This window comes from Pseudomonas purpurea, from assembly GCF_039908635.1.
Taxonomy (GTDB): domain Bacteria; phylum Pseudomonadota; class Gammaproteobacteria; order Pseudomonadales; family Pseudomonadaceae; genus Aquipseudomonas; species Aquipseudomonas purpurea.
This window is the reverse complement of sequence record NZ_CP150918.1, coordinates 4,316,892-4,374,562: the sequence shown is the minus strand read 5'-3', so window position 1 is coordinate 4,374,562 and position 57,671 is coordinate 4,316,892. Positions and strand designations below refer to the sequence as shown.

43 protein-coding genes and 6 pseudogenes (2 of these 49 cut by a window edge) are annotated in these 57,671 nt (G+C 59.9%); 24 read left to right on the top strand and 25 right to left on the bottom strand.

All coding sequences use genetic code 11. From position 1 onward, the window contains the following. The 5 genes and pseudogenes from AABM54_RS19600 to arcD (AABM54_RS19580) all read right to left on the bottom strand — a co-directional run. Positions 1–248 carry the 5' portion of a DUF5064 family protein gene (locus tag AABM54_RS19600; protein ID WP_347901634.1) on the bottom strand. It extends 115 nt beyond the left edge of the window, so the window shows 248 of its 363 coding nt (coding positions 1–248); the start codon lies at positions 246–248; its stop codon lies beyond the left edge, outside the window. A 62-nt stretch (positions 249–310) separates the two neighbouring features. Continuing rightward, positions 311–1,240: a carbamate kinase gene (gene arcC, locus AABM54_RS19595; protein WP_347901633.1), complete on the bottom strand. Its 930-nt coding sequence runs from the start codon at positions 1,238–1,240 to the stop codon at positions 311–313. 210 nt (positions 1,241–1,450) lie between these two features. Beyond that, entirely contained in the window at positions 1,451–2,461 is a 1,011-nt protein-coding gene (locus AABM54_RS19590; protein ID WP_347901632.1) for an ornithine carbamoyltransferase, read from the bottom strand. 69 nt (positions 2,462–2,530) lie between these two features. Next, positions 2,531–3,788 (bottom strand): annotated as a pseudogene (arcA, locus tag AABM54_RS19585) (arginine deiminase). A gap of 36 nt (positions 3,789–3,824) precedes the next feature. Continuing rightward, positions 3,825–5,252, bottom strand: a complete 1,428-nt coding sequence (arcD, locus tag AABM54_RS19580; RefSeq protein ID WP_347901631.1) for an arginine-ornithine antiporter — start codon at positions 5,250–5,252, stop codon at positions 3,825–3,827. Between the two features lie 445 nt (positions 5,253–5,697). Here arcD (AABM54_RS19580) and arcD (AABM54_RS19575) point away from each other — a divergent pair, with 445 nt between their 5' ends. After that, positions 5,698–7,125 carry an arginine-ornithine antiporter gene (gene arcD / locus AABM54_RS19575; RefSeq protein WP_347901630.1) on the top strand — a complete coding sequence of 476 codons (1,428 nt, stop codon included), beginning with the start codon at positions 5,698–5,700 and terminating at the stop codon, positions 7,123–7,125. Beyond that, the gene (locus tag AABM54_RS19570) at positions 7,122–7,994 is read left to right on the top strand and encodes a DNA-3-methyladenine glycosylase (protein ID WP_347901629.1); all 873 of its coding nucleotides are present in this window, start codon (positions 7,122–7,124) and stop codon (positions 7,992–7,994) included. Before arcD (AABM54_RS19575) ends, AABM54_RS19570 begins: the two co-directional genes overlap by 4 nt. A gap of 137 nt (positions 7,995–8,131) precedes the next feature. On the opposite strand, the gene AABM54_RS19565 is transcribed toward AABM54_RS19570, so the two are convergent. The 9 genes and pseudogenes from AABM54_RS19565 to gap form a co-directional block, all read right to left on the bottom strand. After that, entirely contained in the window at positions 8,132–9,481 is a 1,350-nt protein-coding gene (locus AABM54_RS19565; RefSeq protein ID WP_347901628.1) for a CoA transferase, read from the bottom strand. A gap of 190 nt (positions 9,482–9,671) precedes the next feature. Further along, complete coding sequence (locus AABM54_RS19560) at positions 9,672–11,810, bottom strand: methyl-accepting chemotaxis protein (RefSeq protein ID WP_347901627.1); 2,139 nt, start codon at positions 11,808–11,810, stop codon at positions 9,672–9,674. A 315-nt stretch (positions 11,811–12,125) separates the two neighbouring features. Continuing rightward, on the bottom strand, positions 12,126–12,521 hold the full coding sequence (locus tag AABM54_RS19555; RefSeq protein WP_347901626.1) for a YbaN family protein: 396 nt from the start codon (positions 12,519–12,521) through the stop codon (positions 12,126–12,128). A gap of 99 nt (positions 12,522–12,620) precedes the next feature. Then, entirely contained in the window at positions 12,621–13,229 is a 609-nt protein-coding gene (locus AABM54_RS19550; RefSeq protein ID WP_347901625.1) for a biliverdin-producing heme oxygenase, read from the bottom strand. A gap of 112 nt (positions 13,230–13,341) precedes the next feature. Then, positions 13,342–15,931, bottom strand: a pseudogene (locus AABM54_RS19545) (TonB-dependent receptor). Positions 15,932–16,051: 120 nt separating this feature from the next. Next, positions 16,052–17,017, bottom strand: a complete 966-nt coding sequence (locus tag AABM54_RS19540; RefSeq protein WP_347901624.1) for a FecR domain-containing protein — start codon at positions 17,015–17,017, stop codon at positions 16,052–16,054. 114 nt (positions 17,018–17,131) lie between these two features. After that, entirely contained in the window at positions 17,132–17,641 is a 510-nt protein-coding gene (locus tag AABM54_RS19535; RefSeq protein WP_347901623.1) for a sigma-70 family RNA polymerase sigma factor, read from the bottom strand. A 146-nt stretch (positions 17,642–17,787) separates the two neighbouring features. Continuing rightward, a pseudogene (locus AABM54_RS19530) lies at positions 17,788–17,877 on the bottom strand (methylglyoxal synthase); the annotation flags it as partial. Beyond that, positions 17,873–18,874 carry a type I glyceraldehyde-3-phosphate dehydrogenase gene (gap, locus tag AABM54_RS19525; RefSeq protein WP_347901622.1) on the bottom strand — a complete coding sequence of 334 codons (1,002 nt, stop codon included), beginning with the start codon at positions 18,872–18,874 and terminating at the stop codon, positions 17,873–17,875. The pseudogene AABM54_RS19530 and the gene gap, both read right to left, overlap by 5 nt. A 220-nt stretch (positions 18,875–19,094) precedes the next feature. On the opposite strand from gap, the pseudogene edd reads away from it, so the two are divergent. The 11 genes and pseudogenes from edd (at position 19,095) to AABM54_RS19470 (ending at position 32,822) form a co-directional block, all read left to right on the top strand. Continuing rightward, positions 19,095–20,922: pseudogene (edd, locus tag AABM54_RS19520) on the top strand (phosphogluconate dehydratase). Beyond that, the gene (locus tag AABM54_RS19515) at positions 20,919–21,878 is read left to right on the top strand and encodes a glucokinase (protein ID WP_347901621.1); all 960 of its coding nucleotides are present in this window, start codon (positions 20,919–20,921) and stop codon (positions 21,876–21,878) included. The pseudogene edd and the gene AABM54_RS19515 overlap by 4 nt, the downstream one beginning before the upstream one ends. A gap of 179 nt (positions 21,879–22,057) precedes the next feature. Beyond that, entirely contained in the window at positions 22,058–22,789 is a 732-nt protein-coding gene (locus AABM54_RS19510; protein ID WP_347901620.1) for a response regulator transcription factor, read from the top strand. After that, on the top strand, positions 22,779–24,248 hold the full coding sequence (locus AABM54_RS19505; RefSeq protein WP_347901619.1) for an ATP-binding protein: 1,470 nt from the start codon (positions 22,779–22,781) through the stop codon (positions 24,246–24,248). Before AABM54_RS19510 ends, AABM54_RS19505 begins: the two co-directional genes overlap by 11 nt. A 242-nt stretch (positions 24,249–24,490) precedes the next feature. Beyond that, positions 24,491–25,750: an AGE family epimerase/isomerase gene (locus AABM54_RS19500; RefSeq protein WP_347901618.1), complete on the top strand. Its 1,260-nt coding sequence runs from the start codon at positions 24,491–24,493 to the stop codon at positions 25,748–25,750. 116 nt (positions 25,751–25,866) lie between these two features. Further along, the gene (locus tag AABM54_RS19495; RefSeq protein ID WP_347901617.1) at positions 25,867–27,174 is read left to right on the top strand and encodes an ABC transporter substrate-binding protein; all 1,308 of its coding nucleotides are present in this window, start codon (positions 25,867–25,869) and stop codon (positions 27,172–27,174) included. Between the two features lie 171 nt (positions 27,175–27,345). Then, complete coding sequence (locus AABM54_RS19490) at positions 27,346–28,254, top strand: sugar ABC transporter permease (RefSeq protein WP_347901616.1); 909 nt, start codon at positions 27,346–27,348, stop codon at positions 28,252–28,254. Further along, positions 28,247–29,083, top strand: a complete 837-nt coding sequence (locus tag AABM54_RS19485) for a carbohydrate ABC transporter permease (RefSeq protein ID WP_347901615.1) — start codon at positions 28,247–28,249, stop codon at positions 29,081–29,083. Before AABM54_RS19490 ends, AABM54_RS19485 begins: the two co-directional genes overlap by 8 nt. Positions 29,084–29,086: 3 nt before the next feature. Beyond that, a complete protein-coding gene (locus tag AABM54_RS19480) occupies positions 29,087–30,247 on the top strand; it encodes an ABC transporter ATP-binding protein (protein WP_347901614.1) in 1,161 nt (386 codons plus the stop codon). Positions 30,248–30,342: 95 nt separating this feature from the next. Beyond that, positions 30,343–31,692 carry a carbohydrate porin gene (locus AABM54_RS19475; protein WP_347901613.1) on the top strand — a complete coding sequence of 450 codons (1,350 nt, stop codon included), beginning with the start codon at positions 30,343–30,345 and terminating at the stop codon, positions 31,690–31,692. A gap of 275 nt (positions 31,693–31,967) precedes the next feature. Further along, positions 31,968–32,822, top strand: coding sequence for a D-hexose-6-phosphate mutarotase (locus AABM54_RS19470; RefSeq protein WP_347901612.1), 855 nt, complete (start codon positions 31,968–31,970; stop codon positions 32,820–32,822). 80 nt (positions 32,823–32,902) lie between these two features. Here AABM54_RS19470 and AABM54_RS19465 read toward each other — a convergent pair whose 3' ends face one another. Beyond that, complete coding sequence (locus AABM54_RS19465; protein WP_177318273.1) at positions 32,903–33,763, bottom strand: MurR/RpiR family transcriptional regulator; 861 nt, start codon at positions 33,761–33,763, stop codon at positions 32,903–32,905. Positions 33,764–33,969: 206 nt separating this feature from the next. On the opposite strand from AABM54_RS19465, the gene zwf reads away from it, so the two are divergent. The 4 genes from zwf to AABM54_RS19445 all read left to right on the top strand — a co-directional run bounded on the left by zwf (position 33,970) and on the right by AABM54_RS19445 (position 37,782). Continuing rightward, positions 33,970–35,439 carry a glucose-6-phosphate dehydrogenase gene (zwf, locus tag AABM54_RS19460; RefSeq protein WP_347901611.1) on the top strand — a complete coding sequence of 490 codons (1,470 nt, stop codon included), beginning with the start codon at positions 33,970–33,972 and terminating at the stop codon, positions 35,437–35,439. Further along, on the top strand, positions 35,426–36,139 hold the full coding sequence (pgl, locus tag AABM54_RS19455; protein WP_347901610.1) for a 6-phosphogluconolactonase: 714 nt from the start codon (positions 35,426–35,428) through the stop codon (positions 36,137–36,139). Before zwf ends, pgl begins: the two co-directional genes overlap by 14 nt. A gap of 17 nt (positions 36,140–36,156) precedes the next feature. Beyond that, positions 36,157–36,822, top strand: a complete 666-nt coding sequence (locus tag AABM54_RS19450) for a bifunctional 4-hydroxy-2-oxoglutarate aldolase/2-dehydro-3-deoxy-phosphogluconate aldolase (RefSeq protein WP_347901609.1) — start codon at positions 36,157–36,159, stop codon at positions 36,820–36,822. Positions 36,823–37,056: 234 nt separating this feature from the next. Continuing rightward, positions 37,057–37,782, top strand: a complete 726-nt coding sequence (locus tag AABM54_RS19445) for an intradiol ring-cleavage dioxygenase (RefSeq protein WP_347901608.1) — start codon at positions 37,057–37,059, stop codon at positions 37,780–37,782. A gap of 37 nt (positions 37,783–37,819) precedes the next feature. Here the strand turns inward: AABM54_RS19445 and AABM54_RS19440 are convergent, their stop codons facing one another. Then, positions 37,820–39,001: an aminotransferase class V-fold PLP-dependent enzyme gene (locus tag AABM54_RS19440; RefSeq protein ID WP_347901607.1), complete on the bottom strand. Its 1,182-nt coding sequence runs from the start codon at positions 38,999–39,001 to the stop codon at positions 37,820–37,822. 15 nt (positions 39,002–39,016) lie between these two features. Further along, positions 39,017–39,253 carry a DUF3820 family protein gene (locus AABM54_RS19435; RefSeq protein ID WP_274108324.1) on the bottom strand — a complete coding sequence of 79 codons (237 nt, stop codon included), beginning with the start codon at positions 39,251–39,253 and terminating at the stop codon, positions 39,017–39,019. 201 nt (positions 39,254–39,454) lie between these two features. Between AABM54_RS19435 and AABM54_RS19430 the strand changes: the two genes are divergently transcribed. Further along, complete coding sequence (locus tag AABM54_RS19430; protein WP_347901606.1) at positions 39,455–39,922, top strand: PA2169 family four-helix-bundle protein; 468 nt, start codon at positions 39,455–39,457, stop codon at positions 39,920–39,922. A 311-nt stretch (positions 39,923–40,233) separates the two neighbouring features. Here AABM54_RS19430 and AABM54_RS19425 read toward each other — a convergent pair whose 3' ends face one another. After that, positions 40,234–40,704, bottom strand: coding sequence for a MaoC family dehydratase (locus AABM54_RS19425; RefSeq protein WP_071553717.1), 471 nt, complete (start codon positions 40,702–40,704; stop codon positions 40,234–40,236). 26 nt (positions 40,705–40,730) lie between these two features. Beyond that, on the bottom strand, positions 40,731–41,678 hold the full coding sequence (locus AABM54_RS19420; protein ID WP_347901605.1) for an alpha/beta hydrolase: 948 nt from the start codon (positions 41,676–41,678) through the stop codon (positions 40,731–40,733). 214 nt (positions 41,679–41,892) lie between these two features. Here AABM54_RS19420 and fadD2 point away from each other — a divergent pair. Together fadD2 and fadD1 are read left to right on the top strand one after the other, a co-directional pair. Further along, positions 41,893–43,582, top strand: a pseudogene (fadD2, locus tag AABM54_RS19415) (long-chain-fatty-acid--CoA ligase FadD2). Between the two features lie 388 nt (positions 43,583–43,970). Further along, positions 43,971–45,662 (top strand): long-chain-fatty-acid--CoA ligase FadD1, encoded by a 1,692-nt coding sequence (gene fadD1, locus AABM54_RS19410; RefSeq protein ID WP_347901604.1) that lies wholly within the window; start codon positions 43,971–43,973, stop codon positions 45,660–45,662. A 230-nt stretch (positions 45,663–45,892) separates the two neighbouring features. Here fadD1 and AABM54_RS19405 read toward each other — a convergent pair whose 3' ends face one another. Beyond that, a complete protein-coding gene (locus tag AABM54_RS19405) occupies positions 45,893–46,270 on the bottom strand; it encodes a hypothetical protein (RefSeq protein ID WP_347901603.1) in 378 nt (125 codons plus the stop codon). A gap of 345 nt (positions 46,271–46,615) precedes the next feature. Between AABM54_RS19405 and AABM54_RS19400 the strand changes: the two genes are divergently transcribed. Then, the gene (locus AABM54_RS19400; protein WP_347901602.1) at positions 46,616–47,560 is read left to right on the top strand and encodes a YihY/virulence factor BrkB family protein; all 945 of its coding nucleotides are present in this window, start codon (positions 46,616–46,618) and stop codon (positions 47,558–47,560) included. 2 nt (positions 47,561–47,562) lie between these two features. Next, entirely contained in the window at positions 47,563–48,102 is a 540-nt protein-coding gene (gene def / locus AABM54_RS19395; protein ID WP_347901601.1) for a peptide deformylase, read from the top strand. A 14-nt stretch (positions 48,103–48,116) separates the two neighbouring features. Here def and AABM54_RS19390 read toward each other — a convergent pair whose 3' ends face one another. Next, positions 48,117–48,551 carry a GNAT family N-acetyltransferase gene (locus AABM54_RS19390; protein WP_347901600.1) on the bottom strand — a complete coding sequence of 145 codons (435 nt, stop codon included), beginning with the start codon at positions 48,549–48,551 and terminating at the stop codon, positions 48,117–48,119. A 296-nt stretch (positions 48,552–48,847) separates the two neighbouring features. After that, entirely contained in the window at positions 48,848–49,456 is a 609-nt protein-coding gene (gene gstA, locus AABM54_RS19385; protein WP_347901599.1) for a glutathione transferase GstA, read from the bottom strand. A 96-nt stretch (positions 49,457–49,552) separates the two neighbouring features. Here gstA and AABM54_RS19380 point away from each other — a divergent pair. Both AABM54_RS19380 and AABM54_RS19375 read left to right on the top strand, forming a co-directional pair. After that, a pseudogene (locus tag AABM54_RS19380) lies at positions 49,553–50,451 on the top strand (LysR family transcriptional regulator). A gap of 399 nt (positions 50,452–50,850) precedes the next feature. Then, the gene (locus AABM54_RS19375) at positions 50,851–52,170 is read left to right on the top strand and encodes a PAS domain-containing methyl-accepting chemotaxis protein (protein WP_347901598.1); all 1,320 of its coding nucleotides are present in this window, start codon (positions 50,851–50,853) and stop codon (positions 52,168–52,170) included. Between the two features lie 208 nt (positions 52,171–52,378). Here the strand turns inward: AABM54_RS19375 and AABM54_RS19370 are convergent, their stop codons facing one another. The 3 genes from AABM54_RS19370 to AABM54_RS19360 form a co-directional block, all read right to left on the bottom strand. Continuing rightward, positions 52,379–52,888 (bottom strand): hypothetical protein, encoded by a 510-nt coding sequence (locus AABM54_RS19370; protein ID WP_347901597.1) that lies wholly within the window; start codon positions 52,886–52,888, stop codon positions 52,379–52,381. Between the two features lie 179 nt (positions 52,889–53,067). Continuing rightward, the gene (locus AABM54_RS19365) at positions 53,068–57,303 is read right to left on the bottom strand and encodes a DUF6543 domain-containing protein (protein WP_347901596.1); all 4,236 of its coding nucleotides are present in this window, start codon (positions 57,301–57,303) and stop codon (positions 53,068–53,070) included. A 185-nt stretch (positions 57,304–57,488) separates the two neighbouring features. Beyond that, positions 57,489–57,671, bottom strand: partial view of an IucA/IucC family protein gene (locus AABM54_RS19360; RefSeq protein WP_347901595.1) — the final stretch only. Its footprint extends 1,725 nt past the window's final position; 183 of the gene's 1,908 nt are visible here — the last part of the coding sequence; the start codon falls outside the window, past its right edge — the gene reads right to left on this strand; its stop codon occupies positions 57,489–57,491.

Sequence of the window (57,671 nt, the reverse complement as noted above, 5' to 3'; positions counted from 1 at the left end):
CTGGGGATTCCGTGCCGCTCGGCGATTTTTGTCACGTTGCTGGCAAAGTTATAGGCCTGATCCTTGGGCAGGAAGAACGACTCTTTCATCTCTTTGCCCTGCATGGTGCCGTGCACGGTGAACAACATCCCTTTGCCTTCCTTGGGATCCTGGGTGACTTCATAGTCGATGCACACGTTATAGCTGACATCGTCATTGTTCAGCGCATGGCGTTCTATGTGCAAGTGACCGGGTTCGAACGTGGCCATCAGCGTTTCTCCTTCGAAGGCATTGGAGAAGGGCAGACCTGACGCCTGCCCCTGGAGTTTTTTTATTGGTAGGTGATGCCAGGTTGCGCCGTGCTGATACGGGTGCCGGCCTTACCCTGGACGATCGCTTCGATGTCCGAGAGTGAACCGATGACCGCGACTTTGCCAGTGTTGCGAGCGAACTCGCAGGCCGCCTGGACTTTCGGGCCCATGGAGCCCGCGGCGAAGCCGAGTTTTTCCATTTCGTCAGGGTGAGCCTGGGCAATGGCTTTCTGGGTAGGCTTGCCGAAGTCGATGAACGCCGCGTTGACGTCGGTGGCGATCACCAGCAATTCGGCATCCAACTGTTCGGCCAGCAGCGCCGAGCACAGGTCCTTGTCGATCACCGCTTCGATGCCCTTGAGCTTGCGGTTTTCGTCGTACATGGTCGGGATGCCGCCACCGCCCGCGCAAATCACGATGCTGCCTTTGTCCAACAGCCACTTGATCGGGCGGATTTCGAAGATGCGTTTGGGTTTCGGGCTGGCCACCACACGGCGGAACTTGTTGCCATCCGGGGCAATCGCCCAGCCTTTTTCAGCCGCCAGGGCTTCGGCTTCGGCCTTGGAGTAGACCGGGCCGATAGGCTTGGTCGGGTGTTTGAAGGCCGGGTCGTTGGCGTCGACTTCCACCTGGGTCAGCAGGGTCGCGAACGGTACTTCGAAGTCCAGCAGGTTGCCCAGTTCCTGTTCGATGATATAGCCGATCATGCCTTCGGTTTCGGCACCGAGCACGTCCAGCGGGTAAGGAGAAACAGAGGTGTATGCCGCCGCTTGCAGCGACAGCAGGCCGACTTGCGGGCCATTGCCGTGTGCGATCACCAGTTGATTGCCGGGGTGAATCTTGGCGATCTGTTCGGTGGCGATCCGGATATTGGCGCGTTGATTGTCCGCGGTCATGGGTTCACCACGGCGCAGAAGGGCGTTACCGCCCAGTGCAACGACGATACGCATAATGCAGTCCTTTCAGAATTCGGTGATCCCGTAGGAGAGGCTTTTGTGGCGAGCGAGCTTGCTCGCGCTCGAGTGCGCAGCGCTCGCATCAGGTGATACGCGGTGTACCTGACGCGATGCGGTTGATGCCTTTGCGACTGCTGCGCAGCCGAGCGGGAGCAAGCTCCCTCGCCACAAAATGCGGCCTCCACAGGAGGGAAACGTCGGTCCTTAGATATCAGCCAGTGCCGACACCAGGATCGCCTTGATGGTGTGCATGCGGTTTTCCGCTTGCTCGAAGGCGATGTTGGCCGGCGACTCGAAGACGTCTTCGGTGACTTCTACGCCGTTGGCCAGGTGCGGATACCGCGCGGCGATGTCCTTGCCAACCTTGGTTTCGCTGTTGTGGAACGCCGGCAGGCAGTGCATGAATTTCACCCGCGGGTTGCCCGAGGCCTTCATCATCTTGGCGTTGACCTGGTACGGCAGCAGTTGCTCGATACGCTCGTCCCACGCTTCAACCGGCTCACCCATCGATACCCAGATATCGGTGTGGATGAAGTCCACGCCCTTGACTGCTTCTTTCGGGTCTTCGGTGATGGTGATGCGAGCGCCGCTTTCGATGGCGAAGGCGTTGCACTGATCGATGAAGTCCTGATGGGGCCACAGCGCTTTCGGCGCGCCGATGCGCACGTCCATGCCCAGTTTCGCGCCGATCATCAGCAGCGAGTTGCCCATGTTGTAGCGGGCGTCGCCCAGGTAGGCGTAGCTGATGTCATGCAGCGGCTTGTCGCTGTGCTCGCGCATGGTCAGGGTGTCGGCGATCATTTGGGTCGGGTGGAATTCAGCGGTCAGGCCGTTGAACACCGGTACACCGGCGAACTTCGCCAGCTCCTCGACGATCTCCTGCTCAAAGCCACGGTATTCGATGGCATCGAACATCCGGCCCAGAACGCGGGCGGTGTCTTTCATGCTTTCCTTGTGGCCGATTTGCGACGACACCGGGTCGATGTAGGTGACGTGAGCGCCCTGATCGTGGGCAGCTACTTCGAAGGCGCAGCGGGTGCGGGTCGAGGTTTTTTCGAAGATCAGCGCGATGTTCTTGCCTTTGAGGTGCGGCTGTTCGGTGCCGGTGTACTTGGCGCGTTTCAGGTCGCGGGACAGGTCCAGCAGGTAGTGCAGCTCGCGATTGGTATGGTGCATCAGCGAGAGCAGGCTACGGTTGCGCATGTTGAAAGCCATTTTGGATCTCCTTGGGTTTCGGTTATCCCCTTGCCTCGCGCTTTATAAGGACGAGGCAAGGCACACAAATTAATAGTCGATTGGGTCGCGGATGATCGGGCAGGTCATGCAGTGGCCGCCGCCACGGCCCCGGCCGAGTTCGCCGGCGCTGATGGTGATGACCTCGATCCCGGCCTTGCGCAGCAGGGTGTTGGTGTAGGTGTTGCGGTCGTAACCGATCACCACGCCAGGCTCCACGGCCACCACGTTGTTACCGTCGTCCCACTGCTCGCGCTCGGCGGCGAAGCTGTTGCCGCCGGTTTCCACCACACGCAGGGCCTTGAGGTTGAGGGCCTTGGCGACGGTGTCGATGAAGCTGGTTTCTTCGCGGCGAATGTCGATGCCGCCCGGTTTGCTTTCATCAGGGCGCAGGGTGAAGGCGACGATCTGGTTCACGACTTCCGGGAATACCGTCACCAGGTCGCGGTCGCAGAAGCTGAACACGGTGTCCAGGTGCATCGCGGCGCGGGATTTCGGCAGGCCGGCAACGATCACGCGTTCCACCGCTTTGTGTTTGAACAAGCTGATTGCAAGCTGGCCGATGGCCTGGCGGGACGAGCGTTCGCCCATACCGATCAACACCACGCCGTTACCGATGGGCATTACGTCGCCACCTTCCAGCGTGGCGTTGCCGTGTTCCTGATCCGGGTCGCCGTACCAGACCTGGAAGTCGGCATTGGTGAACTCGGGGTGGAACTTGTAGATGGCGCTGGTCAGCAGAGTTTCCTGACGTCGCGCTGGCCAGTACATCGGGTTCAGCGTCACGCCACCGTAGATCCAGCAAGTGGTGTCGCGGGTGAACTGGGTGTTCGGCAGCGGCGGCAGAATGAAGCTGGTGTGGCCGAGGAAGTCGCGGAACATCTCGATGGTCTTGCCACCGAAGCTGCTCGGCAGGTCATCGGCGGACACGCCGCCGATCAGGAACTCGGCGATCTTGCGCGGCTCCAGGCTGCGCAGCCATGAACCGACTTCGTTGACCAGGCCCAGACCCACCTGGTTGGCGGTGATCTTGCGTTCCAGGATCCAGTCCAGCGCTTCGGGGATGGCGACGATGTCGGTCAGCAGGTTGTGCATTTCCAGCACATCGATATCGCGTTCACGCATCTTGGTGACGAAGTCGAAGTGGTCGCGCTTGGCCTGGGCAACCCAGAGCACGTCGTCAAAGAGCAGTTCGTCGCAGTTGTTCGGGGTCAGCCGCTGATGGGCCAGGGCCTGGGGAGCAAACCATGACTTTGCGCAGTTTGCCGGCTTCGGAATGTACGCCGTACTTAACTTTTTCCGTGGTCATTACAGTGATCCTCCAGATGACATAACAGAACGGGTGTTACAGGGTCAGGAAGCCGTCGTAGAGTCCGTAAGCCGCCACGAGGGCGCCCACGACCACTGCGGCAAAAATCAGCTTCTCGACGTTGGTGAAAATCGGTTTGCCCAACTCCAGCTTGGCCTTGGCGAACAGGATCGCGCCGGGGGCATACAGCAGGGCGGACAGCAGCAGGTATTTGACCCCGCCGGCGTAGAGCAGCCAGATCGCGTAGATCAGGGCAATGCTGCCGATGACCAGGTCTTTCTTGCGTTCGGCCAGGGCTTTTTCGTAGCTCTCGCCACGCACCGCCAACAGCACCGCATACGCCGCCGACCACAGGTAAGGCACCAGGATCATCGAGGTGGCGAGGTAGATCAGCGATAGGTAAGTACTGGCCGAGAACAGGGTGATGATCAGGAAAATCTGCACCATCGCATTGGTCAGCCACAGGGCATTGACTGGCACGTGGTTGGCGTTTTCGCGGCGCAGGAACTCCGGCATGGTGTGGTCTTTGGCAGCGGCGAACATGATCTCCGCACACAGCAGCACCCACGACAGCAGCGCGCCGAGCAAGGAAATGATCAGGCCGACGCTGATCAGCACCGCGCCCCAGTGACCGACCACGTGCTCCAGCACGGCGGCCATCGACGGGTTCTGCAGTTTGGCCAGTTCCGGCTGAGTCATGATGCCCAGCGACAGCACGTTCACCAGCATCAGGAACAGCAGCACGGTGATGAAGCCGATGACGGTGGCTTTACCCACGTCCGAGCGTTTTTCGGCGCGGGACGAGAAGATGCTCGCGCCTTCGATACCGATGAACACCCACACGGTGACCAGCATCATGTTGCGCACCTGGTTCATCACACTGCCCAGGTCCGGGTTTTTGATGCCCCAGATGTCGGCGGTGAAGATCTCCAGTTTGAAAGCGAAGATCGCGATCAGCACAAACAACAGCAGCGGCACGACCTTGGCGACGGTGGTCACCAGGTTGATGAACGCCGCTTCCTTGATCCCGCGCAGCACCAGGAAGTGCACGGCCCAGAGCAGCACGGAGGCGCCCACCACGGCCGCTACGGTGTTGCCTTCGCCGAAAATCGGGAAGAAATAACCCAGGGTGCTGAACAGCAGGACGAAGTAACCGACGTTGCCCAGCCAGGCACTGATCCAGTAGCCCCAGGCGGACGAGAAACCCATGTAGTCGCCAAAACCGGCCTTGGCATAGGCGTAGACACCGCCATCAAGGTCAGGCTTGCGGTTGGCCAGGGTCTGGAAGACGAACGCGAGGGTCAACATGCCGACGGCGGTGATGGCCCAACCGATGAGGACTGCACCGACGTCGGCGCTGGCGGCCATGTTTTGCGGCAAAGAGAATATCCCGCCACCAATCATCGAGCCGACAACAAGAGCGACTAACGCACCCAGTCGTAGTTTTCCGGGGGATTCAGACATTGCATGACTCCAATGCAGGAGAAGAGAGACAACAGCGTAGATCTGTTAGCAAATCAATCAGCTGACTTAGATCAGTGCATGGGTACATTCCATTGTTAATGAATGACTTGTGGTGCCATCCGGAGTGAAACTGTTATGCCCGGAAAGACCGGTGCAGAGCCTTCAGTTAATATCAAACGGGAATAACTCCTATTGCCGAGGCGTTTGAAGCTAGTTCCTTTTCACGAATGTGCAAATTTTTGACATCTGTTTTCAGCACAGGATTGATTTATCGCTACTCGCACACAAAACTGGCAAATCGCTACTGACTCATAGATTCATCAGTTCTAAATAAAAGGTGTTTGTTGGTGTTATCTAATAAACGTGATGGGCCTTTACCTCTTTAGTTGAATGCACCGTTGTTACGGTTTCGCAGGCGTGACCCGAACGGGATGGAGAAACAACAATGTCGCAACCGGCGCAAAAGCTTCGACTCAGTGCGTTGATCGCCCTGGTGGTGGGTTCGATGATTGGCGGGGGGATCTTTTCCTTGCCGCAGAACATGGCCGCCCGGGCCGATGCCGGGGCCGTGCTGATTGGTTGGGCGATCACCGCCGTGGGCATGTTGACCCTGGCATTCGTGTTCCAGACCTTGGCCAACCGCAAGCCGGAACTCGACTCCGGGGTGTACGCCTACGCCAAGGCCGGGTTTGGCGACTACATGGGTTTTTCGTCGGCCTGGGGTTACTGGATCAGCGCCTGGCTGGGCAACGTCGGTTACTTCGTTCTGTTATTCAGCACCCTGGGCTATTTCTTTCCGGTGTTCGGGCAGGGCAACACGCCCATCGCCATCGGCTGTGCCTCGGTGTTGCTGTGGGCGGTGCACTTTTTGGTGATGCGCGGGATCAAGGAGGCGGCGTTCATCAATCAACTGACCACCGTGGCCAAGATCGTGCCGCTGGTGATGTTCATCGTGATCGCCGCAGTGGCGTTCAAGGCTGACATTTTTACCCGCGATATCTGGGGCCGCAGTAACCCGAATTTCGGCGGCGTGATGGATCAGGTGCGCAACATGATGCTGGTCACCGTGTTCGTGTTTATCGGCATCGAAGGCGCCAGCGTATATTCGGCCCGCGCTGAGAAACGCTCGGATGTTGGCCGTGCCACGGTCATTGGTTTTCTCGGGGTGCTGGCGTTGCTGGTGCTGGTGAACGTGCTGTCGCTGGGGATCATGAGCCAGCCTGAGCTGGCCCAATTGCAGAACCCGTCGCTGGCGGCGGTGCTCGAACACATCGTCGGGCCGTGGGGCGCGCTGCTGATCAGCATTGGCCTGGCGGTGTCCTTGCTCGGTGCGTTGCTGTCGTGGGCGCTGCTGTGTGCCGAGATTCTGTTCGCCACGGCCCGGGACAAGACCATGCCGGCGTTCCTGACGAAGGAAAACGCCAACCATGTGCCGGTCAATGCGCTGTGGCTGACCAACGTGATGATTCAGATTTTCCTGTTGATCACACTGGTTTCCGCCGGCACCTACACCAGCCTGATTTACCTCGCCTCGTCGATGATTCTGGTGCCGTATCTGTGGTCGGCAGCGTATGCAGTGCTGTTGAGCGGACGCGGGGAAACCTATGAACACGCGTCGGCCGAGCGCACCAAAGACTTGCTGATCGGTGGTATCGCGCTGAGTTACGCCGTGTGGCTGTTGTACGCCGGCGGGGTGAAATACCTGCTGCTGTCGGCGCTGCTCTATGCGCCGGGAGTCATTCTGTTCGCCAAAGCCAAGCGGGAGCAGGGCGAGCCGCTGTTCACCCATGTCGAGAAGGGTATTTTCAGCTGTGTCGTCGCCGGAGCGGGGTTGGCGGCGTATGGGTTGTACAGCGGATTGTTGTCGCTGTGAGGCTGTTGCTCGACTATCAGCCGCCCTATGACTGGCCGGCGATGCTCGGTTTTTTATCGGCGCGGGCGATTGTCGGGTTGGAAACGGTGGTCGACGGCGTGTACTCGCGCAGCATCAACCTGAACGGTGTGCACGGCATATTTTCGATCACGCCTGCGGCTGGTGATGCCCTTGAAGTGAACCTGCACTTTCCTGAACCCTCGGCCGTGCCCGAGATCGTTGTGCGCTTGCGACGGATGTTCGACCTGGACGCGGATTTGCCACGTGTCCATCGGCAACTGGCGGTTGATCCGCTGATGGCGCGCTTGATTGCCGAGCGTCCGGGGCTACGGGTGCCGGGGGCGTGGGATGGGTTGGAGTTGGCGATTCGTGCGGTGCTGGGGCAGCAGATCACAGTAGTGGCGGCGATCAAACTGGCGGGAAAACTGGTCGCGCAGTATGGCAAGCCGTTGCGGGAAGCGGATGCTGCACAACCTGAACTGACCCATGTGTTTCCCTCGGCGCAGGTGCTGGCGGCGGCTGATCTTGCCACCCTCGGCATGCCGCGCAGCCGTGGCCGGACCTTGTCAGGCGTGGCGCAGGCATTGCTCGATGATCCTTTGTTGTTTGAGCCTGGTCGGGAGGGCGGTGTTGCGCAGTTGTTGGCATTGCATGGGATCGGCGACTGGACGGCGCAGTACATCGCGTTGCGTCAGTTGCGTGAGTCGGATGCGTTTCCGACAGGGGACGTGGGGTTGATCAATGCGTTGGCGGCGCTGGAGGGCGGGCCGGTCACGCCGCGCGAGTTGTTGGCCCGTGCCGAGGGTTGGCGGCCGTGTCGGGCGTATGCGGCGCAGGTGCTTTGGACGTCGTTGAGTCGGGCGGATTGAGCTGATCCGGGATTTTTGCTGGCAATTCGGACGCTTTCGCGGGCAAGCCCGCTCCCACAGGTTGAGTGTCGTGCTTATTACAGGCATTCGGCACAAATCCTGTGGGAGCGGGCTTGCTCGCAAAGAGGCCCTGAAAGTCACCACCATTGCGCGCGATGTGAACCCAATTCAGTGGCCGGAAGCACCCACTGCAACGGCGTCCCGGTGATCTTCAATGGAGCGTGCAGTCGGTGCGCCGGCCCCCAAGGCGTTTGTTCAATCAACAGGCCTTGATCGTCCTGATTCTCCGCCCGCAGCGGCTCATCCGTCCCCGCGCCATGCTCAATCAATACTTTCGCGGTACGCGCCAACGATAACCGCGCCGACCCACCACGACCACACCGCAACCGTTCAGCCAACAACCTGATCGCACTCGCCGCCATCAAATACCCGGTAGCGTGATCGAGGGCCTGCACGGGCAAAGGCATCGGTTTGTCGGCCTGCTTCCAGCCCATGCCGGCCTCGGCGATGCCGCTGCTCATCTGCACCAGGCTGTCGAAACCCCGGCGGTTTTGCCACGGGCCGCTCCAGCCGTAAGCGTTGAGGCAGACATCAATCAGGCCGGGGGTGAGCCTCTGTCGTTCAGCGGTGCCATAACCGAGGCGTTCGAGGGCGTCGGCGCGGTAGCCGTGAAGCAGAATGTCGGCGTCCTTGAGCAGGGTTTCGAACACCGCACGGTCTGTCGCGTCGTGCAGGTCGAGGCGGGCGCAGCGTTTGCCGAGGGTGACTTCCGGGACCACACCCGGCTCGCTCCAGTGCGGCGGGTCGATGCGCAACACGTCGGCGCCCATGCCTGCGAGAAAGCGGCTGGCAATCGGCCCGGCGAGCACGCGGGTCAGGTCCAGCACCTTGAGGCCGGTCAGCGGCTGTGCGACCGAGCCTTGCCAGGTGGTCGAGGCCCCGCCGTCATTTGTCGTGAAGTGAATCAGTGGTTCGGCATTGACCGCCAGACCTTGCGGATGGGCGAGCCACTGTTGCCATGAGCGCATTTCGGCGGCGCAGCCACCGGCCTCGACCACCGCGTGTTCCAGATCGCTTTTGGCCCACCGAGCGACCTTGGCAGCCATGGCGCTGCGATCAAAACAGTGGCCCAGCACCTGCTCGGCGGCGCTGCGGTGATGGGGTGCATTGGTGTGCAGGCGAATCCAGCCATCGTGGGTTTCGTAGTCGCCGGCAATTTTGTCCCACAGCGGCGGGACGCTCCAGCCGATGGGGCGAAGCGAGGTGGCGAACCAGAAAGAGGCGAGGCGGCGGTCGACTTCAAGGGGCGGCAAGCGGCCGGTCTGTTGGTGCAGCAACTCGCTGATGGCCTGACCGGCCGCGGCCATGCTGGCGCAGGCCAGGTCCGTTACGGCAAACGCCGAGGGCAGGGCGCCGCTCGACGTGAACGGAATCGGGGTGCGGGGCAAGCCGAGCGCGGCTTGAATGGACGTGAGTAAATCAGTCATCGAAGGCCCTCCGGAAGAGAGCCCGAGCATAGATCAATTGTGGCGAGGGAGCTTGCTCCCGCTGGGCCGCGGAGCGGACCCCAAACCAAGCACAGAGTCCTGTCAGAAGGAGCGCAATGACCGTGTTTACGGCTGCTGCGCAACCGAGCGGGAGCAAGCTCCCTCGCCACAGGGCGGAGGTGTTTGGTCACTACACCCGGAATTGATCCATGAGTTTCATCTGGTGGGTGGCCAGGGCGTTGAGTTGGCTGCTGATTTGCGCCGACTCAGTGGCCTGCCCGGTCAGGGTTTCGGTGACCGTGCGGATCGCCGAGACGTTGCGGTTGACCTCTTCGGCCACGGCGCTTTGCTGTTCGGCGGCGCTGGCGATTTGCAGGTTCATGTCGCTGATCACCGTCACCGCGTCGCTGATTTTGCCCAGGGCCTGCACCGCTTGCTGGATTTGACCTGCGTTGTGATGGGCCTGGGTCTGGCTCGAATGCATGGTGGCAACCACGCCGCGAGTGGCGCTTTGAATGCGTTCGATCACCAGGCGGATCTCCTCCACCGAGTCCTGGGTACGTTTGGCCAGGTTGCGCACTTCATCCGCCACCACCGCAAAACCGCGACCGCTTTCGCCGGCACGGGCCGCTTCGATGGCCGCGTTCAGCGCCAGCAGGTTGGTCTGCTCGGCAATGCTGCGGATCACTTCCAGTACCGAACCGATCTGCTCGCTGTTGACGGCCAGGGCTTCGACTTCGCCCACGGCTTTGCTGACTTCATCGGCCAGTTGATTGATGTCGCGGGTGCTGCGCTCGATGATCGACATACCGTCGCGGGCCGACTGGTCGGCGCCTTTGGCGGCGTTGGCGGCATTCGAGGCGCTGTTGGCGACGTCGTGGGCGGTGGCGCTCATTTCGTTGGACGCGGTGGCCACCTGGTCGATTTCGCGGAACTGCACTTGCATGCCTTCGCTGGTCTGGCGAGCGATTTCCGAAGACTGGTCAGCGGTGCCACGGGCGTCGGTGATGCTTTGCTTGATCTGCGCGATGGTCGGTTGCAGTTTGTCGAGGAAGCGGTTGAACCAACTGACCAGTTCGCCCAGTTCATCCTGTTTGCTGTAGTCCAGGCGTTGGGTCAGGTCACCGTCGCCGCTGGCAATCGCCTTGAGCATCTGCGCGACGCTGTTGATCGGCCGGGTCACGCTGGACGCCGTGAGCCAGATCAGCAGCAGGCCGAGCAGGCCGGCCGCGATGGCCACCAACAGGGTTTTGAATGTGCCGGTTTCCTGGGCGTCATCGAGCACCGTTTGCAGTTTCACCGAATCGGCCAACAGCACCTGTTGCGGCAAGTCGATCACCACACCCCAGGCCTTGGCATCGTTGATCGGGCTGACCGGGTAGACCGCCCGGATCAGCTCGCCTTGCTTGAGGATCTTCGGTGAGCTGGCGCCGAGCAGTTGCAGCACGTCCTTGCCGTCGGCACCGAGGGTTTCGCCTATGCTTTTGCCGACCTTGCCGGCGTCGGCGCTGTAGGCAGCAACCACGCCACTGCCGGAGACGATCAGCATGTGCCCGGCGTTGTTGAACAGTTCACGCTGGGAATCGTTGGCGGCGGCTTGCAACGCGTCGAGGGCGATGTCCACGCCGACCACGCCGATGGCTTTGCCGTCGACCAGCAGCGGCACGGAAATGGTGGTCATCAGCATCAGTTTGCCGGCGACGGTGTCAGCATACGGGTCCAGCAGGCAGGTGCGCTTGCTGTCACGCGGGCAGGTGTACCAACTGTTGTACGGAGTGCCGTTGAGGCTGAGGGTGGTTTTGGTCATGTCGTCCTCGACCATCACCGTGTTCACCCCGGGACCGGCCGCGCGGCTCCAGTAACTGGCGAAGCGCCCGGCTTCGTTCGATGCACGCACGGCGTCGCTGGCGAACTCGCTGTCCTTGCCGTCCAGGGCGTTGGGCTCGAAGGCCAGCCAGATCCCCAGCACCTTGTTGTTGCGTTCGAACGCGGTTTTCAGGCTGTGGTTGAGCTCTTCACGCAGGGCCGAAGCGTCCAGTGAGCGCTTGCCGGCCATGACCCGCATGTCGTTGATCTGGTCGGCGAGGGCGGTGACCACCAACAGGCTTTCGCCGAAGGTTTTCTGCACGCGCACCGCTTGCTCGGCGGCCTTGGCCTGCAGCAGGTTTTCGACGCTGCCGGTCAGCATCTTCGTGCTGGACGTGCTGACGAGTTGGTCGTTTTGATTGGTCTGGTAGATGTTCATGCCGACAATCAGGCCGACCACGCCGAGCAGGCACAGCCCGGACAACAGCACGATTTTCAGGCGGATGGACAGAGAGTCGAACATGGGGGCGATCTCGCGAATGAATGAAGTATTGGTTGCGAGTCAGGGACAACTCGTCTCGCCAAATCCATTCAGCGCCATGCCCGAAACATCGGCTTACAACCCTGTTGCATGAGGGTGAGCCGATGAATGGTCAGCGCAAGCGTTTGCGCGGGGGAAATGCTGTTCCTGTGGCGAGGGAGCTTGCTCCCGTTCGGCCGATCCGCGTCCGGGCGTAGCAGTCGTGAATCCGGTGTAGGCGGTGGGTCTGGAGAGTTTTGGGGCCGCTTCGCAGCCCAGCGGGAGCAAGCGCCCTCGCCACAGGGGCGCCGGGGTGTGTCAGGAAGGTTGCGGCAAGGATTCGGGGCGCGACCAGATCCACAGGTTGCCCAGGCTCATACCCGCGATGGCCAGGTAGATCGGCCAGCCGTGGTCAAGCATCACCAGCATCAGCGTGGCGCACAGCAGCATGCTGACGGTGGCGCTGACTTTGGCCCGGCGGGCGATGATCCTGCCGTTGCGCCAATTGCTCAGGATCGGCCCGAACAGGCGATGGTTTTCCAGCCAGGCACTCAGGCGCGGCGAACTTTTGGTCGCCGCCCAGGCGGCCAGCAGAATGAATTCGGTGGTCGGCAGGCCGGGCACGACAATGGCGATCAGGCCCAGCGCCAGACTGGCGTAGGCGAGTAAACCGAAGAGAATGCGGGTGAGTTTTGAGGTGGCTAGGTGAGGCATGGGTTTTGAGACGTGACTGCGAGGCTTGATCGGAAGATTACTGGCTTGCCTGGTCCTTGTGGGAGCGAGCAAGCCCGCTCCCACGGGGGATCGTGTGAATCAGGCCAGTTCAGGCGCAGGGGCGTAAGCCTGTTCCAGCAGCACGGTGAAGCGGTTGAACGCGTCAATCGCACCTTTATCTACCGCGGCTTCTTCTTCGGCGCTGAATGCCAGGCCGTCGAGGGTTTTGACGAAGCTCTTCCAGCCTTCAGCGCGACCACCAGCAGGTTCGCCGAGGTGACGGGCACCGAACGTTTCGCTCAGGCCCAGGCCTACCGCGCGCTTGATCAGGAACGCCGCGCCCAGTTTCGAACCCTCGGACACGAAGATCCAGCCCAGTGCTTCAGCCTTGCTCGGGTTGCTCACGGCACCTGCCACCGGGGCCGGGACGTCGGTCTCAAGGTCGGCCAGGTCAGCCTTGGCAGCCTCGGCGCGGCAGCGTTCCGGCAGGTCCGGGACGATGGCGGTCAGCTCGGCGTCGGTGTACAGCGACACCAGTTCCGATTGGAACAGGTACTGGGCCACGACGAAACGGGCGAAGTTGGCCTGGGTTTCGAACGGTGCATGGGCCTTGACCAGCGTGTCGAGCTTGGCGTGCGGCAAGTGGGTGATCTGGTTCAGGCGTTGGGAACGCAGGGTCGGGCGCTGGGCGGTGTCGGCGGTGGTCATGAAGATGTCCTTGAGAATGAGATGCACTTTGTAACTAGACGAACTAGAAGACGCGGCACAGTAAAAAATCCTCACTGCGTTCTGAATAAAAGAACGCAGCGAGGCATCGGCCTTAGATGTCCCAGACCAGGTTGATGGCGAAGTTACGACCCGGCTCGGTCAAGCGGTCGAGGTTCGCCGGGCTGAGCACAGCGGCTTCGCCGACGCTGTCGTAGCCGCGCACGTTGTCCCACTGCCAGTATTTCTTGTCGGTCAGGTTGTACACGCCCGCGCTGACAGTCACGTCATCGGTGACCTTGTAGAACCCGCTCAGGTCGAGAATGCCGTAGCCCGGCGTCTTGAACTGGCTGCTGGCGCCGTCCGGCGACTTGAAGGTGCTGCTGTCGACGCGGTCTTTCTTCTTGACCAGTGTCCAGCTGAGCAAGGCACCGTAATTGTCCTGGTCGTAACCCAGGCCCAGCACGCCGGTCAGCGGGTTGACGGCATTGAGCGGTTCGCCGGTGTCGTTGTTGCGACCGTAGGCATAGGCCAGCGAGCCCTGGGTGTAGAGACCTTGTGGCGCACCGAAGGTGTCGAGGTTCAGGCGACCCTTGAACTCGACGCCCTTGATGGTGGCGTGCTTGATGTTGTTGCTCTGGAACGTCAGCTCGTTGTAGCCCGGCGACACGGCGTCTTCGTTGATGAAATCGCGGTACTTGTTATAGAACACCGCCACATCGAAGTTGCCGGACTCGAAGTTGCCACGCAGGCCGGTCTCGTAGCTTTTGCTTTTTTCCGGTTCCAGGTTCGGGTTCGGCTCCACGCTGTAACCGGTGGTGCTGTTCTCAAAGCGGCCGTACAGCGCTTTGGCGCTCGGGGTGCGGAAGCCTTCGGCGTACTGGCCGTACCAAGTGTAGTTTTCGGTCAGGGCGTAGGTCAGGCCGAACTTGGGCGAAACGCGGTGCCAGGTCTTGTTCTCGTCGCTGACCGCGCCTTTGCCGTCGGGGGCCACGGTGTTGAGGAATTCCTGGGTGATGTGTGGCTTGAGCTGGGTGTAGTCGTAGCGCAGGCCCGGCAGGAAGGTCCAGTTGTTCCAGCTGATCTGATCCTGGGCGAACAGGCTGTAGGTATTGATGGTCGGGTCCGGGAAGTCGCTGGATTTCTTCAGCGCATCGCCAGGGCTGACAGCGCCGATCGCCGTACAGCCACGGCCCACCGCCAGGCACGTGCCGGAACCACGGCGCGAGCCGGTGACTTTCTCGTGTTTGACGGTGGCGCCGTAAGTCAGCAGGTGCTCGGTGTCACCCACGCTGAACGCCTTGTCCAGTTGGGCATCGAGCACCCACTGTTTTTCCTCATAGAGGGTTTCGCGGCTGCGCATGACGTTGCGGCTGAACGGGAAATAGTTTTCCAGGGTGCTCTGGTCGGTCTTGGCGATCTGGTAGTTGAGGCTCCACTTGACGTGGTCGGCGAGCAGCGAATCGAGGCCGAAGCTGTTTTGCAGGCCGAAACGCTCGCGGGTGACGGTGTCGTTACCGGTGCGTGAACGGTACATGCCCAGCGGCTGGCCGTTGTTGAACGGGCCACCGACAGCGCTTCGCTGGTTGGTGTCGCGGTCGTCCTTGTACTTCTCGTAGGTCAGGCCCAGGCGCGCGTCGTCGGCGTAGTTCCAGCCCAGTTTGGCCAGCACGTTGGTGGTGCGCACGTCTTCCGGGTTGGCGGCGGTACGGTCCAGGGCCGGTGCCATGATTGTTGCCGTACGAGTCGGTTTCATGGCCGTCGCGCTGGCTCAGGTGCAGCAAGCCGTCGAACTGCTCGACGCGGCCCGCGACGGTGGCGGATTTGAGCCAACTGTTGTCGGCGGAGCTGTAGCCGGTTTTCAGGCGGGCGCCAACGTCCTGGCCAGGCTTGATGATGTCGTCCGGGTCGAGGGTGAAGTAGCTGACCGCGCCACCGATGGCGTTGCTGCCGTACAACACCGAGGCCGGACCCCGGAGGATCTCCACGCGTTTGATGATTTCCGGGTCGACGTAATTGCGCTGGGTCTTGGCGTAAGGGCCGTTGAAGAAACCGTTGGGAATCTCGACGCCGTCGACCTGGGTCAGGATCCGGTCACCGTCGATGCCGCGAATGTTGTAGCCGCTGATGCCGCCACGGGTGCCGGTGCCGCCGACCGAAACACCCGGTTCATAGCGCACCAGTTCCTTGATGTTATTAACGTTGTTGCGGTCCAGTTCATCGCGGGTGTGCACGGTGACGGTGCTCGGCACGCTGCTCACGTCCTGCTCCTGACGGGTGGCGCTGATGGTCACCTGTTGCAGGGCGAGGGTGCCGCCGACGGTGCGTTTTTCCAGGACGATATTGTTGTTGCCCAGTTTGCGGTAGCTCAGGTTGGTCCCCACCAACAGGCGATCCAGGGCTTTCTCTGGGCTCAACGAGCCGTGCACGCCCGGCGAGGCCACGCCTTGGCCCAATGCCGCCGGCAGGCCGACTTGCCAACCCGTCACGCGGGTGAAGTCATTCAGGGCGGACACCAGCGGTTGCTGGGCAATGGCGAAGGTGTAATCGCCCATGTTGCGGCTCGGTTGCTGGGCAGCAGAGGCGGCCATGACCGGTGCAGCGTGCGCACCCGCCAGCAGAATGGCGGCGGTCAGCAAGGACAGGGTGCAGTTTTGCACGCGGGCGGAAGGTGAGAAGGACCGGCTGTTGAGGCGAGAGGACATCGATAGTGCTCCGTGTCGCACGAATCTTATAGGTGCAGATCGGCATCAAAGATGCGAATCAGTTGCATTGGCTATAACGAGACGTACGGTGGATGGCTATCGAGTAAAAATAATTCTCATTTAGTTCAGGATCACCAGCGCCGGGAATTCCTGAAGGCGCGCCGAGGTGATGTGGGCCAGTGAACGCACGACATCCAGCGGCTGATCGAGACGATAATTGCCCGTCACGGCAACGTCGGCCAGGCGCTCGTTGTTGTTGATGATCCACCCTGGGTAGTAGCGCCCCAGTTCGGCCAGCACCTGGCTCAACGGACAGTTCTCGAACACCAGTCGGCCCTGGACCCACGCCAGGTCGGTGTTGGCATCGAGCCTGGCCGGCTGGTCGAAACCGTTGGGGCCGATGCGGATGCTTTCCCCGGCAGACAACCGCACGCGGGCGTCATCATGGGTGGCGCGCAGGTCGACATCGCCGCGCTGCACCCGCACTTGCGCCACGCCGTCGAGGTAGCGCACGGCAAACGCAGTGTCGCGCACGCTGGCCTTGACCGGGCCGGCATCGATTTCCAGCGGCAGGCCTCGATTGCCCGGCACCTCGAAAAACGCCTCGCCCTGAAACAACCGGGCAACGCGTTGCTGGTCATTGATGGTGCTGGAAAACGCCGAGTTGGTATTGAGCAGGACCTTGGAGCCGTCCTCCAGTTGCAGGCGCTGGCGTTCACCCACCACGGTCAGGTGATCGGCCTGGATCCGCATCGGCAGGTTACTGAAGCTGAACAGCCCGATGATCAGCACTGCGGCGGTGGCCAAAGGTTTCCAGTGCGGACGCAGGCGTGCGAGGGCGGGTTTCCTGGAGGTTTTCACGCTCAACTGCTGGGCGCATTGAGCAAGCTGCGGGCTGTCCCAGATCGCCTGGGCCTTGGCGAAGGCGTCTGCGTGCAGCGGGTCGGCGGCCAGCCATTCGTGGAACTGCCGGGTGTGTTCTTCGCTCGGATCTTCCAGCACGATCAGCCAGTCCAATGCCTGATCCATGGCGCTGGCGGAGTCCCGCGCCGGGGTGGGCGATTGGGAGTGGTGGATGTCCGTCACGGTTGTACCTCGGCTGTGTCTGCGCACGGCTGTTTCATAAGTTCAAGCGGCAAGCTTCACGCTTAAAGTCACAGGCTTCAAGTCTTGTGTGTGTCTTGGGTTGAAAGCCTGGGGCTAGCAGCGTTCGACGACGCCGACGCAGATCGCCATGATCAGCTTCAGGTCTTTTTGCACGGTGCTCAGGGAAACGCCGAGTTTTTCGGCGATCTCCAGATAGCTATGACCGTGCAGGCGGCTGAGGATGAAGATCTGCTGTTGGCGTGGGCTGAGTTGGTTGAGGCTTAAGTTCAAGCGTTCGAGCAACTGTTCGGCATGGGCGGCGTCCTCGGCACTGCTGAGCGGCGCGGCGATGCTCTGCACGACGTCCAGGGGAACGTCTTCAAGCATCGTTCGGGACTGAATGCGCCGGGCGCGCAGATGGTCCAGCGCCAGGTTGCGGGCGGTTTGGAAAACGAAGGGTTCCAGGTGATCGATCGCCCGTTCACTCAACGCACGGGTGACCCGCAGGTAGGTTTCCTGCAACAGGTCTTCGGCGGTGCTGTGGTTGTTGACCATGCGCTCCAGAGTGCGCAGCAGCGACACCCGTTGAGCGAGGAAGACATGATTGAACTGTGACTGACTCACAATAGGACCTGATCCATTTCAAGCGAATGATAATGCTTATCATCTGTAGGAAAGGTCAAGTGCTTCGTGTGAGAATTACTTCCGCTCTAGCCGCCATGCCGGGTAATCGTGGGTTCGATACGCGGGCGATTGATTCATCTTTGGGCCGCTATCATGCTCTCCACCGGCAAGCCGAGGCGCTGCGAAAGCAGCATCCCGGGAGTGCCAGTGGCGACCCGCTCATGCCGGGCCTTATTCGGCGTTGCACAGGGCCAGGCAGTTATCGAGCATGCGGTTGGAGAAGCCCCATTCGTTGTCGTACCAGGCCAGCACCTTGAGCAGCTTGCCGCTGACTTTGGTGTGGTTGGCGTCGAAGATCGACGACAGCGGGTTGTGATTGAAGTCACTGGAGACCAGCGGCAAGGTGTTGTAGCCCAGGACTTTGGAGTGCTGGCTTGCGTGCTTGAGCAGTGCGTTGACCTCTTCGGCGGTGGTCTCGCGCTTGAGCTGCACAGTCAGGTCCACCAGCGACACGTTGATCACCGGCACGCGAACGGCCATGCCGGTCAGTTTGCCTGCCAGTTCCGGCAGCACCAGGCCGACGGCTTCAGCGGCGCCGGTCTTGCTCGGGATCATGTTCTGGGTGGCCGAACGGGCGCGGTACGGGTCGCTGTGATAAACGTCGGTCAGGTTCTGGTCGTTGGTGTAGGCGTGGATGGTGGTCATCAGGCCGCTTTCGATGCCCAGTTCGCGGTGCAGCACTTGAGCGACCGGGGCCAGGCAGTTGGTGGTGCACGATGCGTTGGAAATGATCTGGTGCGACGAACGCAGAATGTCGTGGTTGACCCCGTACACGATGGTGGCATCGGCGCCTTTGGCCGGTGCCGAGATAATCACTTTACGTGCGCCGGCCGTAATATGGGCGGCGGCTTTGGTACGGTCGGTGAACAGGCCGGTGCATTCGAACACCACGTCGACCTTCTCGGCGGCCCATGGCAACTCGGCGGGGTTGCGAATGGCGCTGACCGAAATACGGTCGCCGTTGACGGTCAGGCTTTCCTGGTCGTGCTGCACGTCGGCATCGAACGTGCCGTGCACGGTGTCGTACTTGAGCAGGTGGGCGTTCATCGAACTGTCGCCCAGATCGTTGATGGCGACGATCTGCAAATCCTGACGATAGCCTTGGGTATACAGTGCGCGCAGGACGTTACGGCCAATGCGGCCAAAACCATTGATTGCGATACGAAGAGTCATTTAACAGCGCCGCCGTCGTTTTGTTGTTGGAATTACAAGATTATTCGCATAAAAATAGAAAACAAGCCTTTTTAGTGGCAGTATTTTGTTTTATCTACAACGAGTGACCTGAATCAACTGGTCCGAGTGGTCAAGAAAACCGTCTGTCATTCCAACAACAACGGCTTTTGACCCGCATAGACAATCAGGTCGCCACATCCGTTAGCCTGGAGTTCTACACATGCATCCCCGCGTTCTTGAGGTCACCGAACGGCTTATCACTCGTAGTCGCGCTACGCGTGAGGCCTACCTTGCATTGATTCGCGGCGCCGCCAGTGACGGCCCGATGCGCGGCAAGCTGCAATGTGCCAACTTCGCCCATGGCGTGGCCGGATGCGGTACCGACGACAAGAACAGCCTGCGGATGATGAACGCGGCCAACGTGGCAATTGTTTCGTCTTATAACGACATGCTCTCGGCGCACCAGCCCTACGAAGTCTTCCCGCAACAGATCAAGGAAGCCTTGCGCGAAATCGGCTCGGTCGGTCAGTTCGCCGGCGGTACTCCCGCCATGTGCGATGGCGTGACCCAGGGCGAGCCGGGCATGGAACTGAGCCTGCCGAGCCGTGAAGTGATCGCGCTGTCGACGGCGGTGGCGTTGTCCCACAACATGTTCGACGGCGCGCTGATGCTGGGCATCTGCGACAAGATCGTGCCGGGCCTGATGATGGGCGCACTGCGCTTCGGTCACCTGCCGACGATTTTCGTGCCGGGCGGGCCGATGGTCTCGGGCATTTCCAATAAGCAGAAAGCCGACGTGCGCCAGCGTTACGCCGAAGGCAAAGCCACCCGTGAAGAGTTGCTGGAATCGGAGATGAAGTCCTATCACAGCCCCGGCACCTGCACCTTCTACGGCACCGCCAATACCAACCAGTTGCTGATGGAAGTCATGGGCCTGCACTTGCCCGGCGCGTCCTTCGTCAACCCGAACACCCCGCTGCGCGATGCACTGACCCGCGAAGCGGCGCACCAGGTCACCCGCCTGACCAAGCAAAGCGGCAGTTTCATGCCCATCGGCGAAATCGTCGACGAGCGCTCGCTGGTCAACTCGATTGTTGCGTTGCACGCCACGGGCGGCTCGACCAACCACACCCTGCACATGCCGGCCATCGCCATGGCGGCGGGCATTCAACTGACCTGGCAGGACATGGCCGACCTCTCCGAGGTGGTGCCGACCCTGAGCCACGTCTACCCGAACGGTAAAGCCGACATCAACCACTTCCAGGCAGCGGGCGGCATGTCGTTCCTGATCCGCGAACTGCTGGAAGCCGGGCTGCTTCATGAAAACGTCAACACGGTTCTCGGTCACGGCCTGAGCCGTTACACCCAGGAACCGTTCCTCGATAACGGCAAGCTGGTGTGGCGCGAAGGTCCGGTCGAGAGCCTTGATGAAAACATCCTGCGTCCTGTCGCCCGGGCGTTCTCGCCGGAAGGTGGCCTACGAGTGATGGAAGGCAACCTGGGGCGTGGCGTGATGAAAGTCTCGGCGGTGGCACCGGAGCATCAAGTGGTCGAGGCGCCCGCGATGGTGTTCCAGGATCAGCAAGACCTGGCGGACGCCTTCAAGGGCCGGTCTGCTGGAGAAGGACTTTGTCGCGGTAATGCGCTTCCAGGGACCGCGCTCCAACGGCATGCCGGAGCTGCACAAAATGACTCCGTTCCTGGGCGTGTTGCAGGACCGCGGCTTCAAGGTCGCCTTGGTGACTGACGGGCGGATGTCCGGCGCCTCGGGGAAAATCCCGGCGGCGATTCACGTCAGCCCCGAAGCCTTCGTTGGCGGTGCTTTGGCACGGGTGCAAGAGGGCGATATCATCCGCGTCGATGGTGCCAACGGCACCTTGCAGCTGATGGTCGATGATGACGAATTTGCCGCCCGCGAACCTGCCAAGGGCTTGCTGGGCAACAACGTTGGCAGCGGCCGCGAACTGTTTGGCTTCATGCGCATGGCCTTCAGCTCGGCAGAGCAGGGCGCCAGCGCCTTTACCTCTGCCCTGGAGACGCTTAAGTGAAACTGGCCCTGGTCGGTGATATTGGCGGGACCAACGCGCGTTTTGCGTTGTGGAAAGACCAGCAACTGGCGTCGATCCAGGTGCTGGCGACGGCGGACCACGCCAGCCCGGAGGAGGCCATTGGCGTCTACCTGACAGAGCTCGGCCTCAAGCCCGGCTCGATTGGCGCAGTGTGCCTGTCGGTGGCCGGCCCCGTCAGTGGCGATGAATTCAAATTCACCAACAACCACTGGCGGCTGAGTCGCAAGGCGTTCTGCCAGACCTTGCAGGTTGATCAGTTGTTGTTGGTCAACGACTTCTCGGCCATGGCGCTGGGCATGACGCGCCTGCAACCGGACGAGTATCGGGTGGTGTGCGAAGGCATGCCGGAGCCGATGCGCCCGGCGGTGGTGATCGGCCCCGGCACGGGCCTGGGCGTGGGCACTTTGCTGGACCTCGGCGAAGGTCGTTGGGCAGCATTGCCGGGCGAGGGCGGGCATGTCGACCTGCCGCTGAGCAGCCCGCGTGAAACCCAGCTGTGGCAGCACATCTACAACGAAATCGGTCACGTCAGCGCCGAAACCGCACTCAGCGGCAGCGGTTTGCCGCGCGTCTACCGGGCGATCTGCGCGGTGGACGGGCATGAACCGCGGCTCGACACCCCGGAGGCGATCACCGCCGCAGGCCTTGCCGGCGACCCGATTGCCCTGGAAGTGCTGGAGCAGTTCTGCTGCTGGCTCGGTCGCGTGGCCGGCAATAACGTGTTGACCACGGGCGCTCGCGGCGGTGTGTACATCGTCGGCGGGGTGATTCCGCGGTTTGCCGACTTCTTCCTGCAAAGCGGTTTCGCCCGATGCTTCGCCGACAAGGGCTGCATGAGCGAGTATTTCAAGGGCATTCCGGTGTGGCTGGTCACCGCGCCGTATTCCGGTTTGACTGGCGCGGGTGTGGCGCTCGACCAGTCTATTCCAATCTGAAAAGTGAGAAACCATGTGGGAGCGAGCTTGCTCGCGATGGCGGTGTCTCAGTCAACGAAGATGTTGAATGTGATGGCCCTATCGCGAGCAAGCTCGCTCCCACAGTAGTTTTGTAGTGTTTGTAAAAATGGTGCATCAGGCATAATCCGCCCCATCCATAACAACAAGGACGCCGCCCTGTGAGCTCAGTCAACAAGTCGATTTTGTTGGTCGATGACGATCAAGAGATACGCGAGTTGCTGGACACCTACCTCAGCCGCGCCGGTTTCCAGGTGCGCACTACGCCTGATGGCGCAGGGTTTCGTCAGGCGCTGAACGAGGCGCCCAGCGACCTGGTGATCCTCGACGTGATGCTGCCGGATGAAGACGGCTTCAGCCTGTGCCGCTGGGTTCGCCAGCACCCGCGTCAGGCCCAGGTGCCGATCATCATGCTCACCGCCAGTTCCGACGAAGCCGACCGGGTCATTGGTCTGGAACTGGGCGCCGACGATTACCTTGGCAAACCCTTCAGCCCACGCGAACTACAGGCACGGATCAAGGCCTTGCTGCGCCGTGCGCAGTTCGGTCAGGAGCGCTCCGGCGGCGAAGTGCTGGCGTTCGATGAGTGGCGCCTGGACATGGTCAGCCACCGCTTGTTTCACAGCGACGGCGAGGAAGTGATTCTGTCTGGCGCCGATTTCGCCCTGCTCAAACTGTTCCTCGATCACCCTCAGGAAATCCTCGACCGCGACACCATCGGCAACGCCACCCGTGGCCGCGACCTGATGCCGCTCGATCGCATCGTCGACATGGCCGTCAGCCGTTTGCGCCAGCGTCTGCGCGATACCGAAAAACCCCCGCGCCTGATCCGCACGGTGCGCGGCAGCGGCTATCAACTGGCCGCCAACGTGGTCGCCAGCAATGGTCACTGAGGCCTTCGCCCGGCTGATTCGGCGAGTGCCGGTGCCGCGTTCGCTGCTCGGGCGGATGTTGCTGCTGACCCTGCTGGTGGTGCTGTTTGCCCAGGCGCTGTCGAGTGTGATCTGGGTTTCGCAATTGCGCGCCACGCAGTTGGAAGGCCTGGTCACCGCCGCCCGCAGCCTGGCCCATTCGATGACCGCCAGCGTCAGTTACTTTCGCTCCTTGCCGGTGGCCTATCGACCCCTGGTGCTCGACCAATTGCGCAGCATGGGGGGCACTCGTTTCGTCGTGACCCTCAACGACAAACCGTTGGGCATGGAGGTGCTGCCCGCGACGCCGCGCAAGCAAGCGGTGCTGGAAGCGGTGGAGGAAGTCCTGCGCACGTCCCTGGGCAACGATGTCGATATCTCGGTGACCTTCGTCAGCCCCGAGGATCTGCGCATCTTCAACGGTGGCCTGAAACTCGATGAATTGCCACGCTCATGGGCGCACTACGCGTTGACCCTGGAACCGGTCAACCCACCGGTGCTGGTCACCCAGATCAAACTGGCCAAGGGTGAATGGCTGTACATCGCCTCGCTCTTGCCCGAGCCCTACACCAGCCTCGAAGAACAAGGTTTGCCGGCGCAGCAGGTCTGGTTCATCGTGCTCACCAGCGGTTTTCTGCTGCTGTTCATCGGCTTGCTGGTGCATTGGCAGAGTCGTCCGCTCAAGCGTCTGGCGCGGGCCGCACGGGACATGTCGCTGGGCGCCGAGGTCGAGCCGGTGGCCGAGGGCGGCGGCAGTGAAGTGGTCGAAGTCGGGCGTGCATTCAATGCGATGCGCGAGCGCATCAGCCGTTACCTGACCGAGCGCAGCCAGTTGTTCAGCGCTATTTCCCATGATTTGCGCACGCCGATCACGCGGTTGCGGCTGCGGGTCGAATTGCTCGAAGACGAACAACTGCAAGCCAAGTTTGGCCGTGATCTGGACGAGTTGGAGTTGCTGGTCAAAGGCGCGTTGCAGTGCGTCAAGGACACCGATATTCACGAGAACATCGAGCCGGTGGACCTCAACCATGTGCTCGATTGTCTGGTCGAGCCGTATCTGGCGCCCCACGGCAATGGCCGCGTGACCCAACAGGGCCGGGCGCTGGCGCCATATCCCGGCAAGCCTCTGGCGCTCAAGCGCTGCATCGGCAACCTGATCGACAACGCTCTGAAGTACGGGCAGAACGCCCATTTGCACATCGACGACGATCACAGTGCCTTCATTCTGCACGTCGACGACGAAGGCCCAGGGGTTCCGCAACAGCGCCTGGAGCAAGTCTTCGAACCGCACTTTCGCCTGGCGGGCCAGCAGCAGGGTTATGGGTTGGGGCTGGGCATTGCGCGCAACATTGCCCATAGCCATGGCGGGGAAGTCAGTTTGCAGAATTTGCGAGAGGGCGGATTGAGGGTAACGTTGCAACTGCCTCGCAGTGTTGATTAACCCTGTGGCGAGGGGGCTTGCCCCCGCTGGGGTGCGAAGCACCCCCCCCCTTTTTTTCCGCAAAGAGAATGGGACTGCAGCGCAGTCCAACGGGGGCAAGCCCCCTCGCCACAAGACATCACTCACCACTGAATTTGGATGAATGTCACTAGTCAGTGACATAACTCGCCCCCTTCGTTACCTGCCGGCCATCGCCCGTTGTTTAGACTGCCCTCCAGTCATAACAACAAAAAAGGTATGCCATGAACACCTTCCAACCTGCATTCAGCAGTTGGCTGAACGCGCCTGCCCATCAACAATGGCTGGCCGACGAAGGCTTGCGCCTGCTGGCATTCGCCAAAGCGTCGAAGCTGCCCGAGGGCTTCGGCCATCTGGACGAACACGGTCAACTGCCGGCCGATGCCCAGGCCCACACCCTGAACACCGCCCGTATGACCCACAGCTTCGCCTTGGCACATATTCAGGGCTTGCCTGGGTTTGCCGGACTGGTGGATCACGGCATCAAAGCCCTCAACGGTCCGCTACGTGACGCCGAATTCGGCGGTTGGTTCGCCGCGCCCGAACACTGCGATGGCGATACCGGTAAAGCCGCGTATCTGCATGCGTTCGTGGCGCTGGCGGCCAGTTCGGCGGTGGTTGCCCAGAGGCCCGGTGCCCAGGCTTTGCTCAACGATGCAATCGCGATCATCGAGGCGCATTTCTGGAGCGAGGAGGAGGGCGCGGTGCGCGAGTCCTTCAACCGTGACTGGAGCATCGAGGAAGCTTATCGCGGCGCCAACAGCAACATGCACGCCACCGAAGCGTTTCTCGCGCTGGCCGATGTCACCCAGGACAACCGCTGGCTGAGCCGCGCACTGCGAATCGTCGAACGGGTGATTCACGGTCACGCGGTCGCCAGCGACTACCAGGTTGTTGAGCATTTCGATCAAGGCTGGCAGCCACTGCCTGAGTACAACCACGACAACCCCACCGACGGTTTTCGCCCTTACGGCACCACGCCGGGCCATGGTTTCGAGTGGGCGCGGTTGTTGCTGCACCTGGAAGCGGCGCGGGTGCAAGTGGGCATGCTTACTCCGGGCTGGCTTTCGGTCGACGCGCAAAAACTCTTCGAGAGCAACTGTCGGCACGGCTGGGAAGTCGATGGCGCGCCGGGCATCGTCTACACCCTCGACTGGAGCCATCGCCCGGTCGTGCGCCAGCGCTTGCACTGGGTTCACTGCGAAGCGAGTGCTGCCGCCAGCGCCTTGCTCAAGCGTACCGGCGAGGCGCAGTACGAAACCTGGTATCGGCGCTTTTGGGAATACAGCGAAACTTGGCTGATCGACCGGACTCACGGCAGTTGGCATCACGAACTCGACCCGCAAAACCGCCCGAGCGCCGAGATCTGGGGCGGTAAACCGGACCTCTATCACGCCTGGCAAGCCGTGCTGATTCCGCGCTTGCCGTTGGCGCCAAGCATGGCCTGGGCATTGGCCCAGGTGTCTAGCCCGGCACTTATGTAACCATGCGGTGACATTTCACCGTCGCTTCGTTACCTGCGAGGTGGACTACGCTGTTTAAACTCTTTTGCAGCGCAAGCACCAGACTTGCATGCATAACAACAAGAAAGGTACTTCAGATGAATGCGATTTCTCGCCTCGCCACTGTCATTTCTCTCGCCTCATTGTTTCCCCTGACTGCATTTCCCCTCAGTGCCCTTGCCGCCGATTCCAAAGGTTCCGTGGAAGTCGTGCACTGGTGGACGTCGGGTGGCGAAAAAGCAGCGGTCGATGTCCTCAAGGCTCAAGTCGAAAAAGACGGCTTCACCTGGAAGGACGGTGCGGTCGCCGGCGGCGGTGGCTCTACGGCGATGACCGTACTCAAGAGCCGCGCCGTTGCGGGTAACCCGCCAGGCGTTGCACAAATCAAGGGCCCGGATATCCAGGAGTGGGGCAGCACTGGCCTGCTCAGCACCGATGCCTTGAAGGACGTTTCCAAAGCGGAAAACTGGGACGGCCTGCTGTCGAGGAAAGTCGCCGACACCGTCAAGTACGAGGGTGACTACGTGGCGGTGCCGGTGAACATTCACCGGGTCAACTGGTTGTGGATCAACCCGGAAGTCTTCAAGAAAGCCGGCATCGAAAAAGCCCCGACCACCCTCGAAGAATTCTATGCCGCTGGCGACAAGCTGAAGGCTGCCGGCTTCATTGCCCTGGCTCACGGCGGCCAGCCGTGGCAGGACAGCACCGTGTTTGAAGACGTGGTGCTCTCGGTCATGGGCGCGGATGGCTACAAAAAAGCCCTGGTCGACCTGGACCAGAAAACCCTCTCGGGCCCCGAGATGGTCAAGTCCTTCACCGAGCTGAAAAAGCTCACTGGTTACATGGACCCCAACCGGGCGGGGCGTGACTGGAACATCGCCGCTGCCGACGTGATCAACGGCAAGGCCGGCATGCAGATGATGGGCGACTGGGCCAAGAGCGAGTGGACTGCCGCGCACAAAGTGGCCGGCAAGGACTACCAGTGCGTGCCGTTCCCGGGCACCGAAAAAGCCTTCACCTACAACATCGACTCCCTCGCCGTGTTCAAGCTCAAGGCTGATCGCAAAGGCGACATCGCCGCTCAACAGGACCTGGCCAAGGTCGCGCTGGGCAAAGACTTCCAGAAGGTCTTCAGCATCAACAAAGGTTCGATCCCGGTGCGTACCGACATGCTCAACGACATGAGCGCGTCGGGCTTCGATTCGTGCGCCCAGGCCTCGGCCAAGGACTTCCTGGCGGACGAGAAGACCGGCGGCCTGCAACCGAGCATGGCGCACAACATGGCCACTTCCCTGGCCGTGCAGGGTGCGATCTTCGATGTGGTGACCAACTTCATGAACGACAAGGACGCAGACCCGGCCAAGGCCAGCGCCCAACTGGCATCGGCCGTCAAAGCCGCCCAGTAATCCCTGCGGCATCTACCTGAGTGAGTTCCCCCTGTGGGAGCGAGCTTGCTCGCGATAGCTGGCTGACATTCAAAAGAGATGTCGACTGTTACACCGCTATCGCGAGCAAGCTCGCTCCCACACGGCACGGGATCACCCTCTGATTCTCACTTCTCCACCTGGATTATCCCGATGAGCTCTGTGGCGGTTTTCAGCAAAGCCTCACCGTTCGATGCGCTGCAACGCTGGCTCCCCAAACTGGTTTTGGCGCCGAGCATGTTGATCGTGTTGGTCGGTTTTTATGGCTACATCATCTGGACGTTCATTCTGTCCTTCACCAACTCCAGCTTCATGCCGAGCTACAAATGGGTCGGCCTGCAGCAATACATCCGCTTGATGGACAACGACCGCTGGTGGGTCGCGAGCAAGAACCTCGCGCTCTTTGGCGGCATGTTCATCGGCATCAGCCTGCTGCTGGGGGTGTTCCTGGCGGTGCTGCTGGATCAGCGTATCCGCAAGGAAGGCTTCATCCGCACCATTTATCTGTACCCGATGGCGCTGTCGATGATCGTCACCGGTACAGCGTGGAAATGGCTGCTCAACCCGGGCCTGGGCCTGGACAAGATGCTGCGGGATTGGGGCTGGGAAGGTTTTCGCCTGGACTGGCTGGTGGATCAGGATCGCGTGGTGTATTGCCTGGTAATCGCTGCCGTGTGGCAAGCCTCGGGGTTTGTGATGGCGATGTTCCTGGCCGGTTTGCGCGGTGTCGATCAATCGATTATTCGCGCCGCCCAGGTCGACGGCGCGAGCCTGCCGACCATCTATTTGAAGATCGTCCTGCCGAGCCTGCGTCCGGTGTTTTTCAGCGCCTTCATGATCCTCGCGCACATTGCGATCAAGAGCTTCGACCTGGTGGCGGCGATGACGGCGGGCGGTCCGGGCTACTCGTCCGACCTGCCGGCGATGTTCATGTATTCCTTCACCTTCAGCCGTGGCCAGATGGGCATCGGTTCGGCCAGCGCGATGATGATGCTCGGCGCGATCCTGGCGATTCTGGTGCCGTACCTGTATTCCGAGCTGCGAGGCAAACGCCATGATTAATCAACCGCGTTTGAGCTTCAGTCGCGTGGCCATTTACGCCACGTTGCTGTTGGCGGCGGCGGTCTACCTGATCCCGTTGGTGGTGATGCTGCTGACCAGCTTCAAGTCGCCGGAAGACATCCGCACCGGCAACCTGCTGAGCTGGCCGCAAGTGATCGACGGGATCGGCTGGTTCAAGGCCTGGGATGCCGTGGGTGGTTACTTCTGGAACTCGGTGAAAATCACCGTGCCGGCAGTGCTGATCTCCACGTTCATCGGTGCCATGAATGGCTACGTGCTGTCGATGTGGCGCTTTCGCGGTTCGCAGTTGTTCTTCGGTCTGCTGTTGTTCGGCTGCTTCCTGCCGTTCCAGACCGTGTTGCTGCCAGCCTCGTTCACCGTGGGCAAACTCGGCCTGGCCAACACCACCACGGGCCTGGTGCTGGTGCACATTGTCTACGGCCTGGCGTTCACCACGCTGTTCTTCCGCAACTACTACGTGAGCATTCCGGATGCGTTGGTCAAGGCGGCGCGGCTGGATGGCGCGGGCTTCTTCACGATCTTCTGGAAGATCCTGCTGCCGATGTCGATTCCGATCGTGATGGTCTGCCTGATCTGGCAGTTCACCCAGATCTGGAACGACTTTCTGTTCGGCGTGGTTTTCGCCAGCGGCGATGCCCAGCCAATCACCGTGGCCCTGAACAACCTGGTCAACACCAGCACCGGGGCCAAGGAATACAACGTTGACATGGCGGCGGCGATGATCGCCGGGTTGCCGACACTGCTGGTCTACATATTCGCTGGCAAGTATTTCCTGCGTGGGCTGACGTCCGGCGCGGTCAAGGGGTAGAACATGGCAACTCTCGAATTACGCAACGTCAACAAGACCTACGGCAGCGGCTTGCCGGACACCCTGAAAAACATCGAACTGAAGATCGATGACGGTGAGTTCCTGATCCTCGTCGGCCCGTCCGGTTGCGGCAAGTCGACGTTGATGAACTGCATCGCCGGCCTGGAGAACATCAGCGGTGGGGCGATTCTGGTGGATGACGCCGACATCAGCGGCATGAGCCCGAAAGATCGCGACATCGCCATGGTGTTCCAGTCCTACGCGCTGTACCCGACCATGAGCGTGCGCGACAACATCGCCTTCGGCCTGAAGATTCGCAAAATGCCCGCCGCTGAAATCGAGGAAGAAGTGGCGCGGGTGGCCAAGCTGCTGCAAATCGAACACCTGCTCAGCCGCAAACCCGGTCAGCTCTCCGGTGGCCAGCAGCAACGCGTGGCCATGGGCCGGGCGTTGGCGCGGCGGCCGAAGATTTACCTGTTCGACGAGCCGCTGTCCAACCTCGACGCCAAGCTGCGCGTCGAGATGCGCACCGAAATGAAACTGATGCACCAGCGCCTGAAAACCACCACGGTCTACGTGACCCACGACCAGATCGAAGCCATGACCCTGGGCGACAAAGTGGCGGTGATGAAGGACGGGATCATCCAGCAGTTCGGTACGCCGAAGCAGATTTACAACGACCCGGCCAACCTGTTCGTGGCGAGCTTCATTGGTTCGCCACCGATGAACTTCATTCCGCTGCGCTTGCAGCGCAAGGACGGTCGCCTGCTGGCGCTGCTCGACAGTGGCCAGGCGCGTTGTGAGTTGCCGCTGGGCATGCAGGACGCCGGTCTTGAGGATCGCGAAGTGATCTTGGGCATGCGCCCGGAACAGATCGTTCTGGCGAACGGTGAGGCCAATGGTTTGCCGACCATTCGCGCCGAAGTCCAGGTCACCGAGCCGACCGGCCCGGACACCCTGGTGTTCGTCAATCTGAATGAAACCAAAGTCTGCTGCCGCCTGGCACCGGACGTGGCACCTGCCGTGGGCGAGACCCTGACCCTGCAATTCGACCCATCGAAAGTGCTGCTGTTCGATGCCAAGACTGGCGAGCGTTTGGGGGCGGCGGGCCTGCCGAAAGCCGAGTCGCACACAGCCAACGTCGCCCAATTCAAAGGCCGATAAGAGATCAATGTGGGAGCGAGCTTGCTCGCTCCCACAGGGGATGTAACCGCGTTAGAAAAGAAAAGTTAATAACAATAAAGAACGAGGATGTAGGGATGAAGAAGAACAACACCAGTGCCCGGTTTGTCTGCCAGCTGTCCGCGATTGCGGCGATGAGCCTGGCCGGTAGTGTGCACGCCGCCGAGGCGTTCAGTGCCGATTCGAAGTGGATGACGGGCGATTGGGGCGGCGAGCGAACCAGGCTGATCGAGCAAGGCGTCGACATCAAGATGGACTACGTCGGTGAAGTGGGCGGTAACCTTCATGGTGGCTATAACGACGACAAGACCGCGCGCTACAGCGACCAGTTCGGCCTGGGCGTGGCGCTGGACCTGCAAAAACTGCTGGGTTGGGATAACACCCAGGCGAAGGTCCAGTTCACCAACCGTAACGGTCAGAACATCTCCAATGACCGTGTCGGCGACCCGCGTGCCGGCACCTTGAGTTCCTCTCAGGAAGTCTATGGCCGGGGCCATATGGTCCGTCTGACCCAATTGTGGATCCAGCATCAGTTCCTCGACAATAAACTGGACGTCAAGGCCGGTTACTTCGGTGAAGGCGAAGACTTCAATACCTTCCCGTGCGAATTCCAGAACCTGGCATTCTGCGGTTCCCAAGTGGGTAACTGGGCCACCAACATCTGGTACAACTGGCCGGTCAGCCAGGCGGCGATCCGCGTGAAGTACAACATCACGCCTGAGTTCTTTGCGCAGATTGGCGCGTACAACCAGAACCCGTCGCAACTGGAGCACGGTAACGGCTTCAAGCTCAGCGGCAGTGGTACGGCGGGCACGGTCCTGCCGGTCGAACTGGTCTGGTCGCCGAAGGTCAACAATCTGCCGGGCGAATACCGTGTCGGTTACTACAAAAGTACCGCCGATGCCGCCGATGTTCGCGAGGACGTCAACGGTCAGGATGCGGCGACAACAGGCAAGGCTTATCGCTCCCACGATAGCAAGCACGGTTACTGGTTCGTCGTGCAGCAGCAACTCACCAGCCACAATGGCGACGCTTCTCGCGGGTTGAATATCGCGGCCAACGCTACCTTCCACGATAAGGACACCAACGTCGTCGACAACTATCAGTCGTTGATGTTTGTGTACAAAGGCCCGTTTGATGCACGTCCAAAGGATGACGTCGGAATCGGTTTCTCCCGTATCCACGTCAACGATGATGTGAAGAAAAACGCCGAGTTGCTCAACGTCGCCAACGGTGCCACTAACTACGATGATCCGATGTTCTCGCCGCTGCGTAGCACTGAGTACAACTACGAGGTCAACTACGGTTTCCACGTTACCAACTGGCTGACCGTACGCCCTAACCTGCAGTACATCACTCATCCGGGGGGCGTGGACGAAGTCGACAACGCGATCGTCGCCGGTTTGAAAATTCAGTCGGTGTTCTAACTTAAGCTGCGATAAGCTCCTCTCTATATGCGCATTTTGCGGATGGCCAAGGCTGTCCGCTTTTTTTTGGGGCGTGGAGATACTGTGTCGACCGCTCTTGCTCCCGCTCGGCTGCGAAGCAGTCGTAAACTCTGAGAGTGCAGCTTTAGTGACACGCAGCAGTGAATGGTTTTGGGGCCGCTTCGCAGCCCAGCGGGAGCAAGCTCCCTCGCCACAGAGTGCTGTGCAAGACTTTTGGATTATAAGTACCCCCATGATTTTCGGGACCGCGGCACATGCATGAGCATCCGCTACAACGCTTCTTCAAGTCCTTGCGCGAACGTCCGGTGTTTGCGTGGGAGCGCTATCAGCAGCGCGAAGTGCTGGTGATCGATCACCCACTGTGTCAGGCCGTGTTCAGCCGGCAGGGCGCGCAATTGCTGCATTTCCAGCCCAAGGGCCAGAAGCCCTGGCTCTGGTGCGCGGCGAAGTGGCCGCAAGTCGGGGCCATTCGTGGCGGCGTGCCGGTGTGCTGGCCGTGGTATGGCCGTCACCCAAGCGAAAACGCCTGGCCGTCCCATGGCTGGGCGCGGCTGATCGACTGGAAGCTGATCGACAGCAGCAGCGATGACGAGGGCGTGCGCCTGCACTGGCAATTGCAGCTGTGCGACTGGCAGGTGGACCTGCACGCGCACCTGGGCGAACGCATGGATCTGCGCCTGAGCACCGAGCATCAGGACAGCCTGCCATGCCAGTTGAGTCATGCTTTGCATGCTTACTGGCGTATTGGTGATATCGGTGAGGTAGCGCTGTCTGGGCTTGACGGCGTGCAAGGTTACGACCAGCTCAAACGTGAAACCTGCCAGCAGGAAGGCGAGTTGCGGGTCGATGGCGGGTGCCAGCGGGTGTTCCAGCACGAGGGCGAATTGCAGCTCAAGGACCACGCCTGGCAGCGTCAGTTGTGCATCGATACCGGCGACAGCGCCGACACGGTGGTCTGGCATCCGGGGTCACGGCCGCTGCTGGGAGTGAGCTGGAATGAGGTCTCGGAGTTTGTCTGCGTCGAGGCCGCCAGCGGCGGCACCGACAGCCTGAGCCTGGCGCCGGGGGAGCGGGCGCATTTGAGTTTGCAGGCGCGGGTGGGGGGTTAGCTCAAGGCTGGCGGTGTTGCGGCTGGCCCCATCGCGAGTGTGCTCGCGATGAGGCCGGGCCAGGCAGCAAAGATGTTGGGTTAATTAAACTCATCGCCAATCGGATACCGGCTGGCGTTGAGGCTTTCCTTGATCTTGCGCAGGTGTGGCTGGAAGTCGACGCCACGGCGCAGGGTCATGCCGGTGGCGAGTACGTCGAGCACCGTCAGCTGGATGATCCGCGAGGTCATCGGCATGTAGATGTCGGTGTCTTCGGGCAGTGGAATGTTCAGGCTCAGGGTGCTGGCCTTCGCCAGTGGCGAACCTTCGGCGGTCAGGCCGAGTACCGAGGCACCGTTTTCGCGGGCGATGCGCGCCACTTCCACCAGTTCGCGGGTGCGGCCGGTGTAGGAAATGATCACGAACAACTCGCCGGTGTGAGCCACCGAGGCAATCATCCGCTGCATCAGCACATCGGCGTGGGCGGTGACGGCCAGGTTGAAGCGGAAGAACTTGTGCTGCGCATCCAGGGCCACCGGGGCTGATGCGCCGAGGCCGAAGAAGTGAATCTGCCGGGCCTGGATCAGCAAATCCACGGCGCGGCTGATCAGGTTCGGGTCCAGCGCCTGGCAGGCGCTGTCCAGCGACGCAATCGCGCTGCCAAAGATTTTCTGGGTGTAGGCTTCGGGGTTGTCGTCGGCTTCCACGGCGCGGCTGACATACGCCGCGCCACTGGCCAGGCTTTGGGCCAGTTGCAACTTGAGTTCCGGGTAGCCGCTGACGCCGAACGAACGGCAGAAACGGTTGACCGTCGGCTCGCTGACCGAGGCGGCCTGGGCGAGGGCGGCGATGCTGAAGCGGGTCGCCTGCTGAGGATTGAGCAGGATCACTTCGGCGACTTTACGTTCTGCCTTGTTCAGGTCTTCAAGGCGATTCTGGATCTGTTCCAGTAAATTTCGCACGCGGTCCATACATGTTCCTTAGGTCGGCTATGCAAATGGGGCCTTTGAAGCGGCCCATAACGGTGGCCTATCCTACTGATGGCTCCGACCGACCACCACTCGGATTCTGTATTTTGGAAAAATGTTGTGGTTATTACTACATTTTTCCTTGAGCGATGTCTTGAAAAAAGGTATTTGTAGCTTAACTTGATAAAAGAACAAACATCATGCCTTCGATTACAGTTGAACCGTGCACCTTTGCCTTGTTCGGCGCGTTGGGCGATCTGGCCCTGCGCAAGCTGTTTCCTGCCTTGTACCAACTCGATGGCGCCGGCCTGTTGCACGAGGACACGCGCATCATCGCGCTGGCCCGTGAGCCGGGCAGCGAGCACGAGCACCTGGCAAACATCGCCGCTCAGTTGCGCCAGTACGTCGAGGCCAAGGACATCGATGAAGCGGTGGTCGAACGCTTCCTGGGCCGCCTGACTTACCTGCACGTCGACTTCCTCAAGGCGGACGACTACGTTGCCCTGGCCGAACTGGCGGGCAAGTCCCAGCGGATGATCGCCTATTTCGCCACACCGGCAGCGGTGTACGGGGCGATTTGCGAGAACCTGTCCAAGGTCGGTCTCAACGAAAACACGCGTGTGGTGCTGGAAAAACCCATCGGTTCGGACCTGGAATCGTCGCGCAAGGTCAACGATGCCGTGGCGCAGTTTTTCCCGGAAAACCGCACCTACCGCATCGACCATTACCTGGGCAAAGAGACGGTTCAAAACCTGATCGCCCTGCGTTTCGCCAACAGCCTGTTCGAAACCCAGTGGAACCAGAATTACATCTCCCACGTGGAAATCACCGTGGCCGAGAAGGTCGGCATCGAAGGCCGCTGGGGCTACTTCGACAAGGCTGGCCAACTGCGTGACATGATCCAGAACCACCTGTTGCAGTTGCTGTGCCTGATCGCCATGGACCCGCCCGCGGACCTTTCGGCCGACAGCATTCGCGACGAAAAAGTCAAAGTCCTCAAGGCCCTGGCGCCGATCAGCCCGGAAGGCCTGACGACCCAAGTGGTGCGTGGCCAGTACATTGCCGGCTACAGCGAAGGCAAATCGGTGCCCGGTTACCTGGAGGAAGAAAACTCCAACACCCAGAGCGACACCGAAACCTTCGTCGCCCTGCGTGCCGACATTCGTAACTGGCGCTGGGCCGGCGTGCCGTTTTACCTGCGTACCGGCAAGCGCATGCCGCAAAAGCTGTCGCAGATCGTCATCCACTTCAAGGAACCGTCGCACTACATCTTCGCCCCTGAGCAGCGCTTGCAGATCAGCAACAAACTGATTATCCGCCTGCAACCGGACGAAGGTATTTCCTTGCGCGTGATGACCAAGGAGCAAGGCCTGGACAAGGGCATGCAACTGCGCAGCGGTCCATTGCAGCTGAATTTTTCCGACACCTATCGCAGCGCGCGCATCCCGGATGCCTACGAGCGGTTGTTGCTGGAAGTGATGCGCGGCAATCAGAACCTGTTTGTCCGTAAAGATGAAATCGAAGCCGCGTGGAAATGGTGTGACCAGCTGATCGCCGGGTGGAAGAAGTCTGGCGATGCCCCCAAGCCGTACGCGGCCGGGTCCTGGGGGCCGATGAGCTCGATTGCACTGATTACGCGTGATGGGAGGTCGTGGTATGGCGATATCTGAATTCAAACTGCCGCAGGGCGTCAGCGCCCATGAGTTCAAAAGCCCGGTGCTGTTGGCCGAAGGCCTGGCGCTTAAAGTGGCGCGGCAACTGAGCGAAGCCATCGATACGAAGGGCTGCGCCACGTTGGTGGTTTCCGGTGGGCGCAGCCCGGTTGCGTTTTTCCAGCACCTGGCCAAGCAGACGCTGGAGTGGTCCAAGGTTGTGGTCACCCTCGCCGATGAGCGCTGGGTGCCGGTGGAACACGCCGACAGCAACGCCGGCCTGATCAAGCGTTACCTGTTGCAGGGCCCGGCCGTGAAAGCGAAGTTCCTGAGCCTCTACAGCGTTTCGGCCAGTCTGGAAGAAGCGGCGCAGCAGGCGGATCGTTTGCTCGGCGAACTGTTGTCGATCGACGTGCTGGTGCTGGGCATGGGCGATGATGGGCATACCGCGTCGCTGTTTCCCGGCAGCCCGAACCTGGCCGAAGCGTTGCAGGCCGACGGTACGCGCCGTTGCTGGCCGATGCTGGCACCGACCGTGCCGCATCAGCGCCTGAGCATGAGCCGAGCGCTGCTGGCGTCGGCGCAGTACACCGCGTTGTCGATTTCCGGTCAGTCCAAGTTGACCACCCTGAGTGCCGCACTGGCCGGTGACGATGTCGCCGCGATGCCGATTCGCGCGTTTCTGCAACCTACGTTAGAGATTTACTGGTGCCCATGAACCAAGGATCAGCCGCTATGACAACCTCCCAACCGACCGTTTCCATGGCGGACAAAGTTGCCCTGATCGACAGCCTCTGCGCCACGGCGCGGATCCTGCCGGTGATCACCATCGCTCGCGAGCAAGACATTCTGCCGTTGGCGGATGCGCTGGCGGCCGGAGGCCTGACAGCCCTGGAAGTGACCCTGCGTTCGCAGTTCGGCCTCAAGGCCATCCAGGTGTTGCGCGAGCAACGTCCGGAACTGGTGACCGGCGCGGGTACCGTGCTTGATCGCAACATGCTGGCCGCCGCCGAAGCGGCCGGTTCGCAGTTCATCGTCACGCCGGGCATCACCCGTGACTTGCTGGAAGCCAGCGTTGACAGCCCGATTCCGCTGTTGCCCGGCATCAGCAATGCCTCCGGGATCATGGAGGGTTACAGCCTGGGGTATCGGCGTTTCAAACTGTTCCCGGCGGAAGTCAGTGGCGGTGTCGCGGCCATCAAGGCCCTTGGCGGCCCGTTCGGCGAAGTGCGCTTCTGCCCGACTGGCGGCGTGGGGCCAGCCAACATCAAGAGCTACATGGCGTTGAAGAACGTGATGTGCGTGGGCGGTAGCTGGATGCTTGACCCCGAGTGGATCAAGAACGGCGACTGGGCACGAATCCAGGAGTGCACCGCCGAGGCGCTGGCCCTGCTGGACTGACCGGCTGTTCGTTAGCGAAGAATCGTTGTTGTGTTCTACGGCTTTACGGTGCACTTGGTCGGTGCGCCGTTTTTTTTGCGCATTTTTCAGCGGTGGACGAGTCCGTACCTTGTAGACGGCTTGTAAACAGATTGTAGATATAGTTACCGCAGATGGTCGCCGGTTCTCCTTCACGCTGCGCGAATGGCTGATGCTCTATCAGCCCTTCAAGACCACCGATGAGGAGTTCAGATCATGGATGATCACCCAACCACCCCGTCCCCCCAAGCGCACGTTTGCGTGCTGGCACCGGAACAGATTGCCGGGCCCTATTTCCGAAACCCGAAACTGATCCGCAGGAACATCAGCGAGGGCAGCAGTGGTGTTCCGTTGTTGCTCAGGCTGCGGATCGTTGACGCGGCGACGTGCCTGCCGGTCAGTGATGCGCTGGTCGACATCTGGCACTGCAATGCACGGGGTGCCTATTCCGGCTGGAGCAAAGTGAATCCGGATCAGGAAGTCAGCGTCGGCAGCATCGGCGCCATTCCCCGAACCGACGACGACACGTACCTGCGCGGCGGTCAGTTCAGCGACAGGAACGGGTGTGTCAGGTTTACCAGCATTTATCCGGGGTTCTATGCCGGACGCGCGCTGCACATTCATGTGGCGGTGCGGATCATGGGCAGCAACTACCTCGATGATCGGCACGTGGCCTGGGTCGGGCAGCTGTATCTCCCCGAGGTTGCGTCGCGCCCGGTGCTCAACACCCAGGAGTACGCCGGTCGCACTGTGTCGGTGTTGAACAATGCCGAGGATGACTACTACACGCGCATGGGAGGAGAGCGATCGACCTTGAGCATTTACCCCATCGGCCGCGATTCCTGGGAGGACGGTTACTTCGGGTACATGAGCATCGGCATCGACACCCAAGCGGTGTCGGAGCACATCAAACCCGAGGACTTCGACACGTACACCGTATGAGTCCGGCACCCGAGAACAGGCTCGGGCACCAGAGGGTTCAACTCAGTTCGATCAACGCCTGTGCCAACCGCTGCATCTGCGCCGCCGTGGTAGTGAACCCCGGCGTGATACGGATGCACGGCCCCGTCGCTGCGCCGTTACGGGTGACGGTAAACAGGTTGTGCTCATTGAGCAGGCGCTCGACCATCTGTTGCTGGTCGGCATGCCGGGTAAAGCGCATCGAGGTGATGCCGCAATACAGTCGCGGATCGTCGGGGGTCATGACTTCGATCCCCGGCACACCGCGCACGGCACCCACCCAGAGGTTGCGCAGGTAGTTGAGCCGCGCGCCCTTGGCTGCCGAGCCGCCCATGGCACGGTGCTCTTCGAGCACCAGCGGCAAGGTCAGCAGCGCCGGAATGTTCGGGGTGCTGTAGGGCGTGCGCGAGCGGATATCGTTGTCCGGGAAATGGCTTTCGCCCATGTCCGGGTCGATGTCGGCCAGACGCGACGGCGCGATGTAGGCGAAGCCGAGGGTCAGCGGTGCGCCGATCCATTTGTGCAGGTTGAAGCCGGCAAAGGCAATGCCCAGCTCATCGAGGTTGAACTCGATCTGCCCGAGGGCGTGGGCGCCGTCGAGGATCACGTCCACGCCGTGCTGTTTGGCCGCTGCGGCGATCGCCTGGACCGGCATGACCAGGCCCGTGCGGTGGGTGACGTGGGTGAGCGCCATCAGCTTGAGCCGTGGGTAACGCACGAACGCTTCGCGGTAAGTGGCCAGCAGACTGTCGAAAGTGGCCGGGTGCGAGTGGTTGATCTCGATCACTTCGACGCCGCGATAACGCGCGAGCCAGCGCATCGCGCCCTTGACCGTGTCGTAATCCAGGTCACAGATCAGCACCTGGTCGCCTGGTTCCAGGCGGTTGTAGTTGCGGATCAGCGCTTGCAACGCATCGGAGGCGTTGCGGGTGAGGGCGACCGCTTCAGGCGCGGCGCCGATCAGCTCGGCCACCTGCCGACGCACCTCCAGGCTTTCGATCTGTTCGAAGCGTTGGCGTACATGCACCGAGTTGCTGCGGTTGATGAAGTCGATGTGGCGCTGATATTCCTCGATCACGGTGCGGGACATGCGCCCGAAGTAGCCGTTTTCCAGGTTGATGGGCTCGGGTACGACGTCATAACGGTCGGCGAATGTCTGCCAGAAGGCTTCGTCGTGGGCGCGGTGCGTGTTGTCGGGCATGGGCGGCTCTGTCAGTCAGTGGCGAGGTTTGGGTTTGCCGTGTTTGGCGCGCAATGGGTCAAGCAGGTCGGACAGGCCGTTGTGATCGATTTCCTGCATCAAGGCCAGCAAGCCACCCAGTTCACCGTGAGGGAAACCTTCGCGGGCAAACCAGTTCAGGTATTGGCCCGGCAGGTCGGCCAGGATGCGGCCCTTGTACTTGCCGAAGGGCATTTCGCGGGTTACCAGCAGTTCGAGTTTTTCAGGGTTCATCGATCGTTCGTCTTGAGTGAAGCAGTCTGGAAAATACAGGCATTCTGCATGCAGGCCAATTGACAGATCATGCAAAAAACGCGGATACAGATGCAGGTTAAAAATTTAACTTGTTGAAATGTAAGATAAAAAAATTCAATTCAAGGCTGGCATGCCGGGTGCAACACCTATGGCAACTCTCAACCCGCAAGGAATTGAAAAATGACCGACATGAATAAAGAAGCCATTTCAGTCCTGAACGACCTGATCGAGACCAGCAAGGACGGTCAGGAAGGTTTCAAGACCTGTGCTGAAGATATCAAGCATCCTGAACTCAAGGCGCTGTTTGTCAAACGTTCAGCCGATTGCGCGACAGCCGCCGCCGAACTGCAAGGCACGGTGCGCTCGATGGGGGGCGATCCTGAGACGAGCACCAGCCTCAGCGGTGACGTGCACCGTCGTTGGGTCGACCTCAAGTCGCTGGTTACCGGCAAGGACGAGGAGGCCGTGCTCAACGAAGCCGAGCGGGGCGAGGACCATGCCCTGAAGGCGTACAAGCACGCCATCGAGAAAATCAACAAACACAACCTGGTGGGTATTCGTGACCTGGTGGAGCGTCAGTACCATGGCGTTCAACGCAACCACGATCAGGTCAAAGCGCTGCGCAACCAGGCGCGCGCCCGTTCTTAAACGCGTGTGAACGGTCGAAAACGCCAGCCAGCCTGGCTAATGCCAGTCAGTTAAGGATTGAATACCGCAATCCTTGTGGGAGCGAGCTTGCTCCGGGCGACGATTCGACGAAGGCTGCGTCACAGTCAACATTGATGTTGAATGCAATGCCCGCTTCGCGAGCAAGCTCACTCCCACATTTTATTCGGCTAGCCACACCATTCCGATCGGCGCAGTTCTAGTGTGGGGCGAGCCGGCTCCGGGCGCCGATTCAACATCGATGTTGTCTGTTAAACCCCGCCTTCGCGGGCACCGCAAGACTGCTCGTGGCATCAGCCGATGCTGATCGCCGGCAATGTCGGCAAGGTCACGGTCTGCTGTTTGCGCGGCGCGAGGATTTCAGCCTCACCGTCCACCACCAACTCATCGCGTTGGTTGAACACGCGGGTGGCGATGCGGACACGGAATTTCGGCAGTTTTTCGAGGATCTCCAGGCGCACGGTCAGGGTGTCGCCGATCTTCACTGGCTTCTGGAAGCTCATCTGCTGGCCGATGTAAATAGTGCCCGGCCCAGGCAGTTCGCAAGCGACCGCGGCACTGATCAACGCGCCGCTGAACATGCCGTGGGCGATGCGCTCCTTGAACATGCTGGCAGCGGCGAATTCGGCGTCCAGGTGCACCGGGTTGTGGTCGCCGGACATCGCGGCGAACAACTGGATATCGCGTTCTTCGACGGTCTTGCTGTAGCTGGCGGTCTGGCCGACTTCAAGGGCTTCGTAAGGGGTGTTGGTAACCTGAGTCATCTGTTTAAAGTCCTGTTGACGAACAATTATTCGGTTTTTGGCGGCCGGCGATGCTCCAGCGCCTGAGCAATCCAGCCAAGCACATCCGCGGTCACTTCGTCGCGGTTTGTTTCATTGAACACCTCGTGCCGCGCCTGCGGGTAGATGTTCAGTTGCAGGCACTGGCTGCCAGCCTTGCGCAGGGCGTCGGCCAGATCCTTGAGACGTGTGCCATTGCTCACGGGATCACATTCGCCGCCCATCACCAGCAACGGCAGGCCCGGATCGATCTGGGCGAGATTGGACGCTTTGCTGATTTGCTGCAACCCGCCGAGCATGTCGATCCAGAATTGATTGGTGCAACGAAAGCCGCAGAACGGGTCGTGCACGTACAGGTCGACTTCGGCCGGATCGCGGCTGAGCCAGTCGAACGGGGTGCGATTGGGTTTGAAGGCTTTGTTGAATGAGCCGAACGACAACCACTCGATCAACGCACTGCGCCCGGTGGCACCCTGGCGCAGGCGCTCGAACCGGGCAATCAACTGCGCCACGCGGTACAGCGCCGCCGGCTGGCAATTGGAGCCACTGAGAATCGCCCCGTGCAGGCTGGCGCTGTGGTGCAGCAGGTACGCCTGGGCGATGTAACTGCCCATGCTGTGGCCGAGCAGCACGACGGGCGTGCCGGGATGCTGCTGGCCGATGTGCTGTTGAAGGCTGGCCAGGTCGCCGACCACCTTGCGCCAGCCGTCCTTGTCCGCGTAGTGCCCAAGCAGGCCGCCCTGTTCGGCGGTCTTGCCATGGCCGCGCTGGTCCGGCGCATACACGCCATACCCCTGGGCACACAACGCCTGGGCCAGGCGTGCGTAACGGGCGCTGTGCTCGGCCATGCCGTGGGACAGCAGAATCACCGCCCTGAGCGGTACTTCGGGCAACCACTGGTTGACGAAAAGCCGACTGCGGTCACTCGTGGTCAGCCAGAAAGTGTCGTGGATCATGGCGATTCCTTTGCGCGGGGTCGTTGCATTGTATAGCTCATCAACCGTTCGCCGTCCGATCGGGACATGTCCGGGCAGCAAGATTCATACGATCAATGACGCTCACGCGTATATTTGCCTGATTCGCCATAACTGCTAGTGTCCGAAGAGCCCCGCCTTTCAGAAATGACAGAGATGCGGCCCGGACACGCTCAGGTAAAAGAGGACAAGAACAATGCAACCTGATTTCTGGAATGACAAACGCCCGGCCGGCGTCCCCCTCGATATCGACCTGGGGGCCTACAAATCGGTGATCGAGGTGTTCGAGCGTTCCTGCAAGAAATTCGCCGACCGCCCGGCGTTCACCAACATGGGCATGACCCTGACCTATGCAGACCTTGAGCGCTACAGCGCAGCCTTCGCCGGTTACCTGCAAGCCCATACGGACCTGGTCGCCGGCGACCGGATCGCCGTGCAGATGCCCAACGTTCTGCATTACCCGATTGCAGTGTTTGGCGCCTTGCGTGCCGGGTTGATCGTGGTCAACACCAACCCGTTGTACACCGCACGGGAAATGCGCCATCAATTCAAGGACTCCGGTGCACGGGCGCTGGTCTACCTGAACCTGTTCGGCCAGAAGGTTCAGGAAGTGCTGCCCGACACACAGATCCAGTACCTGATCGAAGCGAAGATGGGCGATCTGATGCCCGCCGCCAAAGGTTGGCTGATCAATACCGTGGTCGACAAAGTGAAGAAAATGGTCCCGGCCCTACCAACTGCCCCAGGCCATTTCCTTCAAAAGCGCGCTGCGCCTGGGCCGTGGCCAGGGCATCAAGCCGTTGAACGCCACCCTCGACGATGTCGCGGTTTTGCAATACACCGGCGGCACCACCGGGTTGGCCAAGGGCGCGATGCTGACCCACGGTAACCTGGTGGCCAACATGCAACAGGCCCGGGCGTGTCTGGGGCAGCACGGTGCCGACGGCCAGCCGCTGCTCAAGGAAGGTCAGGAGGTGATGATCGCGCCGCTGCCGCTGTACCACATCTATGCCTTCACGGCGAACTGCATGTGCATGATGGTCACTGGCAATCACAACGTACTCATCACCAATCCACGGGACATCAAAGGCTTCATCAAGGAGCTGAAGAACTGGCGCTTCTCGGCGTTGCTGGGGCTCAACACGTTGTTTGTGGCATTGATGGACCACCCGGATTTCAAGACCCTGGATTTCTCCGGCCTCAAACTCACCAATTCCGGCGGCACCGCGCTGGTCAAGGCCACCGCCGAGCGTTGGGAGCAGATGACCGGTTGCCGAATCACCGAAGGCTACGGCCTGACCGAAACCTCGCCGGTGGCGTGCACCAACCCGTATGGCAACAAATCGCGGCTCAGCACCGTCGGGTTGCCAGTGCCGGGCACCACCTTGAAGGTCATCGACGATAACGGCGTCGAGCAGCCATTGGGCGAGCGGGGCGAGTTGTGCATCAAGGGCCCGCAGATCATGAAAGGCTACTGGCAGCAACCAGAAGCCACCGCCGAGGTGCTGGACGCCGAGGGCTGGTTCAAGACTGGCGACATTGCGGTGATCGACCCGGATGGTTTTGTGCGCATTGTCGACCGCAAGAAAGACATGATCATCGTGTCGGGTTTCAACGTGTACCCGAACGAAATCGAGGACGTGGTCATGGCCCACCCGAAAGTCGCCAACTGCGCGGTAATCGGCGTGCCGGACGAGCGTTCCGGCGAGGCGGTGAAGCTGTTTGTGGTCGCGCGTGAGTCGGGGGTCAGCCTTGAAGAGCTGAAGGCGTACTGCAAGGAAAACTTCACGGCCTACAAAGTCCCCAAGCACATTGTGTTGCGTGATTTCTTGCCGATGACGCCGGTGGGCAAAATCCTGCGGCGGGAGTTGCGTGATATCGCCTGACCATTAATCCCTGTGGGAGCTGGCTTGCTCGCGAAGGCGGTGTGCCAGTCAAATAAAGGATGACTGGCACACCGTCTTCGCGCTCCCACATTGGGATGCCGTCAACCTGTTGGCGATGATACTGATGGCTCTAGAGCAACGGTTTCAGGGACTTTAAATGAGCTCTAGGATTTTTACTCTAAAACTGACCATTTGACTGTCTTGAGTCATGAATATGACTGTAGGGGCTTCCTTTGGCTCTAGTCGACCCTTGGCAAAGCTGCTACTCTCGGCGCGCTTTGTGACTTCTCGGCCTGAGTTAAAGCCAGATTCACCTATAAAAAACACACACCAATAATAATCGCATCAAATGCGGTGATGAATTCGCGTTGCTGAGGAGTGGGCTTCCATGATCGAAGACTTTTGGAAGGATAAGTACCCTGCCGGGATTGCTGCCGAGATCAATCCGGACGAGTATCCGAATATTCAGGCAGTGTTGAAGCAATCCTGCCAGCGCTTTGCCAACAAACCGGCCTTTAGCAACCTCGGCAAGACGCTCACTTACGGTGAGCTGTATGAATTGTCGGGCGCTTTTGCCGCTTACCTGCAACAGCATACCGATTTGCAGGCCGGTGATCGAATCGCCGTGCAACTGCCCAACGTCCTGCAGTACCCGGTTGCCGTGTTTGGCGCGATCCGCGCCGGGCTGATCGTGGTCAACACCAACCCGCTGTACACCGCGCGGGAAATGGAACACCAGTTCAACGACTCCGGCGCCAAGGCCCTGGTGTGCCTGGCCAACATGGCGCATCTGGCCGAAGCTGTCGTGCCCAAAACCAGCGTCAAGCATGTGATCGTCACCGAAGTGGCCGACCTGCTGCCACCGCTCAAGCGTCTGCTGATCAACAGCGTCATCAAGTACGTGAAGAAGATGGTCCCGGCGTATCACTTGCCCAAGGCCATCAAGTTCAACGACGTCCTGAGCAAAGGCCACGGCCAGCCAGTGACCGAAGCGAACCCGGCCAGCAGCGATGTGGCGGTGTTGCAATACACCGGCGGCACCACCGGCGTGGCCAAGGGCGCGATGCTGACCCACCGCAACCTGGTGGCGAACATGCTTCAGTGCAAGGCACTGATGGGTTCCAACCTCAGCGAAGGTTGCGAGATCCTCATCACACCGCTGCCGCTGTACCACATCTATGCCTTCACCTTTCATTGCATGGCGATGATGCTGATCGGCAACCACAACATCCTGATCAGCAACCCGCGCGACCTGCCGGCGATGGTCAAGGAACTGTCGAAGTGGAAGTTCAGCGGTTTCGTCGGCCTGAACACCCTGTTCGTGGCGCTGTGCAACAACGAAGCCTTCCGCAAACTGGACTTTTCCGGGCTCAAGGTCACCTTGTCCGGTGGCATGGCCTTGCAACTGGCGGCTGCCGAGCGCTGGAAAGCCGTGACCGGTTGCGCCATCTGCGAAGGTTACGGCATGACCGAAACCAGCCCGGTGGCCACCGTCAACCCGGCCCAGAACAACCAGATCGGCACCATCGGGATTCCGGTGCCGTCGACACTGTGCAAAGTCATCGACGACGCTGGCGTTGAGCAACCGCTGGGTGAAATCGGTGAGTTGTGCGTCAAGGGGCCACAAGTCATGAAGGGCTACTGGCAGCGTCCGGACGCCACCGACGAGATTCTCGACAGCGAAGGCTGGTTGAAGACCGGTGACATCGCGCTGATCCAGCCGGACGGCTACATGCGCATCGTCGACCGCAAGAAAGACATGATTCTGGTCTCCGGTTTCAACGTCTACCCGAACGAACTTGAAGACGTGCTGGCTGCCTTGCCTGGCGTGCTGCAATGCGCGGCCATCGGTGTGCCGGATGAAAAATCCGGTGAGACGATCAAGGTCTTCATCGTTGCCAAGCCGGGCGTGACCCTGACCAAGGAACAGGTGATGGAGCACATGCGCGCTAACGTCACCGGCTACAAAGTGCCGAAAGCGATCGAGTTCCGCGACGCGTTGCCGACCACCAACGTCGGCAAGATCCTGCGCCGTGAACTGCGCGATGAAGAGCTGAAAAAGCTTGGCTTGAAAAAATAAGCCCCGCGTAAAACACAAAAGCCCCGCAGATGCGGGGCTTTTTGTTTAAAGCGATATGAGGAGTGCTTCTGTGGCGAGGGAGCTTACTCCCGTTCGACTGCGAAGCAGTCGCCATCTAGTCGATGGAGATACTCCAGATCTATTGCAGTGCTTGATTTTGGGCTGCTTCGCAGCCCAGCGGGAGCAAGCTCCCTCGCCACCGAGGTCCTTGGTACAGCCTGGGGTCGCTGTTACAGGCGGAACTGCGCGAAGTTCACATTGGTGCCGGCCGGGCGCATGTCTTGCAGGAACGAGTCCTTGTCGGCGCTCAGCTCCAGGCTCAGGGCTGCTTTGCGCTTGCCCTCGTTGCGCACCACCAGGCCTTCCATTTTTTCCCGCAGGAACACGGTCGGCACTTTCAGGTGCAGCAACTGGTCGGTGTCCGGCGTGTACATCAGCAGGTGAATCCATTCGTACTGACCAATGGCCAGGCGCGCAACCGGCAGATCGAACCACCAGATGTTGCGGTTGCGGTTCAATTCGGTGAAATGGCAGTTGTTGACGCCAAGCACAGCACCGCCGAGTTCCAGGTTTCTGCGGGCAATGGCCTGCTTTTTATCGAGTTTCATATCATTCCTACGGGATTGGATCTTCAGCGCCATGGCCTGAATACGTTGCGCATTCTCGGGGCAAAGGCTGAAAACATAAAGCCTAACCTGCCACGGGCAATCAAATGACGCTGCAAAAGTAAATGAAACTCTGCGCAACGACCGTCGGTCAACCTTTACAGAACCTGACCGGGTAGCACGTTTCAGTGTCGTACAGCGGCCATCCCTTGGGTGGCCGTTTTTATGTCGGCTATGGTTAACCGACACCGGTTATTTGTTTCGAGGTCGCCAAACAGGCTACCTTGATGTAGAAAACGCCCCCTGAGTCGCCACCGACTTCAACCTTTTGCGGCGAAAGGAGACGCTATGATTTTTCCGGAACTCAAAGGCTTGCCCTTGCATCGGGTCATGCTGCGCACCGTCACCGAATTCATCGCCGATGAGATGTCGACGTATGCTTCGGCACTGGCCTATCAGATGCTGTTCTCGCTGTTTCCCTTCATCCTGTTCCTGATTGCCCTGATCGGTTTTCTGCACCTGCCCGACTTCTTTTCCTGGCTGCGCCTGCAATCGGAACTGGTGTTGCCGCCCCAGGCCCTGGAGCAAGTGAACCCGGTGATCGATCAGCTCCAGCAATCCAAGGGCGGCTTGCTTTCGGTGGGTATCGTGATTGCCTTGTGGACCGCGTCGGCCGGTGTGCGCTTGATGATGAGCGCGATGAATGCGGCGTATGACGTGGTTGAAGGCCGGCCGATCTGGAAGCGCTTCCCGCTGTCGGTTTTCTACACGGTGGGCATCGCCGGTATGTTGCTGGCCGCTGCGGCGTTGATGGTGCTCGGTCCGCAGGTGATGGAATGGATCGCGTCCCAGGTCGGCATGGAGGAGTTCATCGTCACGCTCTGGACGATCTTGCGCTGGCCGGTGATTGTGATTCTGCTGATGGTGGCCGTGGCCCTGATCTACTACGTCATGCCCGACGTGAAGCAGCCGTTTCGCTTCATCACCCCAGGCTCGGTGCTGGCGGTGGTGGTGTGGATCATCGCTTCGCTGGGCTTCGGGTTCTACGTGAAAACCTTCGCCAACTACAACGCCATGTATGGCAGTATCGGCGCGATCATCGTGTTGTTGCTGTACTTCTATATTTCCGCCGCGGTGCTGTTACTCGGCGCGGAGATGAATGCGGTGATCGATCACATGTCGACCGAAGGCAAGCATCCTGGTGACAAGGACTTCGGCGAACACGACCCCAAACAACACGTATCGGGATTGGGACGGGATCACTCGCTCAAACCGACCACTGACGAAGCCTGACCATGATCCGTGAAATCCTCAAAATGGGCGACGAGCGCCTGCTGCGCATTGCCCCGCCAGTCCCTGCCGAGATGTTCGACAGCCCCGAACTGTGGCAATTGATCGACGACATGTTCCAGACCATGGAAAGCGTCGGGGGTGTCGGCCTGGCCGCGCCGCAGATCGGTGTCGACCTGCAACTGGTGATCTTCGGTTTCGAGCACAGCGAACGCTACCCGGACGCTGAAGCGGTGCCGCAGACGATTCTGATCAATCCGCTGATCACACCGCTGGAACCGACGCTGGAAGAAGGCTTCGAAGGTTGCCTGTCGGTGCCGGGCCTGCGGGGCGCGGTGCAGCGTTATCAGCGCATTCGATATGAAGGCGTGGACCCCAAGGGCGAACCGATTGTGCGCATCGCTAGCGGGTTTCATGCGCGGGTGGTGCAGCACGAATGCGATCACTTGATCGGGCGGCTGTACCCGTCGCGTATCAGCGACTTCAGCAAGTTCGGGTACATCGACGTGATGTTCCCCGACCTGGAGCCCGGCGCGGACGATTGAGCCGCTGACTGGCCTCAGATGGCGTCCAGTGCTGGCGCCCGACGTTCCATCGCCATGGCAATCATCGGTTTGGACCGCGCATAGCGGGCCAGGCGTTCGGCCAGGGCATACGGCAACAGCGGCCCGGTGCTGAAACCGTTGCGCTCGTAGAACCCGCGCAAGTCGGGATGGCAGAACAGCCACACCGGCCCCTCAACCTGCTGGAGCGCGTGGGCCATCAAATTGGCCGCCACGCCTTGTGCCCGGCAGGCCGGGTCGACAAACAACCCCGTCAGCCAGAACCCTCCCTCCATGGGCCGCAAGCAGAGCCCGGCGATGATCTCGTCGCGTTTGCCAACCCACAATTGAGCCTCGCGCACGGCTTTCATCGGGGATTGGTGGGCGCGGTAAAACTTGTTCAGCAATGGCCACTGAGGCTCGGCGAGCCGGGTGTACTGGGTGTTGGGCATGAGCGGGGTCGTCGGGATGCAAAGTCGGCGATTATAAAAGAACACACGCGTCTGGATAGGTGTATACCTGATCCCACATCCCGTATGAGTGGAGTACGTATCATGGCCAAAGGCATGGATTCAAAGAAAGCAGCGAAGAAAAAACCGGCAAAAACTGCCGATGAAAAGCGTGCTGACAAGAAGGCCAAGAAGGTCGATGTGTTCGGGCACTGAGTCACCCAAGCGGAACCCTGGCATCGGGTTCCGCTTTCATTTTTGAGCGATAACCCATCGATCGGCAAGGCTTCCCGGGTCAGTCAGGGGTATGCCTGCTCTGCCGCCAACGCTGCGCTGACCGTTGGCCGCGCATCGATCCGCGCCTGAAAACGTTCAAGCGCGGGCCATTGCCCCAGGTCGATGGCAAATACTTGGGTCCAGCGCAGGGTCGTAAACAGGTAGGCATCGGCCACGCTGAACGACTCGCCCAACAGATAATCCTGCTGCTCCAGGGTCTGCACCAGAAACGCAAAGCGCTTGAACAGTTTCTCCTTCAAGAGCGTTTTGACGGCATCGGGAATCGCCCCGTTGAACAACAAACCCAACCCTCCATGAATCTCGCTGCTGATGAAGTTCAGCCATTCCTGCAAGCGCACCCGTTTCCAGCTTCCGTTGACGGGCGCCAGGCCTGCCGATGGGTGCAGGTCTGCGAGGTATTGCAGGATCGCCGGGCCTTCGGTGAGTACTTCGCCGTTCTCCAATTGCAACGCCGCTACGTAACCCTTGGGGTTGATGGCGAGGAAGTCTTCGCCGCTGTGGGTGGTCTTGTTGCTGTTATCGACGCGCACCAGTTCGAAAGGCAAACCCAGTTCACGCAGGACAATATGCGGGGCGAGGGAGCAGGCGTTGGGTGAGTAATACAGCTTCATGATCAGGGTTCCGGTTGGTTTTTTTCAGTGTCATCGTCGCGGATGCCCTGCGTACAATTAATCTTTCAGACTTCTGCCATAAGGACCGCTACTGCCATGATGAACCTGATGCACTGGCGCATGCTGGTGGCCGTGGCGGACACCGGCAATATCACGCGCGCCGCCGAGCGCGTCGGCATGACCCAGTCCGGCGCCAGCCAGGCGTTGGCGTTGCTGGAGGACATGCTGGGCGTGCAGTTGTTCACCCGGGAAAATCGCCAGACCCTGCCAACCGCGATTGGCCAGCAGGTGATCGAGCAGGCGCGGGTGATGCTTGATGCACTCCAGAACATCCGAAGTACCGTGGAAGGGACCAGGGATGTTCAGCGTGGCTCGATCAGGCTGGCCGTTTTTCCCATCGTACTGGCGAAAGTTATGCCGGCGTTGTTGCGTCGATTCAATCGGCTTTACCCCGGTATTGAGGTGGTCGCATTGGAGGTGAGCGATCACGAGGTCGAAGGGAGGCCGGGCTGACCGACCTGGGGGTGGTGTTGAATCCGAGTCCCGAGCGCACCGCCGCCGTATTGGGCCGCGATAGTTGGGTAGGTGTGGCGCCGCAGGGCCATCCACTGGCCAGGCAAGCTCGCGACGGCACGGTGTCGCTGGCCGAGTTGGTCGAGCAGCCGTTCGTGCTGGCCACCGGTGGTTGCACGGTAAATGCTCGCAGCCTGGCGGCTGACGCCGGGCTGGCGTTGCGTGACGTGCGTGTCGAAGTTCGGGAGTGGAGCAGTGCGTTCACCCTGGTCCAGGAAAATGTCGGCGTTGCGCTGGTCCCGGAGATGACGTTGCCCGCCAACCGCAGGGGATTGTGTGTTTTCCCTTTGGCCACACCTCTACATCGCGAGTTCAGCTTGGTGGCATCCAGCCGCGATACGCCGTCACCTGCCGTGCTTGCATTGCTCGGTATGCTCAGCCAGGAAACAGGGCTGACAACCATTGAACGTATGGCCGATTGATGGCCTTGCATCCGTGCTTTTGCTGTCTATGCTCACTCGTAACTAGTTATGTCGGTTGCAATATGAAGCTTTTTGTTGGCTTTGGTGAGGTTTTTACTTAAGTAAAAATGTGTTCGATAGCATTAAGAGTGTGCAATCAAGGCGCCGACGCTATAGGGAGTTAGTTATTAAAAGGAGTTGCGTATGAATGTTAGGTCAGGCCCGTTACCGGGTCATCAAGAAAAGGATGGCTTGATAAGAGCGTTGCTTCATCGGCGCTTCGATTAAACATCATTTATCACCTGACTCTTATCCTTGTTCTGGGGGTACGTTTGCCTGTTCTGTGGAAAGTTGTGGTAAGTCCCGCGAAAGACCAAACACTTCCGTCAAACAAAAGACAGCGCTGAAGGTGATACCACCATGTTTAATCTACATCACAAGTCTGACCTGCTTGAAATCGAGCGATTCACCTGTGCGCTAAGTGAGGCCAACGCCAAGTTGGCGGCAGTCAGCCGCTCCATGGCGATGATCGAGTTTGATCCCGCGGGGGTGATCCTCGATGCCAATGAAAACTTCTGCCTGGCGGTTGGCTATTCCATCGATGAGATCCGTGGCAAACATCACCGGATCTTTTGCGAAGAGGATTACGCTAAAAGTGATGACTACCAACGCTTCTGGCGTGAGTTGGGGCGAGGCGAGCCCACCAGTGGCACGTTTCAGCGTCTGAACAAGGCGGGCAAGGAAGTCTGGCTCGAGGCCAGTTATATGCCCGTGCTCAATGGGCAACGCCAGGTCAGCAGTGTCATCAAGGTCGCTTCGGACATTACCGAACGCATCAACAAGGAACATGAAAACCAGAGCCTGATCAACGCACTGAGCCGCTCGATGGCCTTGATCGAGTTCTCGCCGGACGGCAGAGTCATGCATGCCAACGAGAACTTCTTGCAGACCATGCACTATTCACTCAACGAAGTGGTGGGTCAGCATCACAGTATGTTTTGTCATCGCAGCGAGAGTGAGTCTGCGGCGTACAAGGCGTTTTGGGCATCCCTCAATCGGGGCGAATTCCACTCCCGCCGTTTTGAGCGGGTCGACAAGTATGGGCGGATGGTATTTCTCGAAGCCTCTTACAACCCGATCTTCGATGCCAAGGGCCGTTTGTACAAAGTGGTCAAGTTTGCCAGTGATATCACCCAGCAAGTCACGACCCTGCAGACGGCCGCTGAATCCGCTCATTCAACGTCGGTGCAAAACGACGCGTGTGCCCAGAAAGGTTCGCAAGTCGTGCAGCAAACCGTACAAATTATTGAAGAGATTTCCAGGGACCTCAACGAAGCGGCCCGCAGCATTGATGCGGTGAGCAAGCAGTCAGACATTATCGGCACCATCGTACAGACCATCCGCGGGATTGCCGATCAAACCAACCTGTTGGCGCTCAACGCGGCGATCGAGGCGGCACTGGCCGGGGAACATGGACGAGGGTTTGCGGTGGTAGCCGACGAAGTTCGTAGCCTGGCGGCCCGCACCAGCCAGGCGACGCTGGAAATCGTCGAAGTGGTGCGCAAGAACCATGATTTATCCCTGAGTGCGGTGTCGAGCATGCAATCGAGTTTGAGCCGTACGGGCCTGGGCGTGGAATTAGCCAATGAAGCGGGAGAGGTGATCCTGGAGATTCAGCAAGGGTCGCGGCATGTGGTCGATGCCATCAGCCAGTTCAATTCGACGTTGCAACTTAATTAAGCGGAGTACATGAAAAAGACTCCCCGAGTGGGGAGTGACTGTCAGCTAGGGTACGAAACATGTGGGAGCCTGCTCGCGAAGGCGTCGGTAGATTCAACATCAATGCTTGCTGACACACTGATTTCGCGAGCAGGTTCGCTTCCACAGGGATTTCGCTTAACTGACTGGCATTCCACCGAGGTGGGGGGTATTGGTGGTTGGCGCTGTTTTAAATGGCCGCCAGGGTTTTCTCGGCGGCGAGTGCGCTGGCGGGAGTTTGCGCTTTCTCGGCCTCGGCCATTTTCATTTTGTCTTCTATGCGCTGGGCGATTTCCTTGCCGATGGCCAGTTGTTTTTCGGGTGACATGTTGGCTAGGTCTTCCTCGGTAATCCCCAGTTCCTTGAGAATGCTGTCACGCATCCGTTGTTCCGGGGACTTGCTCATGTACTCCTTGAATTCGGTCATTGCCGCGCTGTCAGTGGCGGTAGTGGTTTGCGGTGTACTGCTGACAGGGTCAGTGGTTTGCAGCAGCACGCGGGTTTTGGCGAAGGCCGCGTCGACGTTGTCAGCCACGGTCGTGCTGGCGTGCTGAGTGGCAGCCGTCCCCTGAATGTTCGCGGCGTTCTGGACGTTCTGCATTTGACCGCTGTACAGCGCGCTGGCGGCCGACATGGCCGGGTCCATATCGGGGCGCTGGATTTGCTGCACGATCGAAGATTTTTGTGCGTTGACCAACATGTTGAAGTCCCTGTAGGCAATTGCTATCCCAGTGCACAGAGCAATTTATGTGCCGGTACGTGTTCATCCCGTTTGCAGGGGCTTTCCGGCAACCCGTGGGGATGTGTTGCCGGAAAGCGGAAAGGCTTTGCCGCCGGGTTGGCGGCAAACCTGTGTCGGTGACAGAGGGTGACGATAGGTCAACCTTTGGAGATAGCCTGGCTGTAGGCGATCAAGGCTTCGATACGCGATTCAATGGCTTCAGCCGGATGCCGCTCGAAGGACACCGCATGGCCGCCCGGTTCCCTGTAGCGGATGCCGAACTCGTTTTGTGAGGTCCACTGGGCATAAGCCCCTTTGACGTTCAACTTGGCGACTTTGATTGCCCTGAGTGTCGAGTCATCGCTGCCCCTGGCGGGGAGATTGGCGGGGCCTTCGGCGACACTGTCGATAAAGGCGTACTCCGGCAGTGCCGGGCCCGGTTCCAGTGTCAGTACAGGTTCTGGTTTAAAACCGAAGTAGCCTTGGCTGGCCAGGTGCGCACCCGAAAACTCGGGCCATGAGTCTGCGACCACCAGTTCTTCGGGTTTACTCAGATCGTTGCCAATCACGACATACTGATGGTCGACGTTGTCCGCCAGGACAATGTGGACTTTTGAGGTTCGGGGCTGACTGGCCAGAATAGAGAGCGTCACCTTGGAGTTTTCCGAGCAGTTGCCACCCCTGATCTTGATGGCTGCCTGCGCCGCTTCTGCTTCGGTCAGTTGTGCGGTAGGAAGACCGGTGACCAGATCGATTTTCCTGAGTTTTTTCAGTTCCGCGATGGCTGATCCACCTTTTTCCCAGATGCTCGGTAGCTGGTTGCCGGACAAGGGCAACAGCTCTTTGGCGCGGGTGATGGCACGTTGGGCCATTTCCAGGTTGGCCATGATTTCGGCGCTGACCTCAATCGGTTCGGAAGTTGCGGCAACGGGCCAGTTGAATTCGCTGGAGTAGCTGCGCAGATCGCCCAGTGGTACAGCGATTTCTACCTCTTCACCCGCTGCTGAACGGCGCAGAAGCTCGTACTCTTCGGTGCGCCCGGCTTTTTTCAGGTAGCGGGCTGTCATGCCCAGGTCTCGGTCCGAGGACGACAAAGGCGTCAGCACCTCATCGGCGAATACAGTCTTGAGCAGTTCGTCGAAGCGTTCCTCCGGCAGTAATTTTTTCAGGTCAGGCAATAGCTCAACGGTCTGGATCGCACTGATTCTGGCCAGCGAGTTGTCGGCTGTATTGGCCTCCTGGAGTGCATGCCATACCGCATTTAAATGCTGCTCCTGCATCTCGTCCGCGATGAATTTCAGGCCGATAAGGTAATCATTTTTCAGGTGTTGCGCGGTTTCAGCATGAAATGCTCCGTCGACCCAGTACTGGTATTGCGTCTGAACATCGAGCAGGTCAGCCAGTGGGGTACCGTCTTCTGCGATCTCACCCAAGGCATAGCCCGGTGCGCCGCCCCGCAAGCGCATGAACGATGGGTCGTAGTGCGGTTTCTTGGGCCCGCTATGGAACAGCACTTCCCACAGCTCTGTACGCGACAAGGCATGTTCCTGGATTTTGAGCTTCAACTGTGGCCCCTGGTTTGGGGACGGCAGACCCAACCGCAGGCGTTCGGCATCGGACAGGGCATGCTGGATCGAGTTGAACAGGTCGTCTTTGCCGTGCAGATCATTGCCCTCGGCGTCATGGGTGGTGTATTGACTGCCTTGCTTGACCAGCCTTTTTTGCACGCTGGCGTGCTCATTTCCAATGCTGTTGAGCCGTTCTCCATCGAAGGCGTCAGCCCGGATTTCGAGGCGCAGGTCATCAGACCAGCCGGGGAGTTTTTCCAGGGTACGCAAGGTCAACAACTCGCAATCCTGGCTGGCCATTGCGTCCAGGTAGAGACCTTCATAGGCGCGGCAAACCCGGGTTTGTCGCAGGTGCCACTGGGCTGCTTCTTCCAGTCGCATGGACAGCCGACCGCTGTCGCGCCAGGTGTTGAGTTCTTCGGTACTTGCCCTGCTCAGCAGCTCTTGGGCCGCGCTGTTGGGGAGCCCTGGATACTGGCGTTGCAGTTGTTGAACTTGAGGATGGCCTACGATTTCGCTTTCGCGGTAGAGGTTCTCGAAAATGGCCGGTTTTCTTTCTGAGGCGTAATCGGCGAACTGATCGCGAAGTGCTTGTAGCCGGACTTCTTTGCGGGTCGAAATGCCCTCCCCCAGAAGTTGATGAACCTGCGCCTCGTTGAGTTGCTCCAGCACTCGGTCGGGTAGTGCTCCGTTGTTGATCTCTGTACGGGTCAGCTCCACCCCTCGGGCATTGGGGGTGCGTCCGGCACCGTATTCGGTAAAGCTTGCGCTGAGAGTCGGGCCCTCGTAGACCTTGAGGTAAAGCGAGACTGGCCAACGAGGCTGTTCTGTGACGAATGAAACCGGGTAGGTTCCAGGCTCAAGCGGCTTGCCGGCGCGCATTTTCGGGATCAGATCTTCAAGGGTTTCATGCAGGTTAAAGCGCTTGATGGTGTCGGCCAGCGAAGCGGCTGGTCGCAAATTGTCGACGTACATGGTGCGCAAGAGATTTTCGTCGAGGGCGCTGACGCGACGAATCTGCCCCAGTTGTGCATCGCTGAAGGCGTCGACCGAATGGCCGATGCGTCGCATCAGTTTGGGGCCTTGCCATTCCAGCGGTTTTTCCAGTTCGTGAACCCAGCCACCGGCGCCGTTATGTTTGAGTGAGGGCGAAAAGGCGTTGGCGCGTGTCGGATGGGTGATCGCTCCCGTGTTGCGCTCTGGATCAAGCCGGACCTCATAGTGTGTGTTGTTCAGTGGCAGATACGTTTTGTCCTGCTGCCAATGGAGGCCCAAGGCGTCGGGTTTCGAGCCTTCAGGCAGTTTCAGTGCTTGCTCGTAGGGCTTTAGATCGGGCTTCCATAGTTTCGTCGAGCCATCGGGCACCTTCACCGGTCGCAGCCCCTCGACGAAGGACGAAGGTTTCAGCGTACCGATGAAGGCTCCTGCGCCTGCACCGATCATTCCCATGACTGCCAGATTATCGACGACCCCGATCAAGTGCCCCCATGCTTGCGCGGTATCACCGTCCTCCCATTGTTCAATGGCTTCGAACACCTCGGTCATCAATTGCGCCGCCGTGACGCTCAGCATGATTTCCCCCAGGACAGGCACAAACATACTGACGAAGTTAAGCAGGTCCAGGCCCAGGGTCATGTAATGGGTCCATCGTTCCCAGCGGGCAGTTGCATCTGCCTGCGCAGTGGTAATGACATGGAAGGATGCATCGTTATAGATTTTTTGAACCTGGCGCCGGTACAGGGCGTAGCCAATGTTTTCTGGAATATGAACTTCCACCAGGTCCAGGTGCGGGTGTCCGGTACTGGGCAAACTGCGCTTCAAACTGGAAAAGAACGTCACTTCATCCTGCTGGGCGACAAAGTGACGAAAGAACGTTCGATAGTCTTCAGCGCGCAGTCTTTGCGAAAGATCAGCTTCGAACGCGCTGGCGTTGTTGTATTCCTTTAGCGGGTGCAAGGGATCGTCAGGCAGATAAACCACGACCGTGGCCGATTGGGTGGGGTGGTTGGGGTACGGATAAATCAGCAGCGGATTGATCAGGTCGCAATCAAGCATGGTCAAGTGCCGATAACGCAGCGGCGAGGCAGTTGCACTGTCAGAGGACCAGGCACTGTGCAACCTGTTGTAGGCGCCTGGACTAATGTTCTTTTTGATGTGTGCAACTTGAAGGGCGAGTTTCAGTGCGCTTTGGTACTGCCACTCGACCTGCGTTCTTACTTTAAGGTGGGCGGTCGGGTCATCCGGGGTCAGGATGTTTCGCAGGTAAGTCTGGTAGCGACCACCGATATCCAGTGTTCTGCACAACTTGACGAGTTCGGTAATGGGGATCGACTGCTGTGTTACCCCTTTTTCTGTCGCCAGGTACAAGCCCGAGTAACTCTCGAATGCATCGGCGTCAGCTTCAGATGAGGCGAAGTTATGCTTGGCCGCTTCCAGCAGGCTGCATGCCCGGCTTTTTGTTCCAGTGACCAACGTGCCGACCTTTGTATACAGTCGTACTGTCAGTTTGTTTTGGTGCTTGAGTTGCTCCTCGGTAACAGTCAGGTTGAATGTGCGGGCCAGTGCATGGATGAGCAACGGTATTGCAAACGTGTCGACGTCATCGACAAGTGCTTCTATAGCATTTCTTGAGTTCTGGTTGTTGGCATGAGCAGTCTTTAACTTGTCCAGTTGTTCATCTGTTGCGCTTTTGTGCCAGAGAGGCAGGGCGAATTTGTAAGCGGCTAGCCGAGTGCGCTCCCTAGGGGGCAATCCTTTGCTCCAATGAGGCAGGTTGTTCTTGATGTGTAAGGCATTGCCCTTTAACAGTGGTAGAGAGTTTTGCATCCTGCAATAACCTTGGGTGTGTTGAAGTGGATGGGTAGCCTATGGGTTGATGCATGAATATTGAAATTGCAATTGAGTTTTAGTGTTTCATCAGCAGGGTTTTAGTTGTGATTATGAATGTAGGGTGACGCATCGTAGTTGTCAGCGCGGGTGTACTTGGATCAACACTGCCCGTGTCGGCAAACTCAAGCAATGCGCAACGGATTATTCACGCGGCCGACAATATCGACAGCACTGTCGAGTAAACGCATGCGCATGAATGATTTGGCCGGCCAGTCTTCTTCAAGCAACGCTGCACGTTCGGTATGCCAGCGTTGTGGGTCCACCCGATCACGCAAGGTGTCGAAGCAGGCGCGGACCTGGGCGGC

Coding starts and splice junctions, on each gene's coding strand:
- arcC (WP_347901633.1), bottom strand. CDS start 1,240: ATGCGTATCGTCGTTGCACTGGGCGGTAACGCCCTTCTGCGCCGTGGT.
- AABM54_RS19590 (WP_347901632.1), bottom strand. CDS start 2,461: ATGGCTTTCAACATGCGCAACCGTAGCCTGCTCTCGCTGATGCACCAT.
- arcD (WP_347901631.1), bottom strand. CDS start 5,252: ATGTCTGAATCCCCCGGAAAACTACGACTGGGTGCGTTAGTCGCTCTT.
- arcD (WP_347901630.1), top strand. CDS start 5,698: ATGTCGCAACCGGCGCAAAAGCTTCGACTCAGTGCGTTGATCGCCCTG.
- AABM54_RS19565 (WP_347901628.1), bottom strand. CDS start 9,481: ATGACTGATTTACTCACGTCCATTCAAGCCGCGCTCGGCTTGCCCCGC.
- AABM54_RS19560 (WP_347901627.1), bottom strand. CDS start 11,810: ATGTTCGACTCTCTGTCCATCCGCCTGAAAATCGTGCTGTTGTCCGGG.
- AABM54_RS19555 (WP_347901626.1), bottom strand. CDS start 12,521: ATGCCTCACCTAGCCACCTCAAAACTCACCCGCATTCTCTTCGGTTTA.
- AABM54_RS19550 (WP_347901625.1), bottom strand. CDS start 13,229: ATGACCACCGCCGACACCGCCCAGCGCCCGACCCTGCGTTCCCAACGC.
- gap (WP_347901622.1), bottom strand. CDS start 18,874: ATGACTCTTCGTATCGCAATCAATGGTTTTGGCCGCATTGGCCGTAAC.
- AABM54_RS19505 (WP_347901619.1), top strand. CDS start 22,779: ATGGTCACTGAGGCCTTCGCCCGGCTGATTCGGCGAGTGCCGGTGCCG.
- AABM54_RS19500 (WP_347901618.1), top strand. CDS start 24,491: ATGAACACCTTCCAACCTGCATTCAGCAGTTGGCTGAACGCGCCTGCC.
- AABM54_RS19495 (WP_347901617.1), top strand. CDS start 25,867: ATGAATGCGATTTCTCGCCTCGCCACTGTCATTTCTCTCGCCTCATTG.
- AABM54_RS19490 (WP_347901616.1), top strand. CDS start 27,346: ATGAGCTCTGTGGCGGTTTTCAGCAAAGCCTCACCGTTCGATGCGCTG.
- AABM54_RS19485 (WP_347901615.1), top strand. CDS start 28,247: ATGATTAATCAACCGCGTTTGAGCTTCAGTCGCGTGGCCATTTACGCC.
- AABM54_RS19480 (WP_347901614.1), top strand. CDS start 29,087: ATGGCAACTCTCGAATTACGCAACGTCAACAAGACCTACGGCAGCGGC.
- AABM54_RS19475 (WP_347901613.1), top strand. CDS start 30,343: ATGAAGAAGAACAACACCAGTGCCCGGTTTGTCTGCCAGCTGTCCGCG.
- AABM54_RS19470 (WP_347901612.1), top strand. CDS start 31,968: ATGCATGAGCATCCGCTACAACGCTTCTTCAAGTCCTTGCGCGAACGT.
- zwf (WP_347901611.1), top strand. CDS start 33,970: ATGCCTTCGATTACAGTTGAACCGTGCACCTTTGCCTTGTTCGGCGCG.
- pgl (WP_347901610.1), top strand. CDS start 35,426: ATGGCGATATCTGAATTCAAACTGCCGCAGGGCGTCAGCGCCCATGAG.
- AABM54_RS19450 (WP_347901609.1), top strand. CDS start 36,157: ATGACAACCTCCCAACCGACCGTTTCCATGGCGGACAAAGTTGCCCTG.
- AABM54_RS19445 (WP_347901608.1), top strand. CDS start 37,057: ATGGATGATCACCCAACCACCCCGTCCCCCCAAGCGCACGTTTGCGTG.
- AABM54_RS19440 (WP_347901607.1), bottom strand. CDS start 39,001: ATGCCCGACAACACGCACCGCGCCCACGACGAAGCCTTCTGGCAGACA.
- AABM54_RS19435 (WP_274108324.1), bottom strand. CDS start 39,253: ATGAACCCTGAAAAACTCGAACTGCTGGTAACCCGCGAAATGCCCTTC.
- AABM54_RS19430 (WP_347901606.1), top strand. CDS start 39,455: ATGACCGACATGAATAAAGAAGCCATTTCAGTCCTGAACGACCTGATC.
- AABM54_RS19425 (WP_071553717.1), bottom strand. CDS start 40,704: ATGACTCAGGTTACCAACACCCCTTACGAAGCCCTTGAAGTCGGCCAG.
- AABM54_RS19420 (WP_347901605.1), bottom strand. CDS start 41,678: ATGATCCACGACACTTTCTGGCTGACCACGAGTGACCGCAGTCGGCTT.
- fadD1 (WP_347901604.1), top strand. CDS start 43,971: ATGATCGAAGACTTTTGGAAGGATAAGTACCCTGCCGGGATTGCTGCC.
- AABM54_RS19405 (WP_347901603.1), bottom strand. CDS start 46,270: ATGAAACTCGATAAAAAGCAGGCCATTGCCCGCAGAAACCTGGAACTC.
- AABM54_RS19400 (WP_347901602.1), top strand. CDS start 46,616: ATGATTTTTCCGGAACTCAAAGGCTTGCCCTTGCATCGGGTCATGCTG.
- def (WP_347901601.1), top strand. CDS start 47,563: ATGATCCGTGAAATCCTCAAAATGGGCGACGAGCGCCTGCTGCGCATT.
- AABM54_RS19390 (WP_347901600.1), bottom strand. CDS start 48,551: ATGCCCAACACCCAGTACACCCGGCTCGCCGAGCCTCAGTGGCCATTG.
- gstA (WP_347901599.1), bottom strand. CDS start 49,456: ATGAAGCTGTATTACTCACCCAACGCCTGCTCCCTCGCCCCGCATATT.
- AABM54_RS19375 (WP_347901598.1), top strand. CDS start 50,851: ATGTTTAATCTACATCACAAGTCTGACCTGCTTGAAATCGAGCGATTC.
- AABM54_RS19370 (WP_347901597.1), bottom strand. CDS start 52,888: ATGTTGGTCAACGCACAAAAATCTTCGATCGTGCAGCAAATCCAGCGC.
- AABM54_RS19365 (WP_347901596.1), bottom strand. CDS start 57,303: ATGCAAAACTCTCTACCACTGTTAAAGGGCAATGCCTTACACATCAAG.